Below are 54,577 nucleotides of genomic sequence, written 5' to 3' on the forward strand. Positions count from 1 at the left end.
TGCCACCAACCACCAGCAGCAGCGCGAGGCCGATCCCGGCGAGGGCCCGGCCGGGCGTACCCCTTCCTCGCCGGGTCAGCACGGCTGGTCCCGGTGTGTCGAGCCGGAGTTGATGAGCCAGCGGCCGTCCGGATAGCGGGTGGCGGTGGCGGTGGAGAGGTGTCTGCCGCCGCCGCTGCCCGGCACCACCCGCTTGTCCTTGGCGTAGACCAGCCGGTACGCGCTCGTGTCCAGGCAGTCCTGGATGTCCACGGTGGCCGGGGTCGCGTCCAGGCTGACCGCCGTCACGGTCGGGTCGGACCTCACAGCCCCGGTACGCATAGCGCCGTGCTCCTTGGCCTCGTGAATGGACAACCGGACCCGGGTGAGAAGTGGATCAGCGAGAAAACGGGACAGCTCCGGCGCGCGTGGATCACTGCGTACGCTCGCCGTGCGGGAAGCCGCGAGATAACCGGAGTACGCGGCCAGTGCCGCCTTTTCGGCGGCCTGCCGTTCGACATCCGGATCGGTCCGTCGCGTCTCTAATGGGGCCGCCATCGGCTTTTCGGCGGCCTGCCGTCCGCTGGCGCACGCCGTGACCGGCACCGCCGCCACGGCCACCAGCAGGCAGATTGCCGCTCGTCTGAGCTGCGGTCCGCGCACCGTCGAGCCTCCTCGTGGTCGCCCGACGCGGTGACGGATCACCGCCGCCGGGCATGCGGAAGCGCGCCCGGATCAGCACATCCGGAGCTGTTCATTGCGCTTCTGCATTCACCGTTACGGATCTTTTACAAATGCAAGGTCCTGTGTCGTCCAGTTGTTGTAGTGAGGCTTGCGTCACGCTCAAGGGGCGAGCATAAGCTGACGACCGCCGATGCAACAGAGGCAATTCAATCGAACACGCTCCGTGATGGCAGGTGGTGGTGGCGGGTGTCCGTGCTGCATCCCGATCAAATGCCGGACGAGCGGCCGTCGCCGGTCGAGCGTCGCCGGCTCGGGCGGAGTCGCACCGACCCTCCCTCCGGTGGCGGGAGTGGGACATCGCGGCGTCATCCCGGCGTCGCACCGGGCAACCCCGCCGACGAACCGACCCGCTGGCTCGACCGGGCCGTCGGCCCGAACGCTGCCCGCAACGCCCACCGACGCCCCGCCGCGCAGGTCGCTTTCTGCGCCATCCGCTACACCGGAGCGACCGTCCAGTCACGATCCGTGTTCACGTTGATGGGGCACGCCGTGGGATCGGAGCGGGCGACATGGCACTGACCGGCCCCGCGACGCCCACTCCCGGGCCACCGAACCCGGCCGACCGGGGCGAAGATCGGGCACCAACGGCGCGACACCACCCGGTCACTGGTCGCCACCGCCTCCCGGCCGTGCTCGCCACCTTGGCGATCAGCCCGCCGCTGCGGTTGGCGGCCCTGCGTCACGGCGTACCGTCGGGCACCGCCAACCGCACCGGCTGCGATGCCTGCGGCGCCCCGATCGGCCTGACCAGGCCCTGGCCGGCGCTCGGCCCGACCGGCCGCTGCGGTCGCTGCCGGGCGAGGGTCGGCCCGCCGGCCGGCGGCATCGAGCTGGCCGCCCTCGGCGCAGTCGTGCTGTTGGCGCTGGTCGGGCCCCCGATCGGGCCGCTGTCGGCGCTGGCCTGGTGGCTCGGCTGGACGATCCCCGCAGTCGCCGTCGACCTGGCCGTGCACCGCCTGCCGGACCGACTCACCCTGCCGGCCGCCGCCGGAACCTGGCTGCTGCTCGGCCTCGCCGCACTCGCCGACACCACCCCGGGCCCATGGCTGCGCGCCGTCGCCGCCGGAACCGGGCTGGCATTGCTCTTCGCCAGCAGCACGCTGCTGCTCGGCCGCCGCGGCTTCGGGCTCGGCGACGCCAAGCTGGCGCTCAGCGTGGGTGCGCTGCTCGGCTGGTACGGGTGGCCGGTACTGCTGCTCGGGATCCTGCTCACGTTCGGGCTGTCCGCGCTGGTCAGCCTGGGACTGCTGGCCGCCCGACGGGCCCGCTGGCGCACCCACCTCCCGTTCGGCCCGTTCCTCCTGCTGGGTACGGCAGCAGCCCTGCTCCTGACGACCTGACCCCGGCCTCCGGCGGTCAGGGGCGGGAGCGGCTCGCCAGCTTGGGGCTCGGGCGGGCGGCGCGGTCGGCGCGGCGGCGGAGAGCCTCGGCGGTCGGGCGGGCCAGCAGTGGGGTGAGCAGCGCGGCGACCAGGGCGCCGAGCAGCACGCCTGCGGCGACGTCGTGGGGGTAGTGCACGCCCACGAAGACCCGGGAGAAGGCGGCCAGCGCGGCCAGCGGCAGCGCGACCAGGCCGAGTCGGCGGGAGAGCAGCAGCGTGGTGACCGCCAGGGCGCCGGCGATGGTGGCGTGGTTGCTGGGGAACGACCAGTCTCCGGGCGGTGGGCAGGCACCCGCGATGATCGCCCGGCCGATTGTCCGGCAGGGGCGGTCCTCGTCCACCAGGGTCTTGAGCCATTCGCTGCCCGCGTACGCCAGGAGAGTCGGCACGGGCGCGATCAGGGCGAGTGCGCGGTCGCGGGGGCCGCCGGACAGGCGGCTCAGCGCGGCCACGACCAGCAGCGCGCCGAGGAGCAGGATCACCCCTTCGGTGGCGTGTCCCACGAACCACCGCAACGGGTCGGGGCTGGCGGCGGCGGCGTCGACGACGTCGCGGTACCACTCGGCGCTGATGTCCGGAACGTCAATGCTGCCGTTGTCGACCATGCATCACCTCACTAGATGTTCATACCCCGTTCACCGAGGAGACATCGTGGGAACGGGGCAGAGGGCACCGCTGCGGACGGAGGTCAGGTCGGCCCCACGACCTTCGTCCAGCAATCACTCAGGCGTTTCTGCTTGGCTGGTCGCGGACGTCGGCACACCAGGAGGCTTCGTGCACACCAGTTCGACCACCGACCAACCGCCGCCCGCTGCCGGGGTGGAGGAGGACGAGACCTGGCGGATCAGGCGTACGGCGGCGGACCTGGACCGGCTCGGCGAAACCGAGTCGATCTTCGCGTTGGGCAACGGGTGGGTCGGTTGGCGTGGAGTCCTCGACGAGGGCGCGCCGTGTGGGATGCCGGGCAGCTACGTCAACGGTTTCCACGAGCGGCGCGAGCTGAGCTACCCCGAGGAGGGGTACGCGTTTCCCCAGGCCAGCGACACTGTCGTGAGCGCGCCGAACGCCGCACTGATCCGGCTCTGGGTCGACGACGAGCCGCTGGACCTGCGGACCGGGACGCTGCGCGGCCACGAACAGGTGCTCGACCTGCGGGCGGGGGTCCTGCGCCGGGAAACCGAGTGGATCTCGCCGACCGGGCGGCGGGTGCTCGTTCGCAGCACCCGCTTGGTCTCCCTGCCCCGCCGTCCGGTGGCCGCCGTCCGGTACGAGGTCGAGCCGCTGGACGGGCCCGTCGAGCTGCGAATCTGTTCGGACCTGCTGGCCAACGAGAAGGTGCCGGAGAGTTCCGACGACCCGCGGGCCGCCTCGACGCTCAGTGATCCGCTGGCCGGTGAGGCGTACCGCGCGGACGGTCTGGACGGGGTGCTGGTGCACCGTACCGAGCGCAGCGGCCAGCGGGTCGCGGTGGCGGTGAGCCACCTGGTGGACGCGCCGGACACGGTGACGGTGAGCGGCGACGGCATCCCGGACCGGGTACGGGTGACGGTGGCGGGGCGGCTGCACCCGGGGGAGCGGCTGCGGTTGACGAAGTTCGCCGCGTACGAGTGCACGCCCGTGGACGGGACGCCCGTGGACGAGTTGGCCGACCTGGTGGTCGCCGAGGCGGACGCGGCCCGCGCGGACGGTTTCGACGCTCTGCTCGCCGACCAGCGTGCCGCCCTGGACGCGGCCTGGCAGGTCGCCGACGTGCAGCTCGACGGCGATCCGGAGCTCCAGCAGGCGGTCCGGTTCGCGATGTTCCACCTGATCCAGGCGGGCCGCCCGGACGGGGACCGGACCATCTCGGCGAAGGGGTTGACGGGTAACGGCTACGACGGGCACGTGCTCTGGGACACCGAGACGTACGTCCTGCCGGTGCTCACCTACCTGGCTCCGACGGTGGCCCGCTCGGCGCTGAGCTGGCGGCACGCCCACCTGCCGGAGGCGCGGGAGCGGGCCCGCGAGCTGCGACTGACCGGCGCGACCTTCCCGTGGCGCACCATCGGCGGCCGGGAATCATCCGGCTACTGGCCGGCGGGCACCGCGGCGCTGCACGTCAACGCCGACATCGCCGACGCGGTGCTGCGCTACCTGGCGGCCACCGACGACCAGCGGTTCCTCGCCGAGGCAGGGCTGGAGTTGCTGGTGGAGACCGCCCGGCTCTGGCACGGCTTCGGGCACTGGTCGGACGAGGGTGACTTCCACCTGCATGGCGTGACCGGCCCGGACGAGTACGCCGCGCTGGTCAACGACAACGCCTTCACCAACCTGATGGCCAAGCGCAACCTGCGGGGAGCGGCGGACGCCGCCGAGCGTTACCCCGACGTGGCCGGTCGGCTCGGCGTGGACCACGACGAGGTGGCCGGCTGGCGGGCCGCCGCCGACGCGATGTTCATCCCGTACGACCACGAGCGCGGGGTGCACCAGCAGGCCGCCGGCTTCACCCAGCAACCGGAGTGGGACTTCGCGAACACGAGCGAGGACGACTACCCACTGCTGCTGCACTTCCCGTACCTGGAGTTGTACCGCAAGCAGGTGGTCAAGCAGGCCGATCTGGTGCTTGCCATGCAGCTCTGCCCCGGTGAGTTCACCGCCGCCGAGAAGGCCCGCAACCTGGCCTACTACGAGGCCCGCACGGTCCGCGACTCGTCGCTTTCGGCCGCCCCGCAGGCGGTGCTGGCCGCCGAGGTCGGGCACCTGGATCTGGCGTACGACCTGTTCGCCGAGTCGGTCCTCCAAGACCTGGCGGATCTGGGGGACAAGACCGCCGACGGGCTGCACCTGGCCTCGCTGGCCGGTGCGTGGCTGGCACTTGTGCAGGGTTTCGGCGGGCTGCGCGACGACGGGGCGGTGCTCTCCTTCGACCCCCGGCTGCCGCGCCGGATCGACCGGTTGGCCTTCAGCCTGCGTTGGCGCGGTCACCGGCTGCTGGTCACGCTGACTCCCACCGAGGCCCGCTACGAACTGCCCGACGCCGCCGCCGACACCGAGGTCGAGCTGTGGCACCACGGTGAGTCGGCCCGGGTCACCGGCGCGGAGCCGGTCACCCGGCCGATGCCCCCGGTGCCCGACCCGGGGCCGGAGCCGCCCTCCCCGCCCGGCCGCCGTCCCACCCGTCGCTCGGCCGACTAAGCCGCCTCGACCGACTCCCGCACCAGCTCGGGACCGCCTGCCGGCGGCCCGGTGCCGGCGGCCCGGGTCGGACCAACGGGAGGGGCCGGCGGCCCGGTCAGCCCGGCGGGAGGCCGCCGGCCATCCGTTCGCGGACGGCCTCCAACTCCTCGAAGGCGTACGCCCAGTTGTGGCACTTGAAGCTGCGCAGGCCGTCGATCGCGGTGTGGCAGTCGGCGCAGCGCACGCCGGCGATGGCGTCCGGGATGCCGGTGTTGACGTACTTGCGCTCGCCGAGGATGACGGTGGCGATCATGGCCTTGTCGTGCAGGCCGGAGAGCGCCGACGACACGATGTCGTACCAGGTGACCCGTCGGCCGCACTTCGGGCAGTCCGGTTCGTCGCCGCTGACCCAGAGCGGGGCGCCGATGCTGCGCGCCGGCATGCCGAGCAGCTTCTCCAGCCGCCGGACGTCCGACTCCGGGGTGGTCCAGCGGTGTCGGCCGGGCAGTGATGCGGGTGAGTCGTACACGGCGCGGAACAGGTCGTGATCGACCTGCACGGTCTCCCGCTCTGCGGTCATCGGCGTCCCTCCTCGTTGAGTCGGTGCCCCCACCGTGGTCAGCGACGACCGTGGGCGCTGCCGGATCAACGACACGAGGGGTCAGCGGGTCGTCGCTGCGCCGCTGACCGCTTTCGGCTCCGGCGGCCAGCCTCGGGTGGTACGACGGACGCGGGGCGTGCGTGCCACCGGGAGGAGCGCCGATGGCGAGCAGGCCCGAACGGCTGCTGCGGGGCAGCGACTCACCGCTGAGCGCCTCGTTCCTTGAGCTCTTCTTCGACCTGGCGTTCGTGCTCGCCCTCAGTCAACTGGCGGGGCACCTGCTGCACGACCTCACCCTGGCCGGCGCGCTGCGTACCGCACTGTTGTTGGCCGGGGTCTGGTGGATCTGGGTGACCACCACGTGGTTCGCCGACTGGTACGACCCGGAGAGCCCGCTGGTCCGGTGGCTGCTGGTCGTCGCCGCGTTGGGCAGCCTGCTGGCCGGGGTGGCGATCCCGCAGGCGTTGGACGGGCGCGGCCTGCTCTTCGCTGGCGCGTACGTCGCGGTCCACATCGCGCGGGGCACGGTGACCGCGTTCGCGCTGCGCGGTCACCCCCGCCAGAAGAGGGCGGTGCGGATCCTCTGCTGGTTCGGTGTCTCCGCCGTGCCGTGGCTGGTCGGTGGGTTCCTGCCGGAGTGGCGGGTGCCGCTCTGGGTGCTCGCCCTCGCCCTCGACTTCACAGGCCCACGAATCGGCTGGCCCACCCCACGGCTAGGACGGACGAGCGGGCAGGAGTTGCGCCTCGCCGGCGAGCACTTCGCCGAGCGGTACCAGCAAATCATGATCATTGCGCTGGGCGAACTTGTCCTGGTCGCCGGTCTCTCGTACGCCGGCACCCACCTCGACCTCCCGCAGACCGCGGCCTTCCTGCTGGTCTTCGCCACCGCCGTGCTGACCGGTCTGCTCTACGTGACGCCCGCCGGCCAGCGGTTGGCGCCGGCCATCGAGCACGCCGACCCGTCCCGGCTCGGCGTCATCACCGGATACCTGCACCTTGTGATGATCGCCGGGCTGGTGGTCACCGCCGTCGGGGCGGAGTTGAGCATCGCCCACCCCACCAGGGCGGCCGACATGACCGCGGCCGTCGTCATCCTGGGCGGTCCGATGCTGTTCCTCGTCGGGCGGATCCTCTTCTCGCTGTCGATCCACCGACGGCTCTCCTGGCCGCGGGTGGTGGCCCTGCTCGTGCTGGCCGTCGGCGCGGCCGTCCTGCGACTGCCGCTGCTGGCGGTCAGCGCGGTCGCCACCGGGGTGGCGCTCGCGGTGGTCGTCCTGGACCACGCCGGCATCCTCTCCTACCACCGCATCCGGAACCCTGACTAAAGTCAGGCTTATGGACTCCGCGCTCATCGCCGCCGTACGGCGGTTCAACCGGACGGTCACCCAACGGGTGGGTGCGCTCGACGACGAGTACATGGCCCAGGGGCGACCCCTCGGGCAGGCCCGCCTGCTCTGGGAGATCGGCCCCGCCGGCGCCGAGGTCGCCGCGCTACGCGCCCGGCTGGGCCTGGACTCCGGATACCTCAGCCGACTCCTGCGCATCCTGGCGAACGACGGCCTGATCACCGTCGGGCCGGCCGACCAGGCCAGCGGTGACGGCCGGGTCCGCACCGCCACGCTCACCGACGCCGGCCGTACGGCATGGGCCGACCTCGACGAGCGGTCGGACGACCTCGCCGCCTCGATCCTCGAACCACTCAGCGAGCACCGGCGCGAACGACTCGTCGCCGCCATGGCCGAGGTCGAACGCCTCCTCGTCGGGTCGATGGTCGTCATCGAGGCGTGCCCGCCGAGCGACCCGCGGGCCCGGGCCTGCCTGCGCGCGTACGCCCGGGACATCGCCCGTCGATTCGACGACGGGTTCGACCCGGCGCTGAGCAACCCACTTCACGACGAGGCACTCGTCCCGCCCGCCGGCGTGCTCCTGCTCGCCACCCTCAACACCGAACCGATCGGCTGCGGCGCGGTCAAGCTCCACAGCGATGCGCCCGCCGAGATCAAACGCGTGTGGGTGGCCGACACCGTACGCGGGCTCGGCGTCGGGCGGCGGCTGCTGGGCGAGCTGGAACGGTACGCCGCCGAGCATGGCGCGACGGCCGTCCGGCTGGACACCAACCGCAACCTCACCGAGGCGATCGCCATGTACCGGGCGGCTGGCTACCGGGAGATCGAGGCGTACAACACCGAGCGCTACGCCCACCACTGGTTCGAGAAACAGCTGCGACGGTGACGGCGTGGGTCCTGGCCGGCTATCCAGGCGGCGATGGCACCTCAGATGGACGTCCTCTCGCGCGGGCGGCGTCCGAGATGACGACCCCGGCCAGGACCACGGCGGCGGCGAGGGCGGCCACGATCGGCGGTACGAGGAGCATCAACGGCGTCAGGGCGGCCAGGGCGGCCAGTCCGATCGGCCGGTCCCGGGACACCCGGCTGAAGACCACGTACTCGAAGCGGGAGCGCCCGGCCAGGAACAGCGCCGGTCCGCCGAGGATGATCGCGATCCAGGCCGGTTCAGGATGCCCGGACGGATGGGCGATGACGAGTTCGGCGCCGACCGCTGCGACGACGACACCGGCCACCATGACCAGGTGGGCGTAGAACGCCGACAGTCCGAGGCGGGCCGGATCGCGGGAGCCTGCGATGGCTGACGCCGACAATTCCCCGGCACGGTAGATGTAGATGCGCCAGAGCAGCACCGTGGCGGCGATCGACACCAGGAACGACCGGATGAGTTCGGTCTCGCGTGGCCGTCAACATGGCCCGGCACTGACCAGCGGCCACCGTGGTGAAGGCCATTCGCCGAGGTCATGACAGTCTCGCGGCGGCTACAGCCGTTCGAAGCTCTCCATGCCGGCGAGTTTCAGCACCTCGGTCCGGGTTGCCGGGCATCCCTGTCGGGTCTGGTCGTCGATCTGCCGGCCGGTCGGCACGGGACCCTGCTTCTCGTACCAGGAATAGAGGTTCACGGTGAGGTTGGCCATGACCCCCGTCTCGGACCCGATTCCCTTCAGCGTCGGCAACTGGCCGTCCAGGTAGGCACACACCTCCTTCGCCGACACCTGCGTGGAGCCACCGTCCGGAGCGGATCCGGCCGCGTTGGACGCGGCGGCGGTTGTTGGAGGGCTGTCCGGTGCCGCGGCCCCGGGCTCGGGCGCGTCGGTTCCGGTGCACGCCGTCGCAGCCAGCACGAGGCAGACGGATGGCGCGAGCAAACGGATCGTTCTCATCGGGTTTCGTCCTGACGTGATTGTTGGTGGGTAGCGGCTGTGGCGGACGGGTTGTCAGCCCCGACGGAGGTTGCGGCGACGAGCCAGAGGCCGGCGGGCAGTCGGTAGCCGACGCCAGGTTCACGGAACCGGTCGAGCAGCCGGGCGACTCCCGCCCGGGCCGAAGCCTGCCCAGCCGGCGGAGCCGCCCGGTACGCGGCACCGGCCGGGCCGACCTCGATGAGCCATTCGGCCACCGCGTCGGCGTCGTCCGGAGTTTCCAGGGCGACATCGCACGGCGTGATCGTGACGGCGGTGAAGCCGGCGCTGGTGAGGATCCGGACGAGCCGGGCGGGGTCGGCGAACGCGAACGGACCGGGCTCGTCACCGACCGGGAGCGGTGGTAGCGGTCCGAGATGCGGTGCGGCACCGAGCATCGCCGCGGACAGCCACGGGTTGACGCCGCTGTCGCGAAAGACGGTCGCGGCGAGGCGCCCTCCCGGGCGCAGTGATCGCCGGATCGTGCGGCAGCTGGCGACCGGGTCCGCCAACAGCATCAGGGTCATTCGTGAGAACGCCGCGTCGAACGGGGCACCCGGCACGACATCGAGAGTCTCGATGTCGGCCACGTGGAACTGGATGCCCGGGTACCCGTCGGTGGGGAACCGGCGCCGAGCGGCGGTCACCATCGCCTCGTCGATGTCGACACCGATCGCCGCGCCGGTCTCGCCGACCGCGGCGGCGATCTCGGCCGTGGTGCCGCCGCAGCCGCAGCCCACATCGAGGACTCGTTCGGCGGGTCGTGCGGCCAGTCGATCCATGGCCGCTGCACCCAGCGGTCGACCGGTCCCGTCCTGCCGATCGGCGTGGCGAATCCAGCCAGCTGCAGCTCCCGCCCAGAAAGCGGCGCTGCGGGCCCGCAGGCTGGCGGTGTCGGCCATCAGAACGGCATCTCGGTGCCGTCGACGCTCATCGAGCGGAAGTGGGCCGCCTTCGTCGGGTCGAAGCCGTCCTCCTGTGCCGCCAGGCCAGCGGCCCGGACCAGCCGTTCGGACTGGAACCGGCGGAATGCCGCTTCGTCCTGCCAGATGTTGATGATCCGCCAGCCGGCCTCTGTCGGCCCGGCGACATGGGCGAGGAGACCCGGGGGCCGGTCCGGCCCGAGGTGCCGTTCCACCTGCCGGTATTCCGCCTCGCTGACGCCGGGCATCTCCTGCAACACACCGAACGGCATAGCCGCCGCCTCTCGATAGAGTGAGCCTCTATCCAATAGAGCACTACACTTGAGAGGTGGTTGTCAAGAGACGTTATGACTCTTCCCGCCGACAGGAGCAGGCCCGACAGACCCGGCGAGCGATCCTCGAAGCGGCTGGCCGGCTGTTCGTCGACCCTGGCTACGCGGCCACACCGCTGACCGCTGTCGCCGTGGAAGCCGGCGTCGCGGTCCAGACCCTGTACGCGGTGTTCGGCAGCAAGCGACAACTGCTCTCCCAACTGGTCGACGTCACCCTGGCCGGCGATGACGAACCGGTGGCCCTGCCGGACCGGCCCTTCGTCGCGGAGATCCGCGCACTCGCCGACCCCCGCGCCAAGCTCACCCGCTACGCCCGCCATCTGGCCGAGGTCAACGCCCGACAGGCTCAGGTGATGCTCGCGCTGGCCGGGGCTGCCACGGCCGATCCGGATGCCGCCGAGATCTGGCGCAAGAACGTCGACGACCGCCGCCGCGGTATGGCCATGTTCGCCGCGGAACTCGTCGGCACAGGGGGCCTCCGCCCTGACCTGGACGTCGAACAGGTGGCCGACATCCTCTGGTTGGCCCAGGACGTCCGCAACTTCGACTGGCTCGTCCGGCAACGCGGCTGGCGGCTGGAGCAGTACGAGCGCTGGTATGTGGACACCGTGAGCGGCGTCCTGGTCGTCAGCGCCGACTAGCGGACAGGCCCAGCCCGCCACCGCATCTCGACCGAGCAGTACTGGCCGAGATGCGGTGGCGGCGGCGAACGCTCGGACGGGTCCGTCTCGTTGCCGGTGCGACCATCGTTGAGGTCGGCCCCGATCAGCCCTTCACCGCGCCAGCGGTGAGCCCTTCGGTCAGGAAGCGCTGCCCGAGGGCGTACATGACGACCACGGGGATGCTGACGAGCAACGACGCCGCGGCGAGCTGCCCCTGCGGTACGACGTCTCCGGCGATCATCGACTGCATCCCCACCGGCAGCGTCTTGTACTCGTCCTTCGTGATGAACACGAAGGCGAAGAGGAACTCGTTCCAGGCGTTGGTCAGGGTGAAGAGCGCGACCGCCAGCAGCCCCGGTTTGGCCAGCGGCAGCACCACCCGGCCGAACGCCTGGAGGCGGGTGCAGCCGTCGACAAGCGCGGCCTCCTCCAGCTCGACGGGGATCGACGAGAAGTAGCCCACAAGCAGCCAGGTGGCGAAGGGGAGCGTGAAGGTCGGGTACGTCACCACAAGGGACCACAGCGAGTCGGTGAGCCGCGCGCCGATGAGCATCTGGTACAGCGGGATGAACAGCAGCGCGCCCGGCATCACGTAGGTGAGCAGCACGGTGACGGTGAAGCCCTGCGCGCCACGGAACCGCAGTCGGGCCAACGCGTAGCCCGCGAGGGCGGCGCAGACCAGGGCCACCGCCGTGGACGCGGCGGACACCAGGATGGTGTTGAGGTACCAGCGGCCGAAGGGCTGGTTGGCGAACAGCGCGCTGAACTGCTCCATGGTCCACGGGGTCGGCCACAGGTCGTCGGTGCGCATGACGACCTGGCCCTCGGACTTGAAGGCCGTGACGGCGATCCAGTACAGCGGGCCCAGCACGAAGAAGAGCAAGCCTGCCAGCGCCACCCAGGACCCCAGGCCCGACACCACTGACGACGACCGGCGACCGCCCCGGGAGTTCAGGGCCGAGACCACCCGGCCGACCGCCGCCGCGACCAGCAGGATCACCCCGAGGACGACAGCCGCCTTCCAGAAGATCTGTGGCGATGCCCAGAGCAGCAGACCGGTGACCACCGCTGTGACGACCCAGGGCAGCGCCCTGCGCGCCGTCGGGGCCCAGCGCCGCGTTCCGAGCCACCGTGCCGCCCCGCGCCGCCGGGGCAGTCTGATGCCGGTGTCCTGACGTAACAGTCGGACCAGGACGAACACCAGTCCGCCGATGACCGGCAGCATGACGAGAGTGACGGCCGCGCCGGCGCCGTACTGCAACTGCAGGATCGCCTTCGAGTACGCGACAAGCACGTACGGCGCGGTCACGTCGCCGGGGCCGCCCTGGGTGAGCAGCCAGACGAGGTCGAAGTTGTTGAACGTCCAGATCGACGACAGGGTCACCGTCACGGTGATCACGTGGCGGAGGCCGGGCAGCGTCACGTTCGCGAACCGCTGCCAGGGCGAGGCCCCGTCGATGGTGGCCGCCTCGTAGAGGTCCGCCGGGATGGCCTTCAACCCCGCGAGGAAACACACGGTGAAGAACGGCACGCCCTTCCAGACGTTGACGAGGATCACCGACGGCATGGCCAGCTCCGGGTCTGACAGCCAGCCCGCCGGCCAGCTGTCGACCAGGTGCGCGCTGGCCAGCAGCGGGCCGATCCCCGTGGCGGTGAGCAGCGTGTTGACACTGCCGAAGATCGGGTCGAGCAGCGCGCGCCAGCTGAACGCCGTCACCACCGTCGGCACCACCCACGGCACCAGCAGCAGGCCGGCGAGCACGGCCCGCCCACGGCGTCGTTGGTGTAGCAGCAGGGCTGCGGCCAGCCCCAACACCACCTTGAAGATCTCGGCGTACGCGGTGAAGACGAACGAGTTCACCACGCCCGTGTGGAACTGCCCGTCGTCGACGAGATGGAGGTAGTTGTCCAGACCGACGAACACGGATTCCTGCCCGTGCCGCTCGGTGGTGCTGGTGACGATGGACCGGGCGATCGGCACGAGAACGAGACCGCCGACCAGCACGGCCATGGGCGCCAGGAACAGCGCCGCCATCCGCCAGTCACGACCCAGCCGCCGCTGGGTCGCCGTGAGAGAGCCGGGCCCCGACGGCAGCTTCTTCCTCGCCGTCGGGACCCGCGCGGGACGGACCGAGCTCACTGCGGCAGCCCCTGCTGGTTGAAGATCTGCACCATCTTGGTGTGGGCCGCCTTCACTGCCTGCGCAGGTGCGGTGCCCTGCACGACCTGCTGCATCATGTCGGTGAGGACGTACGCCGAGCCGACTGCCTGCTGGCCAGCGCTGGCCTTCTGCGGGAAGGTCAGGCCGTTCTTCGTGTTCAGCGGAAGCTGCAACTGGGTGATCTTGCGCAGCATCGGGAACGCCGGGTCGCCGCTCGTGAAGAACGGGTCCGCGTCCCAGACCTTCTCCCAGGCGGGCATCACCAGACCGGGCGCCTCCTTCGCCACGCCGAGCAGCGCGGGCGCGCTGACCAGGTACTGCGCCAGGAGCTTGGCGAGCTGGGGGTTCTTGGCACCCTTGAAGACGACGAAGCCCTGCGACTGGCCGAGCAGCAGGGGATTGTTGGTGGCCGGGCCGATGCAGTCGGAGAACACGTGGGTGTTGGCGTGCACCGGGTTCTTCTTGGTCCGCGAGTCCGCGTAGACGCTGAACTGGTTGCGGGTGTAGCCGAGGATCCCGGCGAGCCAGTTCTCGTTGTTGCTGGTGTCGGTCCAGCTGGCGACCCCCGGCGGCAGCATCCGCTTGTACTTGGAATTGGTGTAGATGTCGCCCAGGAAGGTCACCGCCTGCACCGTCTCGGGGGAGTCGAAGGTGACCTTCCTGCCGTCGTTGGAGGCGATCGACCCGCCGTACGCGTTGATCAGGGCCTCGATCATGCCGTTGCCGTCACCTGACCGGTTCACCGTCATGCCCCAGCCGAACCGGCGTTTGGCCGGGTCGGAGATCTCCAGGCAGAGGTCGCGCAGCTCCTCCCAGCTGTAGATGTCCTTGGGGGTGATGCCCTTGTCCTTCATCCAGTCCTTGCGCAGGAACGACCCGATACCGATGAAGTGGTACGGGATCGCGAACCACCTGCCGTCGAAGACGCAGAAGTTCTTGGCCTCGGCGCAGGGCTCGCCGTACTTGGCGGTCAGCGCCTGGACGACGTCCGTCACGTCCTCCAGGTCGCCGAGTGCCTGGAACTGCGCGACGAACCGGGAGTCGGTCATGAACGCCAGGTCGCGGGCCACCCCGCCCTTGACCTCGGCGTCGATCTTGGCCACCACGTCACCGGCGTCGGCCTGGACCAGACTGTTCTCGATCTTCGTGCCGGTGGTTTCGGCGAACTTCTTGATCGAGCTGTCCAGGGCGTCGTTCGCCGCCGTCGAGTACAGCTTCTGCGACAGCATCCCCATCGAGGAGCCCTTCATCGCCGCGGCGGCGTCGATGAGCTCCTGCGGGACCTCCGGCTGCACCTTGCTCGGTGATTCGGACTCGCCTCCACAGGCGGCCAGACCGGCCGCGCCGAGCACGCCGACCCCCATCCCCAGAAAGCCACGCCGAGACCACATCGGGTTGTCCTTCATGGACACTCGCCTCCTTCATTTGCCCGCGCACGGCTGCACGCCGAAGGCGTACCTGGCGAACGCCGCGATGGTTGTGTTCCAGTTGGGTTCTTGGTGGCGACCACGACGGCCATCCGTCGGGATCAGGTCGTTCGTGGGTTGCCGGTGCCGCACGCCGAGGGGCGCGGCGGGGCCGGGGCGATCGGCGACCGGGCCGAGGCAGTGGCGCTGACGTTCCAGTTCGGTCGGGTCACGGGACCACCGCCGTTCGAAATTTCGAACTAGGTTCGATATACCGGATCGGGTGGACGCGACGCTAGAGCACCCGCGCGACGGGTGTCAATGTTTCGATGCTATTTCGAGCCGAAAACGGGAGTCCGGCTATCGAGGCTGTGCCCGGTAGCCCATCCGGGCCGACAGCGCGGCCGCGCCCTCACGGACCAGCCCGGTCCACTCCACCTGCGCCTGCGGCGTCCAGCGGATGATCGGCGCGGACAGGCTCATCCCCGCGATGATGGCGCCGGAATGGTCCCGGACCGCCGCGGCGACGCAGCGCATGGCGCTGTCGGACTCGCCGATGTCCACCGCGACGTCCTCCTCGCGGACACGTTCGAGATGTTCGCGCAGCCGGTCCGGGTCGGTGATGCTGTCCGGCGTCATGGCCGGCAGGGGATCCCTCAGCAGAACGGCGTCCAGGTCCGCCTTACCGAGCCCCGACAGCAGGATCTTGCCGACCGCCGTGCAGTGGGCCGGCAGCCGCAGCCCGACCCCGGACACCATCCGGACCGGGTGGGTGCTGTCGAACTTGACGAGGTAGATGACATCGGCCCCGTCGAGCACCGCCACGTGAACCGCCTCGTCGCACCTGGCGGCCACATCGCGGGCGACGCCCTGCGCCTCACGTACCAGATCGAGCCGGCCGGCGAACGCCGCGCCCAACTGGAACAGCGGCATACCCAGCCGATACTGCACCGGCTGGCCCGGTACGGAGATCAGGTACGAGCGGGCCTCGAGCGTGACGAGCAGTTCGTGGACTGTCGTGCGGGGCAGGTCGAGCCGCTCCATCACCTGGCGGGCCGACAGTTGAGGCTGGTCCAGGAACAGTTCGAGGACGTCGAGCGCGCGGATGACCGCCGGTACCACACGGGGCATGTCGAAAGTCCCTTCGCAGTGCCGGACCCGTGTCAACGATCTCCACACGGACCAGCACCTGAAGAGGATAGCCACGTCAGCCGTCGGCGCCAGGCTTGGCCGGCGCTGCCGGGGCAGGCCGTCGAACCGGCGGCCCCGGCGCGATCGAGGGGGGCGCCGGCCCCCTGGCGTCCCGAACACTGACACCAGGGGGCCGGCCGTGGCACACGGCGAAGCGTCGTCAGCCGCCGTTCGACACATAGATGGAGTAGCTGGCCGCATCGGTGTCCGTGCCGTCCGCCTTGTGGCCGGTAACGGACAAGGTGTGCGTCTCGTAGTCCTGCGCAGGGGTGTAGGAGATCGTCGCCTTTCCGCTGCTGTCAGCCGGCACATCCGTCGACGGTCCCCCGTCGATCCGCCAGGAGAACGACACGATTCCCGCGGTGCCGCCGCTGAACTCGAAGGTGCCGGGAACACCGCCACCGCCCGACCAGGTGCCGTCCGGATATTCAGCGCTGACGACGTAGGGCGCGGTGCCGACCGTGAAGTCGTAGTCGGTCACGGGCGAGAGTTCACCGCCCGCCGTCAGGCTCTGTACGTGCAGCGTGTTGGTGCCGTTGCGCTCGAACGGCACCGCGACCAGCGTCGACGCGCCGTCGGTGCTGGCCGGCAGAACCTGCTCCGGGCCGTCGTTCACGCGGTAGTGGTACTCGGTCACCTCGCCGAACAGCTGCGTGTAGAAGTAGAAATATCCGGTATAGCCAATCCCCACCCGCGACCAGTCGTAGGTGCTGTACACGTCGACCTTGTTGTCCCGGACGTCGAAGGGCTGCATCCGCAGGTCCGATTCGGTGCCGTCCGCACCGACGCTCGTGACCTGCACCTCGTTGTAGCCCCACGAGACCGGGGTGTACGTGACCGTCGCGGTGCCGTCCGGGCCGGCCGCGATCGTCTGCTCGTCGGCTCCGTTGAACGAGTAGCGGTAGGAGGCGACATCCGGCAGCCCCGGGCTGAAGGTGAACGTCGCGGGCCGGCCGACGGTGCCGCTGCCCTCGGGCGTGTACGTGACCACGGGACCGGACCAGATGGCGAACGTGGAGGTGGTGACGGGCGACCGGGTGCCGTCCGCCAACAGTGCCTGAAGGACCAGGACGTTGTCGCCGGCGTGCTTCGGCGTGACCGTGATGAGCGCGTACGTGTTGCCCTCGTTGGACACGGTCTGCTCGGCCCCGCCGTCGAATCGGTAGGCGAATCCGGTCAGGTTCGGTAGCTGGCTCTCCAGCTCGATGCCCAGCGGCACGCCGACCCCGTCCCGTCGCGGCCAACTGTCCAGCTCGTGGGCGTAGGCGGTCGGACGGGTGTCGATGATGTTGAACTGGTGGGTCGCCACCATCGACGTGGAGCCGTCCGACCGCACCGACCGTACGGCCATCGAATGCCAGCCCGGCGTCGCCGTCCACTCCAGGACGGCGGTGTCGTCGTCGGCCGCCGGAATGCTCTTCCACTCGTCGCCGAGGTTGTACTCGTACGCGACGACGTCGTTGCTGTGCGGGATGAACCGGAACGAGCCGGTCTTACCCGCGACCTGGTCGGTGTCCAGGTTGAACTCCGCCGACTCCACGTCGGGGGCGTCGGTGACCCAGACCTGCACGGTCTCCTGCCCGATGAGCTTGTTCTTCGCGTAACTCCGGACGGCCACCTCGACTCCGCCGCTGGCGGTGAACGTGATCGGACCGGACGCCTTGCCGTCGACCGCCGGGAGGCGGACCTCCGGGCTGTCCTTCAGCTGGTATCCGAACGCGGTGGTCCCGGGCTTCGACGCGACAAACGAGATCGTGCTCGGCAGGCCGACGCCCTTCACGGTGACGGCGACGTTCGGTGCCGTCTCGGCGACCCGGAACTGGTAGGTCTTCTCCGGCCCGCGGTTGCCCGCCGCGTCGACCGACGCGACGTACAGCTCACTGATGTACCTCGGCTTGGGGGTGTACTTCAGGATCGCCTTGCCACCCGGCCGCTTGGCCGGAATCGTCCCGTAGTTGCCCGTCGAGTCACGCCAGGCGAACGCGACCACGTCACGGTCGCCGGCCCCGTCGAAGCGGAAGGTTCCCTCGATGCCGGTACCACCGCCCGGGGTGTCGCCCTCGGGATAGGTCCGCGACGAGACGTTCGGGGGATTCGCCGGGGCGTTCCGGTCCATGACGAGATAGCACGTCCTGCTCCACGGGCCCGCGTCGTAGTAGTCACTGGCCTGTGCCTGCCAGGCGAGGATCGTGCCGTGGGCGTACTGGCTCAGGTCGGTGCCGCCGTAGTCACGGAACTCACGACGCTGATCCGGGTTGTCCACCGGCCAGAGCGCGTACAGCAGGGACGGGTAGTCGCCCTCGTCCGCGTCCTTGGCGGTGGCCGCGAACACCACGTTGCGTGCTGCCGGCGTCGGCTTGGCCAGCGTGCCGCACGGCCGGTCCGGATATGCGAGATGGAGGTTCGTGGCGGTGGGCGGGTGGTTCGCGGTCGCGCCGATCGCCGGCTTCTCGAAGGTGCGACCGGTCCGCGTGTCGGCTTCCTGATCGGCGGTGACCCGCAACTCCAGGGTGATGCTCTTGTCGCGCCGGCCCAGCGCCGCGTTGAGCGTGGCCGCCATGTCGAAGCCCAGGTAGCTCGGGCAGGAGTAGCCGGCGGACCCTCGCTTGGCGGTCAGCAGCTTCTCCAGCTCGGCCGGCGGACGCAGCCAGGTCGTGTTGTCCCTGACCGGGCCGGTCCGCCACACCTCGATGGTGGCCGGGGCGGAGCAGTCGGCGACGGTCTCCTCGGTCGTCGACAGGTACGAGCTGTGTACGACCGTGCCCTTCAGTTGGGTCAGGTCGTACGTGAAGTAGGAGCGGTAGGTGTGCGCCCGGCCGGCGTCGTCGTTCGACGTGCCGACCGGCGGCGTCACCGCCGCATCGGTGACCTTCGCGCGCGGATTCTGCGAATCCAGATATGACCAACTGGTCAGGGTCACATCGGCCGAAGTGGCGGCCGACACCGGAGAGCTGGTTGTCAGGAGCGCGGCCGTGACGGCGACGACCGTCACCGGGATGGCCCGTCTGAGCCGTTTCATGTGGACTTTTCCTCCCCCATGGCGGCGCCCCGATCGACGCCGGCGGGGCGTCATCGTAGCGACGCGCTGCCCTCCGCCGAGGTCCCGTGACGACAGGCGTTTCAGGTCGGCTCACATCCGTTCGGGTGTCCGGATGCCGAGCAGGTACAGCCCCTGCCGGAGCACCCGGGCGGTCAGGTCGCAGAGCACCAGCCGGCTGTCCCGGACCGGCTCGTCGGCCCGCAGCACCGGACACCGTTCGTAGAACGCGCTGAAGGCCGCGGCCAGCCGGTACAGGTAGCCGGCGAGGTGGTGGAACTCCAGGTTGTCCGCGACCTCGCCGACCACCCGGCCGAAGCCGACAAGCTCGAAGGCGAGCGCCCGCTCCGCCGGCTCGGCCAGCGAGACGGTCGCGTCCGGCCGGGCCGCCACCCCGGCCCGCCGGAAGATGGACCGGATCCGGGAGTACGCGTACTGGAGGTAGGGCGACGTGTTGCCGTCCAGGGACAGCATCCGTTCCCAGTCGAGCACGTAGTCCCGGTGCCGGTCGTTGGACAGGTCGGCGTACTTGACCGCGCCGACGCCGACCGCCCGGCCCACCTCGGCCGCCTCCGCCTCGTCCAGCTCCGGGTTCCGCTCCCGGGTCAGCGCGGTCGCCCGGGAGATGGCCTCCTCCAGCAGGCCGACCAGCTTCACCGACCCGCCGGCCCGGCTACGCAGCATCCGCCCGTCCGCCCCGAGGATCGAGCCGAACCCGACATGCTCGGCCCGCGCCGGCGGGGACAGCCAGCCGGCCTGCGCGGCGACCGCGTACACCATCTCGAAGTGCCGCCGTTGCGGCAGCCCGACCACGTAGAGCAGCCGCGTCGCGCCGAGCGTGCCGGTCCGGTGCCGGATCGCCGCCAGGTCGGTCGCCGGGTAGCCGTACCCGCCGTCGGACTTGCGCACGATCAACGGCAGCGGCTCGCCGTCCCGGCCCACCGAGCCGGGCGGGAACACACAGGACGCGCCGTCGCTCTCCCGCAGCAGACCGAGCCGACCCAGGTCGTCGACCACCGGGGCGAGCAGGTCGTTGTAGCTGCTCTCGCCGTGGAAGTCTCCCTCGGTGAGGGTGACGTCGAGCCTGTCGTACACGGTCATGAAGTACCGCTCGGACTGCTCCACCAGCAGCCGCCACAGCCGCAGCGTCACCTCGTCGCCGCCCTGCAGGGCCACCACCCGCCGCCGGGACCGCTCGCGGAACGCCTCGTCGGCGTCGAACGCCTCCCGGGCCGCCTTGTAGAACGAATCCAGGTCACCGACGGACAGCTCCTGCGCGGCCTCCACCTCACCCAGGTCGACCAGGTGCTCGATCAGCATCCCGAACGGGGTGCCCCAGTCGCCCAGGTGATTGGCCCGCAGGACCCGGTGCCCCAGCCACTCCAGCAGCCGGGCCGCCGCGTCGCCGATCACCGTCGAGCGCAGGTGGCCGACGTGCATCTCCTTCGCCACGTTCGGCGCCGAGTAGTCGATGACCACGGTCTCCGGCTCGGCGACCACCGGCACACCCTGCCGGGGATCGGTGGCGAGCGCGGACACCAGCCCGGCCAGGGCCGCGTCGGCGACTGTCAGGTTGAGAAAACCCGGCCCGGACACCTCAGCCGTGCTGCACAGGTCGGAAAGTTCGGCGTACCCCAGCACCTCGGCGGCGATGTCGCGCGGCGGCCGGCCGAGCCGCCGGGCCAGCGCCAACGCCGCGTCGGACTGGAAGTCCGCGCGCCCGGACCGCCGCACGACAGGGTTCACCGGTACGCCGGCCACCGTCGCGAACGCCGGCGCCAGCCGGTCGGTAAGCAGCTTTTCCAGATCCATGGGTACGCCGATCTCGCTCGGATCCGCCGCTCGCGGATCACCGGAAGGGGATGCGGGCGGACCGAGGACGATCGGTGCTGACCGGCGGCTCGATCCGCCGGTCGCAGGTGAGGGATGCTCAGCGCGGGCGGTCGCAGGACCGCCGGCGTCGCAGCGCGCCGAACAGGACGTCGGAGGACGCCGTCGGGAACGCGTACGAGCTGGGCATGGCCCCAACCTAACCAGCCGACCCGGGGCCGCGCAACGCTGTTGACGTCCGACCCGGACGGCGATGGTGACGGCGGTCACACCGATGCGAGACCCGATCACGGGGAGGCGATCGTCTTACCTGATGTGAGACGAAGTCTGGACGCGGCCGACGAGCAGGAACTGGTCCGCCGGGTGGCCCGCGGTGACCGGCGAGCCTTCGACGAGCTGTACCGGCGTACCGCGCCCTGGCTGGAGGTGCGGCTGCGGCGTCGGTGCGCCGACGCGGACGTGGTCGCCGACGTCCTCCAGGAGACCTACCTGACGGTCTGGCGGGCGGCCGGCAGCTTCGCCGGTGACCAGGTCAGCGGCAGCGCCGTCGGCTGGTTGTGGACCATCGCCGCGCACCGCCTGGTCGACGCGTTCCGGCGCCGCTCCCGGCAGGCCCGGATGCCGCAGGTGCACCAGGTCGAGACGGTCGTACCCGCCGCCGAGGACGAGGTGCTGGCCGGCCGGGTCGGGCAGGAACTCGAACAGGCCCTCGCCGTTCTGCCGCCCGAGGTCCGGGCGGTGCTGCGCGCCACGGTCCTCGACGGCTTCACCGTCCGCGAGACGTCCGTGCTGTTGGGCGTACCCGAGAACACAGTCAAGTCCCGGATCCGCCGCGCCCGGATCGTCCTGCGGGAGGCCCTGTCATGACCACGCACCCCACCCTGAACGAGATCGCCCGCTACGCCGACGGCGATCCGGGCCTCGACGAGGCGACCGTCTGGTCGATCGAGGTGCACCTGGAGAGCTGCGCCGACTGCCGTGCCCGCCTGGCCGGCAGCACCACCGCCGAGTCGCGCGCCCTGGTCGCCGAGGTCGCGGCGGCCGTCGACCGTGGGATCGCCGCCGGGCCCGCGCCACGATCCAGGAGCTTCTTCCGTACGCCGGTGCGGCAGCGCTGGTTCGTGGCGGCCCTGCTGCCGTGGGTCGCCATGACCGCCGGTGTGCTCGGCACCGCCGCCCTGCTCACGTACTTCCTGTCCGAGTTGCCGTCGATCGTGTTGCTGCTCGCGCCCCTGGCGCCGCTGCCCGGGGTCGCGGTCGCCTGGAGCAGACTCGGCGACCCGGCCTGGGAGCTGATCGTCGGCACCCCCTCGGCCGGTCTGACGATGCTGCTGCGCCGTACCGCCGGGGTGCTCGCACTCGTCATCCCGGTGCTCGCCGCGTTCGCCGTCCTCGGCGCCAGCCGGGCGGACCCCGCGCTGATGCTGCTGCCGTGCCTGGCCTTCACCGCCGCGACGCTGCTGCTCGGCTCCCTCGTCGGCGTCCACCGCGCCGCGATCGGCCTGATGGCGGCCTGGGCCGCCGCAGTGGTCGCGCCAAGCCTCGCCACCGCCGAACTTCCGGTGCTCCTCCAGCCGCCCGCCACCGGCGGTTGGGTCGTCGTCACTGTCGTGCTGGCCGCCCTGACCCTCCTGCGCGCCCACAGCTTCCGGCGCCTCACCTCGTTCTGAAGGGAACCACGATGCGAGCGGTGAGTACGGCCGAGACGGCCACCACCATCCACCCCTGGGCCGTCCACGCCGAGGCGCTGAAGGTACGGGCCGGCCGCCACCTGGCCGTCGACGGGCTCGACCTGAGCCTGGGCACGGGCGTGCACGGACTGCTGGGGCGCAACGGCGCCGGCAAGACGACGTTGATGCGTGCCATCGCCACCGTGCTCAAGCCGGCCGGAGGCCGGCTCACCCTGCTCGGCAGTTCGGTCGACGGCCGCGCCGACCTGCGCCAGGCCCGGCGCGCGCTTGGCTACCTGCCGCAGCACTTCGGCTACTACCCGCGGTTCACGGTGCGCGAGTTCGTGTCGTACATGGCCTGGTTGAAGGAGATGCCGAAGCGCGACATCCCGGCGGCCACCCAGCGCGCGATCGACCGGGTGGGGCTCAGCGCCAAGGCCGACGCCAAGCTCCGGACACTCTCCGGCGGGATGCTGCGCCGGGCGGGCGTCGCCCAGGCCATCGTCAACGACCCGCAGGTCCTGCTGCTGGACGAGCCGACAGTCGGCCTCGACCCCGAGCAGCGCCTCGACCTGCGCGAGCTGCTGCGCGACCTGGGTACTGACGCCTGCGTGCTGGTCTCCACCCATCTCGTCGAGGACGTGGTCGCCGCCTGCACAGAGGTCGTGCTGATCAACGAGGGCCAGCTGGTGTGGCAGGGCACACCGGCCGCGCTCGCCGAACAGGGCGACGAACGCCACCCGGGCGACAGTCCCGCCGAACGCGGCTACTCGGCCCTGCTCCGCAGCCACCTCGCGGAGGCCACCCGATGAGCGTCCTCGGGATCGAACTGCGGCGCTCCGCCGCGGCCGGCGCCGCCCTGATCACGGTGACGGTCGGCGTCGCCGCCCTCTACACCGCACCGGGACGCTGGTCGGAGGGCTGGATGTCCCTCGCGCTGACGGTGAAGGAGTACATGATCCTGCTGTGGCCGATCGCCCTGGCCGCAGGAGCGTGGCAGGGCCGCCGCGAGCACCGGGCCAAGGTCGGCGAACTGTTCGCCACCACACCCCGGTCCCGCGCCCGCCGGATGCTGCCGGTCCTCGTCGCGATGGGAGCCTCGGTCGGGCTCGCCTTCCTGCTCGTGGTCGGTGCCGGCGGCCTGTGGATCGCCTCGACCGCCGCCTACTTCCCGCCGGACGTCGTCGCCATCACGCTCGTCGGCGCGCTCTCCCTCGTCGCGGCCGCCTGGCTCGGCCTGGGCATCGGACGACTGCTGCCCGCTCTGGTGACCGCACCCGTGCTCGCCGTGGCCGGTGTGCTGCTTGTCTTCTTCACCGCGATCATGCGACCGGACTGGATGGGCGCGATCATGTCCCCCGCCTACGGCAGCAGCCCGTTCTACGCGTTCCAGACCATCGACCCGCGGGTCACCGCCGTACTCGCCCTCTTCATGGGCGGGCTCGCGCTTACCGGCGTACTCCTGCTTGTCGCCCGAGGCCCACGGACCTCGGTGGCAGCCGTCCTGCCGGTGCTGCTCGGGTTCGGCGCCGCGGCGGCGATCGTCCCCCGCGACGAGGCCGCCCTCGTCGCACCGATCGACCCCGTGGCCCGCGAACTCGTCTGCACCGACGACGCGCCGAAGGTCTGCGTCACACGCGTCAACTCGAACGTGCTTGACGCGTTGACCCCACTCGCCCGCGAGGGCCTGGCCGTCCTCGCGAAACTGCCGGACGCCCCCACGCAGGCGCATGAGGAAAGGTGGGCCTACCCCGTCGAGGACGCGCCGACGCGTGACGCAGGCATCGTCACGATCACCGTCCGGATCGACGACCACGGAGGCCTCGCCCACCCCGACGCAGTGGTCCCCGAGATGGTCTTCGGCCTGGGCACCGGATACGGCAACCCGGAATGCGAGCGCAACGGCGCGGTCGAACGGGCAGCCGCCTACCACCTGCTCGGCCGCGAGCCGGTCTCCGACGTCGGCGTCATCCCCGAAATGATCGAGGAGGAACCGCAGCTCAACGCCGAAGCGGTGGAACTGTGGCAGGGCCTGCAGAAGCTCCCCGCACCGGAAGCGCTCGCCCGCGTGACCGCGGTACGCGACGCCCTCCTCGCCTGCCAGGACCCCACCGGGCTGCTGTCCCGATGACCCTGCACCTGCGCGCACGACGCGTACCCCTGGCACTTGCCGCGTCCGTCGGCGCCGCAGCCCTCATCTGGGCGCTGTGGCTGACCCTCTCCACCGAGCGCGACGCCATCCTCCTGCTCGTCGTCCTGACTGTCATGCTGATGGTGGCGGTCCTGTCGACCACGCTCGCCGCCCCGGACGAAGACCTGGAACGCACGGCCGCACTGCACTGGCCGTGGCGCCGAGCCGTCCACCTGCTGGCCGCGCTGGCGGTCGTACTCGTCGTGCTGCTCGCCACCCAACCCACAGGCGCCCGGTTCGGCCCCGCCGCGCTCGTGGTCCGCGACTCCGCCGGCCTGCTCGGCCTCACCGCCCTCTGCGCGGCGGTCGTCGGCGCGGCCCGCGCCTGGTTCCTCCCCATGGGCTGGGCTGTCGTCGCGGCCATGTTCCCCCAGTCGGGCACGTGGGGGGCGCTCGCCACCTGGGCGGGACAACCCCACACCAGCCGGCCCGCCGCCGTGGTCGCGGCCGTCCTGGCGGTCACGGGCCTTGTGACGTACGCCCTCCTCGGAGCCGCCCGGCGCGAGTGACGGCGGGGCTCAGGATGCGGTCGACTGGTACCTGTGGAGCGCAGCATCGGCGACCTGGGTGAGCAACCCGTCGTTGCCGGGTTTGTTGCCCTCCTCCTGGATCACCACCAGAGTGGTTCCGATCCGGACGAGCAGGACGTCGCACTTCAGCGCGTCAGCGCCCGTCGTCGCGGTGCAGCTGACGTGGACACTCTCATCGCCCAACCGGGGCCCTGGCGCCGATGCGTAGCGGTGGGTGGCGCCGCCGACCTGAGCGGACGGCGAAGCGGTGGGACAACGGTCGATGAAGGCTCGCAGGTCGGCAATCGCTCGTCGGGCACCGTCATCGGCGTAGGTCCGGAGGACTTCGGTGCCCACCCAGAAGTCATCGGGACCCGCGTCATAGCTGAGGGTGGCTGCGGCGATCGCCGACGGGGTGCCGGTCAGCCGCCGGGCGGACAGCAGCGGAATCATCTCGTGCGTACAGGATGGGTCTGCACCGGAATGGCTGTCCCCAGCGTCCCGGGCCATCACAGTCGCGATGTCCACAGTGAATCCGGCCGGCAGCGACTCCGTGGTCACCAAGCGTGCCGACAGCGCCGCGGAGTACCCGGATCCGCCGGTCGCCGGAACTGCGGCTGTCGCCGGCGTCGTTTCGTTGGCCGCTTGGTCCACCGGTTGAGCCGTTGAAGAAGCACAGCCCGTCACCACCGAAACGGCCACCACCGCGACCAACCTACGCAGCACCATCCTGGGCACGGACAGACTCCACTTCTCGCGGGACGCGTCAAGCTACCAGCGCCCGCTCACGTGATCGGCGAGACGGGCCCGGTCGTCGGCTCCGGCGGATGCCAGGCCCGGATCCTGCGGTCCGGCAGGTTCCTCGTGGACGGCCACAGCTGCACGCGCCAGACGTCGCCTGGTCTGGTGGAACCGGGCCAGCCCCGGTTGACGAAGCCCCGGCCGCAGATGCGCACCCCGTATCGCCCGTCGGGCACCTCACACCGCCTGTACTCCAACGTCGGCGAGCCGTACCACAGCTCTCCGCCGTCGATCTGCAACGCGCACTCGAAAATCTCTTCCCACCGCCCGAAATCCCGGGGCGGCGGCTCGGCCCACACCTCGACCCGGAGTGGCATCTCGAAATTGTTCTGGTGCGGCACGTACACGAGCACCGTGTGATCGTCGCTGGCGATGTGCTGGCCGGCCTGCGCCTCCCGTCCGAGCATGCTCAGGTCCGAGTCGACGCCCGTCGTACCGGAGAGAGTGAACTGCCCGTAGTCCAGAGCGACAGTCATGTCATGAGCCGTGATCGGCGCCGGCGTCCCCACAGCAGACAGTGTGCCGCGCCGCCGATCACCCCGTAGCCCCGTGACCGGGTCACGCCCCACCGTCGCAAGAGTGACAGCACGGGCCGAAGCTGTGTCCTCGTCCGCCGCTCACTGCTCCTGCGACTTGTATCGCTCCTGGTACCTCGCCTCGACTTCTGCGGAGTGCACCCACGAGATGATCACGGCGTTCCATCTCGTCGGACGGACCCTGACCGGTACCCAGGTTGACGTTCCACTCCTGCACAACTTCGCCGCTCTCGCTGACGCCCAGGACGTACACAGGCGATCGCTCATCCTGGGTCGAAAGCCACTCTCGAAGCTCACCAACGTTCATGGATAGCCCGGCCGCCGCTACCCCGGCGCTTTTGGTTTCAGTCGGGTGCTATCGGTCGCCGTAGTGGTATCGGCAGGCGATGATCTCGACGTCTTCCTTGGTGATCCGATACACCAGCCGGTGTTCGCGATCGATTCGACGGGACCAGAAGCCGGACAACTCTCCCCGGAGGGGCTCCGGCTTGCCGATGCCCTCGTACCCGTTGCGCATCACGTCCGCGATGAGGTCGTTGATGCGCTTGACCAGCTTACGGTCGGTGTGGCTGAGGTACTGGTTCCAGGCTGTCGCGGTGAAGACCAGCCTCACGCGATGTCCCGCTCGGCGGCCGGATCGGTCAGTTCCCGCTCGGCCGTGTCGCCGTGCTCAAGCTCCGCGATCGATCGGCGAAGAGCTGCGGCGTTGCTCGGGCTCCGCAGGAGGTACTCGGTTTCCTTCATCGACTCGTACTCGGCCAGGGAAACGATCACCACCGGCTCGTGGCCCGACCGGGTCACGACCACTTCCTCGGCGTCGTTGATGACGCTGTCGAGTTCGCCGGCCAGGTTTTGTCTTAGTTGGGTGAAGTTCACCGTCCGCATGATCACCTCCAGGTACGTACAGAAAACTGTACCTCGGGAGCGGGCTTTCACTCCACTCCCGGAGGTTCTGTAGGAGCCGAGATGGCCGCCAACGACCCCAACGAGGGGGTGGTGACCTGCGGAAGAGTGGGCCGCCAGGGACTCGAACCCTGGACCTATGGATTGCCGGCGGACGGGCCTTCTGCGGTGTGGTTTGAGGTCATCCGGCCTGCTGAGGCGCTTCTCGGGGGCTCGGCTGACACGGTTGCTGTACATCGCTGCTGTCCTGCTGGTGTCACACGAGGCGTTGGATGCGGACCTTGGGGCGCTCGTTTCTCAGATGGCCTAGCTTGTGCTGGCGGACCTGCTCGTTCCAGACCGCCTGGTCGTAGTCCGGGTCCGGCGGGATCCACTTGTGGGAGCCGTCGCTGTAGTGAACTTCTCGTCGCCGGGTCGCAGGATGCTCATCGGGTCCAGCCGAGGAAGCGGTGATGGAGGTGGCCGGCGGGGACGCGGGAGAGGTCGTGTGCCGCGTTGACGAGTTGGGCGGCCAGGTAGAGAGCCAGCGACACGGGGCGCGGTCGTACTCCGCGCGCAGCTCTCGCCGCTTTCCCCGAACGGCCGACCGAACGCCGGGGTGGGCGCGATGCTGGAACCGAACGAACCGAACGGCAGTCGATCGGCTGACACGTGCGGAGGTGGCAACGCATGCCCGACGATCCTCGATACCAGCAGGCCCTCGACACCGCGGAGCGCCTCCTCGGCCAACCGTTGACCCTGCCGCTGGCCGACGGGGAACCCACGGTCGGTCAGGACTTCCGGCGGCTGGCGACCGAGCACACCTTCGGCGACTCGTGGCCGCGACCGGGCCTGGACCTGCGGAGCCGCTGCCTGATCTCGGTGGCCGTCGCGGCGGCGCTGGGCACCCACGAGCCGCTGCGGGGGCAGTTGCGCATCGCGCTGACGTCCGGCGTGACCAAGGAGGAGATCGTCGAGCTCTTCATCCACCTGGAGGCGTACGCGGGGGCGGCCCGGGCGTTCGACAGCTACCAGGTGGCCGCGGCGGTCTTCGGCGAGCACCGCTGACGACGCTGCCAGCACCCGTCAACGGTCGGAGTGGAGCATCATGATCGACACCACCGGCACGACAGTCGCCCTGGTCCACGGCGCCTCGGACGCCACCCTGCCGCTGCCGGACATCTGCACCGTGGCGCTCGACCGCCGCCGCGCCGCACAGTCTGCTGCCCCTGGATGCCGCCGGCCCGGCCTGGCAGGCATCTGACCTGATCTTCACCCACCCGCTACGGTCGGCCGGTCGAGCCACGCAACTTCAACCGTTTCCGGGACCGGCGCTGCGACTCCGCGGGGCGGATCACTGTGCGGGACGCTCGGCGTACCTGCGCGCTCCTGGCGGAACTGGGCGTGCACCCCGGGTGACGATGCAGATTCTGCGGCACGCTCAGTTCGCCATCACGATGGAGATTTTCGAAGTGGAGCCGCCACTCAGCATCCTGGCGTTCGATGGGTGGGTCATTCGCGGCCGAGCAGCCCGAATTACGCGTAAGAACCATTCGCTGCTTTTGCGACCTTGCTCGACATTGACAGTGTGATAATGTCCCAACTCAGCCCTCTGAGCGAACTCCTGGAGAAATCTATGCGCAACGCCCGAAATCGAATTCTCGCGTCTTCATTGGCGATTATTGGAGGGCTTCTCGGTGTCCCATCGCCTGCGCAGGCGGCGTACAACCTCCCATGGAAGTCCTACACCCAGACAAGCAGCTGGTCTTGCACTAACGAGCCAGTATCACTTTATGGCAGCCTATACATCAGGGCCTGCGTCATCATTAATGCGAATAACGACGTACAATCAGTGGCGACGGTTTCGAACTACACGTCTCAAAGCCTCTGGGTCTATTCCCCCAAGCTGAGCCTTCTCGAAGATTACCCAAGCGACGACTATATCTATCACCGCGACTGTGCGGGGACATGGATCGCCCCGGGAACCACCCGCGCGTGCTTCGGTCCTACCACCAGCAGGACATGTAGTAAGCTCTATTCCGCAAGGGCGGAAGTGGTAATGGATATGGGCTCTTACGATGCCTCCGATTACGCTTGGTCGCCAGCTCGTTCCATGATCTGCTGAGAGCATCTGAAGAAGGGCGGAGCTCTCTTAAGATGTGGCGCCAGAAGGTCGGATAAATAACGTCGTCGTCTGGACTTGAATTGGAGGCCACAGGCCCCTCCGGCACGTCCGCACTGTGGTCTGGTGATGGAGCTCGTCAATTTTGCCTGATCGGAACTCATGTGGACAGTATCGCGTTAAGCAGCGCTCGACGCCTGGAGGCGAGATGAGGCCGTGGTGGGGACACGGCGCGTATTGCCGGGAGGCCCCCGCCTGCCGGCTCGACTCTCTACGTGGTGCTGCTGAAGGCATCAACACCGTCGGCGGCGAGCTGGCTGACGGCAAGGTGGCCGCCTATCCTGCCAAGTACGCCACCAAGGCCACGGAAGCCATCGGCCACGAGTCCGCCCGGCTCAGTCCCGCCACCATCGACGACTACGCCGATCCCGAAGGCGACCACGCTGCCCGCCTCATCGACGCCTGCTGGCATCTCGGCAGGCCCACCCACACCGCGATGCGAGCAGCGACGCCGCAACCGTCACCGACTGTCACGGCGGCCTTGACACCCAACCGAACGTCTACGGGCGGGCTGCGCCGCTGGGCGCACATGCTCGGCTTCGGCGGTCTCTTCCTCACCAAGGCCCGCCGCTACTCCGTCACCTTCGGCCGGCTCCGCGACTCCCGCGCCACCTACCGTCGCACCGAAGACGACGAACTCGCAGACACGATCCCCGTTGGCACCCTCACCTACATCGGTTCCGGCTGGCTCTCCGACGGAGACGCCCTGCTGTACCTCAGGCGGCCTACGTTGACATGCGCCGGCGTCGCCGACTACTGCTGGACTGCGCTGCTGTGCAGGCCCGGAGAGCACAACAAGAGCGGCCCCCCAGAGGGCCGCTGAGTTGGAGCGGAGTGGGCCGCCAGGGACTCGAACCCTGAACCTATGGATTAAAAGTCCACAGCTCTGCCATTGAGCTAGCGGCCCGCGCGCTCAGGTTACCTGACAGTCAGCATCGCTGACTCTCGGCTTCCGGCCGGCCGTCGATGCCTGGCGGCACCCGCCCGGACCACCCGATCATCAAAAGGCCGGCAACGTGGAGTTGATCAAGCGACATCACCGTGCATGGGTGGGGCCGGCCGGGGAACCGGTTGGGCATGGGAGCGAGTAGCAGCCCGGCCGTGGCGGCGTCCGGGGAGGAGATCGGGCCGGACGGCGTACGCCAGCCGGGTGGCGAGGTGCACGCCTGGCTGCCCGGCCAGAACCAGACCGTCTGCGGTCTGGCGCTCAGCCGGACCCGGTTGCGGCGCTTCCCGCATGTGCGTTTCGACTACTCGGGCACCGATGTGCTCACCGAGGCGGACGCGGTGGGCTGGATCTGCCCGCGCTGCCTGGCGGCCACCGCAGGCCGGCGCGGCAAGGAGAAACACGGCTGGGTCAGGAACTCGCCGCGCCCCTGATCGGGAAGGCAGCACGCCGAGTTGATCAAGTGAGGCCAACGCGGGCGGTTGAGGCCGTGCTGGACGGGTACGGGGTCGGGCATGCGGATCGTGGTGGTGGGGGCGAGCGGCAACGTCGGTACGGCGGTGCTGCGGCGGCTGCGCCGGGAGCGGGGTGTGGAGCTGGCCGGGGTGGCCCGGCGGTTGCCCGGCCCGGATGCCGGTACGCCGTACGACCAGGTGGAGTGGCATTCCTGTGACATCGGCGCGCCGACTGCCCCACCCCAGTTGGCCGAGATCTTCGCGGGTGCGGACGCGGTGGTGCACCTGGCCTGGCAGATCCAGCCCAGCCATGATCAGCGGGTGTTGCGCCGGACCAACGTCGACGGCAGTCGGGCGGTGTTCGAGGCGGTGGTCCGGGCGGGGGTGCCGGCGCTGGTGTACGCGTCGTCGGTCGGCGCGTACGCGCCCGGTCCGAAGGACCATCCGATCAGTGAGCGGTGGCCGGCGACCGGCGTGCCCGGCTCGTCGTACAGCGAGCACAAGGCGGAGGTGGAGGCGCTGCTGGACGGGTTGGAGCGGGAGCACCCGGCCCTGCGGGTGGTACGGCTGCGGCCGGGGTTGATCTTTCAGCGGGATGCCGGGGTGGAGATCACCCGCTACTTCCTGGGGCCGTTCGCTCCGGTGCGGCTGCTGCGCTTCGGCCGGATCCCGCTGGTGCCCACCAACCGCCGGCTACGGATGCAGGCGGTGCACGCCGATGATGTGGCTGACGCGTACGCCAGGGCGGTTATGGGTGATGCGCGCGGCGCCTTCAATGTCGCCGCGGACCCGGTGTTGACTCCGGAGCTGGTGGCCCGGCACTTCCACGGCTGGACGGTGCCGGTCGCGGCGCCGGTGCTGCGGGCGGCGGCGGCGCTGACGTGGCGGGCGCGGCTGCAACCTGTCGACGCGGGCTGGGTGGAGCTGGGCCTGAACGCCCCGCTGATGTCCAGCGAGCGGGCGGAGACCGAGTTGGGCTGGACGCCGAAGGTCGACGCGCTCACCGCCCTCAAGGAGCTGTTGATCGGGATGGCCGGCGGCGACCACACCGGCAGTCCGCCGATGTCCGCAGTCGCGAACCAGCCCGGCCGCCCCAGCGGCCTTCTCGCGGGAAGGCCACCGGGTCAGGGCAACCCCTACTGACGGCCAGCCCCGCTGATCGCGGCGCCTGGGGGCGGGACCACGGGGTCAGCTCAGTTTGGAGCCGGTCACCGTGGGGTTCCGCGCTCCCAGGAAGAAGATGCCGGGGTAGCCGGCGGTCTCGAACTTGCCGCTGGGGTTGCGGCGCAGGGTCGAGTTCTCGATCTTCATGGTGCCGGTGCGGTTGTTGCTGACGAAGAAGATCGCGCCGCCGCCCTCGTTGGCCTTGTTGTTCTCGATGACCGTGCCGGCGATGCGGACGGTGAACTCGTTGCCGTCGCAGTAGATCGCGCCGCCGCTGCCGCCGCCGGGCGTACCCGACTTGGCCGGGTTGGCGCCACTGCCGATCGCCTCGTTGTTCCTCAGCAGGCTGTTCAGCACCACCCACGACACGCCGATGCTGCTCAGCGCCCCTCCGTTCGAGCAGGAGCCGCCGTCGAAGGTGCTGCTCACCACGTACACCGGCTTGTTCTCGTGCTGGCTCAGCACCCGGACGGCCGCGCCACCCAGGTCGGGGCCGGTGCGGTCGCAGCGGTTGTCGACGAAGCGCGAGTTGACCACCTTGAGCCGCCCGCCGCGTACGAAGATCGCGCCACCGCCACCACCCTCGGCTTTGTCGCCCGTGGAGTTGCCGTCGGCGAAGGTCAGGTTCTGCACGGTGAGCTGCGGGTGGTCCTGGTTCTGGCAGTGCGAGGTGGTCCAGCCCTGGGCCTCGTCGCAGGTGTTCATGTAGAGGATGCGGCGCTGCCCCTGGCCGCTGAGGGTGACAGTGCCGCCGCCGTCCAGCACGACCTTCGGACCGTTGGCGTTGCGGACCTTCGCGGTGGCGGCCATCTTGATCGTCACCGGCGCCGGTCCACAGTTGAACGTGATCACCCCGCCGGCCGCGACGGCCTTCACCACCGCCGCCGAGGTGCAGCTCGCGGGGGTGCCGGTGCCGATGGTCCGGGTCGGCTTCGAGGTGTCCACCGCGCGGGCCTCGGCCGGGACGGAGGCCCTGCCGTTCGGGTTGCCGGCCGCGAGCGCCTTCGCCGCGGGCTTCGGGCTGGCGCTCGCCCCGGGACCGCCGAGGCCGTCCCGGCCGGCCGGTACGACGTCCTGGTCGCCGGTCGTCACGGCCTCCGGCGAGGCGGTCGGCGCGGTGGCCGGCGTCGGCTTGTCGGACGCGCAGGCGGGCAGGGTCGCGGTGGCGACACCGAGGACGAGCAGAGCGGCTAGCGACGTCATGCGCACCAGGTGATGCTAGGAGCCGCCACGGCGTCCCGACGAATCCGCCATGCGGCTAAGGCTGGGCGGACGCTCCGGCGTGGGACAGTGCGAAGGCGGTCAGGAAGCCGGCGACAGTGATGAGACCGACGAGCAGGTGGGCGTTCTCGAACGCCTCCGGGACCATCGTGTCGGTGATCATCGCGAGGATCGCCCCGGCGGCCAACGCTGTGATGCCGGCCAGCACCTCCGGCGGCGCGCCACCGAGCAGGGTGTTGCCCACCAGCGCGGCGACCCCGCTGATCAGCGCGATGCCGGTCCACAGCAGGAACACGTACCGTCGGGACCGGCCGGCCTGGCGCATACCGGCCGCGCTGGACAGCCCCTCGGGAACGTTGCTGAGGAACACCGCCACCACCGTGACCACGCTGACCGCGCCACCGCCGAGCAGGCTGGCGCCGATCACCACCGATTCCGGTACGCCGTCCAGCAGCGCGCCCACCGCGATGGCCGAGCCGGAGCCGGGCTTCTCGTCCTCGGACGGCTGCTGGTCGCCGGACCGCTTGCGGTGCCGTGCGCCGTGCCGGGCGAGAACCAGGTTGGCCACGGTGTAGACAACCGCACCACCGGTCGCGCCGAGAACGGTGGGCAGCAGTCCGCCCTGGTCACGGGCGACCTCGATCAGCTCGTACGACACGGCGGAGAGCAGCACACCCGCGCCGAACGCCATGATCGACGCGGTGAGCCGCTGCGGCACGCGCGCGAACCACCCGACCGCCGCCCCGACCAGCAGCGCCGACCCGGCCAGCAGTCCCCATCCACCCGCCTGCAACCACTCCGGCATTCCCGGGACCGTACCCGGTGGGGCACCTGCGGCAAACCGCGCTCAGAAGTCCGCGAAGAGGTACGGCACCACGCGCGGAAAGACGCCGCGCAGCTCGGCGGCGGCGTCGGCCGAGACGTCGCCGAGCCCTCGCAACGGCAGCTCGGCCGGGTCCAGCACCCCGTACGCCAGGGCGGAGAGCCCGGCCGCCGTGAGCGTGGCGGTCGGTGCCGGGCCGCTGTCGCCGTCGACCACCTCCAGGGTGCCTGTCGTGCCGTCCAGCAGGTGCGTGCCGGCCAGCCACCGGTCGCCGGTCAGCTCGACGCGTACCCGGCCCGGCCCGGCGGGCAGCCCGCGCAGCGCGTCGAGCGACAGCAGCCGGGCCATCGGCGCGGACGAGCCCGGCCGGCCCACCCGCGCCTCGACGTGCACGTCCAGGTCGGTGAGCCACAGCTCCGGCAGTTCGTCCGGCGGGACCTGGACGGTGACCCGATCGACCTGGTCGACGTGCCTGGCGAAGAACTGCAACAGCAGCGTCCGCGCGAGCGGGTCGGTGGCGAGCAGTTCGTTGCCGTGCAGGGTGCCGCCGTGCTCGTCGATCCGGTACGTGATCGCGCCGGTGACCTGGCCGTCCACCCGGGCGGTGAGCAGCCAGTGCTCGTCCCGGTCGCGCAGTCCGGCGTCCCGGTAGTCCGGGAAGGTCGCGAAGCCGTGCCGCTGCGCGAGGCAGCGCTCGGTGAACGCCCGCCACACCGGGTAGCCGGTGGCGATCCGCTCCCAGCCCAACTCGCCGGGCAGCTCGGCACGCAGCAACGACCCCAGATCCGCGGGGGTGAAGGTGACGGTGCGCGGCTTGGGCAGGCCCACGTAGCCGAACCGGGCGTAGAAGCTGGGCCGGAACGGGTAGAGCGCGCTGAGCGGGTGCCCCTCGTCGCGCATCTCGTCGAGGAGCCGGTGCAGCAGCGTCCGTACGTGCCCCTGCCGGCGGGCCAGCGGATGGGTGGCCACCCCGGCGACGCCGGCCATCGGCAGGACCGTCCCGCGCAGGTTCTGCCGCATCGGAATGGCCGAGACGGCGGCGAGCGTCTCGCCGTCCTCCTGCACGGCCAGCGTCGTGTTGCCCTGGTGGTAGGGCAGGTAGTCGCGGAACTGCTCGACCCGCGACGCGGCGAGCGGCGACGACTCGAACGCGTACGCGGCCAGCGGGAAACTGGTGGTGAGACGCTCGTCGGCGGTCACCCGTCGGATGGTCATCCGCTCATCTCAACCCGCCGAGCGGGTGCCGGCAACCGGATTGGCCGGATCCGTCAGCCGACGGGCAGGTGGCGCAGGTGCCGGCGGCGCCTCAGCCGCACACTGGCGACGGTGGCCACGCCGAGGACCAGCAGGGCGGTGACGACGAGCCCGTGCAGCAGGCCCCGGCTGAGCCTAGATGGCACAACTACCTACTGAGGCCGACCGGAGACCCGGCCGGACGGTCCGGTGACCGCTCGGGCGGGTCGGGCGAGGTCAGCGAGTCATGACGTCGGAGACGACGACAGTGACGTTGTCCGGGGCGCCGGCGTGGTGGGCCAGCTTCACCAGCTGCTCGCCGCACTGCTGGCGGTCGGCGTACATGCCCAGCGCCGTGGCGATGGCGTCGTCCTCGACGTAGTCGGAGAGCCCGTCGCTGCACAGCAGCAGCCGGTCGCCGGGGACGACGGTGAGCACACCGACTGCCGGCGGGGTGTCGGCGCCCTGCACGGCCCGGGTCACCAGGGACCGCTGCGGATGGTGCCGGGCCTGGTCGGGGGAGAGCGTGCCCTGGTCGACAAGCGCCTGCACGAACGTGTCGTCCCGGGTGAGCTGGGTCAGCTCACCGTCGCGCAGCAGGTAGCAGCGGGAGTCGCCGACCTGGGCCAGCACCAGCGTCTCCCCGGCGAGCAGCGCCGCGGTGAGCGTCGTACCCATCCCCTCGCGGGCCGGGTCGACGGTGATCGCGGCGTGGATGCGCTGATTGGCGGTGCTGACCACGGCACGCAGGGCGTCCGCGGCCCCGTCGGGGTCGTTCGGCGGGGCCAGCTCGTCCAGGATCCGGATCACGATCTCGCTCGCCACCTCACCCGCGGGCAGCCCGCCCATGCCGTCGGCGACGGCGATCAGGCGGTCACCGGCGAGGGCGGAGTCCTCGTTGTTGGTGCGGACCAGACCGATGTCGTTGAGGATGACCGAGCGGAGGATCAGCGTCATGGGGACAAGCTTGCCAAGAACACCCCGGGTTCGTCTCTACGGCTCCCGTCTCAGGCCGAGAAATGATTGCGAATTCAGGCTCGGGGGCGCGGATAACGCAGCAGCAGACTGGCTGCGACCTCGTCGTCGCCCACCGTCGCGTAGGTGTGCGGCACGTCGGAGACCCAGCGGAGGTGACCGCCGGCCGGGGCGGTGAGCGGCGCGTCGGCCGGGCCGGCGCGCAGCACGCCGGCGAAGACGGTGATGTGCTCGGTGACGCCGGGTTGGTGTGCGGGGGAGAGTTGCGTGACGCCGGGCGCCACCCGCATCCGGTACAGCTCGTAGGTCGCGTCGGTGTCGGTGAACACCTCCAGCAGGGTGGCGGTGACGGCGGTGCCGTGCACGACGGGCTCGGCTGTCGGCTCGGCGAGCAGGGCGGTGAACGGTACGCCGAGCTGCGCGGTGACCGCCCAGAGCGTGTCCAGGGTCGGGTTGCGGGTGCCGTTCTCCAGGCCGGAGAGGGTGGCCTTTCCGACGCCGGCGAGCCGGGCCAGTGTGGACAGCGAGATGCCCCGCTCCTCGCGCAGGGCGCGGACCCGGCGTCCGACGACTGCGGGGTCCACGTCGAGTCCCGGTCGGTGGGCTGGTGGTGGATGTGGCACCCGGCTATCGTGCTACACGCTTCCGTTCCGTAAACGGAACAGCTCGGGAGGGTGGGATGGCTGGACGCGCACAACCGGTGCTGGCCGGCGTGGTGACCGCGCTCGTCGGCTTCGCCAGCTCGTTCACAGTCGTGCTGGCCGGGCTCCGGGCCGCCGGCGCGTCGGACGCGCAGGCGGCCTCGGGCCTGCTCGCCCTCTGCGTCGCGAGCGGGCTCACCGCCGTCTGGCTGGGCTGGCGACACCGGATACCGATGAGCGTGGCCTGGTCGACGCCGGGTGCGGCGCTGCTGGTCGCGACCGGGTCACCGCCCGGCGGATGGCCGGTCGCGGTGGGCGCGTTCCTCGTCTCCGGCCTGCTGATCGTCGCGGCCGGACTGTTCCCGCCGCTCGGCAGGGCGGTGGCCGCCATCCCCAAGCCGGTGGCCGGCGCGATGCTCGCCGGGGTGCTGCTGCCGCTGTGCACCGCCCCGGTCCGCGCGCTCGTCGAGGTGCCCACGGTGGCCGGCCCGGTGGTCGTCGGCTGGCTGCTGCTGCACCGGTTCGCCCGCCGCTGGGCGGTGCCCGGCGCACTGCTCGTGGCGGTGGTGGCGATCGCGCTGACCTCGCCGTCGACCGGACTGGGCGGCGCCGCGCTGCTCCCGTCGGTCACCCTGACCGCGCCGGCCTGGAACGCGTCCGCGCTGGTCGGACTCGCGCTGCCGCTGTTCCTGGTCACCATGGCCGCGCAGAACGTACCCGGCATGGCGGTGCTGGTCGGCTACGGCTACCGGCCGCCGTTCGGGGCCGCGCTGCGGGCCACCGGTCTGGCCAGCCTGCTCGCCGCACCGGCCGGCGGGCACGCCGTCAACCTCGCGGCGATCACCGCCGCCCTGGCCGCCGGCCCGGACGCCCACCCGGACCCGGAACGCCGGTGGGTCGCCTCGGTCACCGCCGGCGTCGGACTGGCCCTGCTCGGCCTGGGTGCCGGCGTCGCCACCGCGCTGGTCGCCGTCGCCCCGCCGATCCTCATCGAGGCCGTCGCCGGCCTGGCCCTGCTGGGCGCGCTCGCCACCGCGCTCGCGGCGGCGGTGACCGACCCGGCGACCCGCGAGGCGGCCGTTGTCACCTTCGTGGTGACCGCGTCCGGGGTGACGCTGATCGGAGTGGGCGGCGCGTTCTGGGGACTGGTCGCCGGCTGCCTGATGCTGCTGCTCTTCCGCCGCCGTTCCGCGGCCGAGGCTCCGCCCGGCACTCCGGAGAGATCCACTGCGGATCAGCGAAACGGCGACGTCCCCGTCCACTGAGTCGGTGTGAACCTCCGCTACTCGCTCCCCGGGACGCGGGACAGGACCACGGCGTCCGCCCGACGATCCGCGAAGGCGAGGAAGCTGCGCAGCACACCCTCCTCCACGAAGCCGGCCGCCGCGAGCACCCGCCGGGACGCCCGGTTGTCCGGCTCGACCCACGCCTCCACCCGGGACAGGCCGGCGGTCGTGAGCGCCCACTCCGTGAGCAGCCGCGCCGCCCGGCCGGCCAGTCCCTGCCCGCGTCCGGCGGGGATCAGCCAGTAGCCGAGACCGGCCACGCCCGGCTGGGGCCGCAACAGCAGCGTGATCGAACCGAGCGCGACGTCCGTGTCCACCCGGGCCACCGCCAGCGAGACGCCGGCTCCGTCGGTGCTCCGACCCCACTGCCGGCGTACGAAGGCACGGCCCGCCTCCTCGCTGAACCGGACCGGCACGGTGGTGGCTTCGACGATCCGACGATCCGTCGCGGCCTGCCGGACGCAGTCGAGATCACTCATCGTCCACGGCCGGAGCCGGACGACGCCGTCGGACAGCTCCGGCTCCGGTGGCACCAGCGACATCCGTCGACCGTACGGCGTGTGCGGGGGTGGGCGTCACTCCTCGGCGGGCAGGTCGGCCACGCCCACGGCGAGCAGGACCCGGCCGTCGGCCACCGATCCGATCCGGTCGGCCGGTACGTAGACCGCGCCGGTGCGCGACAGCTCGGTCGAGACCTTCAGGTAGCCGCTGTGCAGCAGCCGCGCCGCCAGGTCGGCCGGCACGTCCGGCTCCTCGACCGCCGTCGCCTCGATCAGCTCGTCCAGGCTGCTGCCCGGGTCGGCGGTCGGGGTCTGCACGGTCACCGCGTTCGGGTCGCCCCGCTGGACGAGGTCGACCGTCCCGACCTCGGTGCCGGCAACGTCGATCACCGGCATCCCGGTGGTGATCCGCGAGATGGTCGCCTGCTGCTCGTCCTGCTGGTCCATCACATCGCGGTTCCCGGGACGGTACGGCGCTAAACGCCGTCGCCGCTCCACCGGGCCGCTCAGCCGTTCGGGAGGGTCCAGCTGCCCGGCGGGCGGGGGGACAGTTCACGCCAGGTGTCCGTGCCGTCGAGCAGGGCCCGGACCGTCTCCTCGGCCTCGTCCGCACTGTCGTACTCGTAGAACCGGGAGATGCCTTCGGCGCCGCCGGCCCGCTGCTCGACGTGCCACCGGTCGGCGTCCACCCGCAGGAAGACGTCCCGCCGGGCCAGCCGCCCCCACTTCCCGTTCCACCAGTGCTTGCGCTGCTCCATGGCGGGACTCTATCGAACACACGTACGAGAAGGTGCGGCCCCTGCGGGATTCCCGCAGGGGCCGATGTGCATCCGTTCGGTCAGCGCGGCGCCGGCGGCTCGTGCCGGCGGCCCAGCACGTCGTCGAGTGCCCCGCGCTGCTGGCCCGGGGTGGTGTGGCCGGCCGAGACCAGGGCGTCCCGAATCTCGGTGAGCAGCTTGACCTCCTCGCTCGGCGCCGAGGGCGGCGGCTCCTCGCCCCGCTTGCGCCGCTCGGCCAGCCGGTTCATCGGGTAGACGACCAGGAAGTACAGCGCCGCCGCGGTGAGCAGGAAGGTGATCACCGCGTTGACGAAGGCGATCCAGTCGAACGGGATGCCGCGGAACGTGGGCGCCGTGCCCGCCAGGCCCTTGTCGCTGCCCGTGATGAGCAGCACGAAGACCCGGATCAGCGGTTCCAGGAACGATTTGGTGAGCTGGGTGACCACGCCCGTGAACGCGGCGCCGATGACGACACCGACCGCCAGGTCGACGACGTTGCCGCGCATGATGAAGTCTTTGAAGCCCTTGAGCATCCGTACTCCCGAGGTGTCCGGTTTTCCGTCGCGGACAACCTATGCCCCTCCGGCCGGCTCCAGAAAAGCGCCGGCTTCGATCGCGGCCCGGCCGGGGTCGCCGGCCCGGATCGCCTCGACCAGCCGGCCGTGGTCGACGTAGCGCTCGGGGGTGAGCGCGTCACCCATCGCCTGGGCGACGGTGCTGCGCAGGGCGGCGCCGACCGAGGCGTACAGCTCGGCGAGCATGGTGTTGTGCGCGGCGGCGACAACCGCCGTGTGCAGCGCCGCGTCGGCCTCGACGAACGCGTCGACCCGGCCGGCGTGCCAGGCGGCCTCGCGGTCGGCGAGCGCGCCGTCGAGCGCCGCCAGATCCTCGGGTGTACGCCGCAGCGCGGCGAGTCGGGCGGCCTCCACCTCGAAGGCGCGCCGCACCTCGACGACCTCGGTCATCCGGTCGTCGCCGAGCCGGCGGGCCACCACGGGGGCCAGTTCGTCGGTGGACACCACGTACGTGCCGGAGCCCTGCCGGCACTCCAGCACCCCGGCGTGCACCAGGGCGCGGACCGCCTCGCGGACGGTGTTGCGGCCCACGCCCAGCGCGGCGACGAGTTGCGGCTCGGTGGGGATGCGCCCGCCGACCGGCCACTCGCCGCCCAGGATCCGGGCCCGGAGCTGCTCGATGGTCTGCCGGACGCGGTGGCCGCGAGGCGGCACCGGCGGCGCGGAGGGGGAATCGACCGACGGTGGCACTGGTTACATCACCGGTCCCAGATTCATCCCATGATTGTAGGTTAGAGGTCATGACCCCGCCACCCACCGCCGCTCCGGCACCGCCCGCTCCCGCCGCCGACACCCGCCCGGCGCGCGACCCGGGCCGCCGGACGCACCCGGCGACCGGTGGCGCGCTCGTGCTGGTCGGCATGCTGCTGGTCGCGCTCAACCTGCGCGCCGTGGTGACGAGCCTCGGCGCCCTGCTCGACGAGGTCCGCGACGGGCTGGGGCTCTCCGGCACCATGGCCGGCCTGGTCACCACCCTGCCCACCATCGCGTTCGCCGGCCTCGGCGCGCTCACCCCGTGGCTGGTCCGCCGGGTGGCGCCGGCCCGGGTGCTGGTGGTCGCCATGCTCGCCCTCACCGCTGGGCAGGTGCTCCGGGCCACCACCGACTCGGCGTGGATCTTCGTGTTCACCAGCGCGCTGGCGCTGGCCGGCATCGCGGTCGCCAACATCCTGCTGCCGATGCTGGTCAAGCAGCACTTCCCGCACCGGACCGGCCTGGTCACCGGGGCGTACACGATGTCGTTGACCCTCGGGACGACGGTGGCCGCGGCCTCCGCCGTGCCGATCGCGCACGCCTTCGGCTCCTGGCGGGCCGGGCTGGGCGTCTGGGCCGCGATGGCCGCGGTGGCCGTACTCCCGTGGGTGCCGCTGGCGTTGCGGACCCGGGCGCGCGCACGGCGCGCGACCCCGACGGCGGCCGTCGCCACGCCCACCCGGGTCCGGCCGGCGCGGACCCGCCTGGGCTGGGCCATGGCCCTCTACTTCGGGGCGCAGTCACTCAGCGGATACGCGATCATGGGCTGGCTGGCCCAGTTGTTCCGCGACGCCGGCTACCAGCCGGAGGCAGCCGGGCTGCTGCTCGCCGGGGTGACCGCGCTCGGTGTGCCGATCGCGCTGCTGATGCCCACCGTCGCCGGCCGGATGACCAGCCTGCGGCCACTGGTGCTCGGGCTGACCACCGCGTCGACGCTCGCCTACCTGGGACTGGCGATCGCACCACGCGGCGCCGCGCTGCTCTGGGTGACCCTGCTGGCCATCGGCCAGGGCGCGTTCCCGATGATCCTGACCGCCATCGGCCTGCGCGCGCGCACCGCCGAGGGGACCGTCGCGCTCTCGGCGTTCGCGCAGAGCACCGGGTACGTCATCGCGGCCCTCGGCCCGCTGATGGTCGGCATCCTCTACGAGATCACCGGCGGCTGGACCGCGCCCATCGGATTCCTGCTGGCCGCGCTCGCCGTGCAGACGGCGGCGGGCATGGCGATCGCCCGTCCCCGCTACGTCGAGGACGAGTGATCGACGACGGGGGTCAGGAGGACGCCGGAGTCGGTTCGCCGGCGACGGCCTCATCCACCGTCGGGTACGTGTGCAGCACCTCGACCAGCCCACTGACCTCGAGGATGCGCAGCACTCCGCGCTGCGGGGCGGCGAGCCGCACCACACCGCCGGCCTCGTCGCAGCTGTTCTTGGCGCGGACGAAGACCGACAGACCGGTCGAGTCACAGAACGACACGTCCGCCAGGTCGAACACCAGCCGGTTACGGCCCTTGTCGAGCAGGTCGGTGATCTGGTCCTGCAACTGCGGTGCGGTCGCCATGTCCAGCTCGCCCGCGACCGACACGACGACCACGTCGCCGCGCTGTTCCGTGTGCACCGTTAAGGACATGTGGCAGACCTCCTGTTATCGGGGGAACGGTATCCCACGACCGGGGTCGTACGCAGATGGGGAGCCATCATCCGGTGGCCGTCGTCATTCCGTTGCTACGGGGCAAATAGTTCGCCAGTTCCCGGTGGTAGAGTCCGGCCGGTCCAGGTCGAGGGGGGTTTCGCAATGGCGTTGAACACCGAGGAAAGTGGTCGGCTAGCCGCACTGCTCGGCGGGCACGCCGAGCAGGTCACGGCTCGGTGGACCGAGATCGTCACCAGTTCGTTGCGTGGCCGGCTCAGCCAGGCCGAGTTGCGCCGGCAGGTACAGGATCTGCACAACGCCATCGCCACCACCGCCGGGCAGGGCGCGGTCGACCTGTCCGCCGAAAGCTCCGGCGAACTGCGTGCCGCGCTCACCGAACTGTCCCGTGGTCGCGCCCGGCAGGGCTTCTCCGCCAGCGAGACCACGATCAGCATCTTCGCGCTCAAGGACGTGCTCGCCGAGCTGGTGCAGGAGGCCGGCGGCGCCAACGCGCTGCACGACTACATCGCCTTCTCCAAGCTGGTCGACGAGCTGGGCCTGTTCACCTTCGAGAGCTTCGTCCGCACCCGTGAGAGCCTGATCGCCGACCAGGCCGAGCAGCTGCTCGAACTCTCCACGCCGGTGGTCAAGCTCTGGGAGGGCGTGGTCGCCGTCCCGCTGGTCGGCACCCTGGACTCGGCGCGCGCCCAGGTGGTCATGGAGCGGCTGCTGCAGACCCTTGTCGACACCGGCTCCCCGTACGCGATCATCGACATCACTGGCGTCCCGGCGGTCGACACCCAGGTCGCCCAGCACATCCTGAAGACCGTGGTGGCCGCCCGGCTGATGGGTGCCGACTGCATCATCTCCGGCATCCGCCCGCAGATCGCGCAGACCATCGTCGCGCTCGGCATCGAGTTCGGGGACATCGCCACCAAGGCGAGCCTCGCCGACGCGCTGCGTCACGTGCTGCGGCTCAGCGGGGTGGAAACCCCCCGTCGCCAGCCGCGCCGGGGCGTCTGATGGAACGCGTTCCGATCCTCAAGATCGGCGACATCCTGCTCGTCTCCATCCAGCTGGACATGTCCGACCAGACGGCCGTGCAGCTCCAGGAGGATCTCGCCGAGCGGATCGTGGACACCGGCTGCCACGGCGTCATCATCGACATCACGGCGCTGGACATCGTCGACTCGTTCGTCGGGCGGATGCTCTCCACCATCGCCTCGATCTCCAAGGTGCTCGACGCGGAGACGGTGGTGGTCGGGATGCGTCCCGCCGTCGCCATCACCCTTGTCGAACTGGGGCTGTCGCTGAACGGCATCCGCACCGCGCTGAACGTCGAGCGTGGCATGGAGCTGATCGCGGCTGCCCACGCCGACGAGCTCGATCACCAGCTCGACGACGATCCGGACGCCGAGACGGCCTCGCCGTGACCTCGGGCATCGACCTGAGCCAGCCGCAGGCGCAGTCGGTCCGCAGCGACGAGGACGTGGTGCGCGTCCGGCAGTTGGTCCGCGCCGTCGCGGTGGCCGTCAAGCTGTCACTGGTCGACCAGACCAAGGTGGTCACGGCCGCGAGCGAGCTGGCCCGCAACACCCTGGTGTACGGCGGTGGCGGCTCGGTCGAGGTGACGACCGTGGACAACGGCCGACGCAAGGGCGTCCGGATCGTCTTCGCCGACTCCGGGCCGGGCATCGCCGATCTGAAGCTGGCCATGACCGACGGCTACACCAGCGGTGGCGGGCTCGGCCTCGGGCTGAGCGGATCCCGCCGACTGGTCGACGAATTCGAGATCGAGACTTCTCCGGGCACCGGCACGCGGATCACGGTGACCAAGTGGTCACGGTGAACGGGGACGCGGTCACCGACAGCGGCATCTGGTTCCGGGTGGAGGCCGGCAGCGCCGCCAGTGCCGTCCGGCGCGCCGCCGAACGCCTCGGCTCGCAGGTGGAGATGGGCGCGGCGCGCATCGCCGACCTCGCCATCGTCGCCGCCGAACTGACAAGCAACCTGGTCAAGCACGCCGACGAGGGTGTCGTGCTGCTCCGGCCGGTCCGCCGCGCCGGGGAGGCCGGCGTGGAACTGGTCGTCGTCGACTCCGGGCCCGGCATGGCCGACCTGACCCTCTCCTCCCGGGACGGGCACTCCACCACCGGCACCCTCGGCATCGGCCTCGGCGCGATCGTCCGGCAGGCCAGCTGGTTCGACGGATACTCGCTGCCCGGCCGGGGCACCGTCCTCGCCGTACAGGTCTGGCCCGCCGCGCCGCCCCGAGTGTCCTGGGCCGGAGCCCTCACCCGGCCGATCACCGGCGAGACGGTCAGCGGTGACGGGTACGCCGTCCGGGTCGCCGACGGCCGCCACCAGGTGCTGGTCAGCGACGGCCTGGGGCACGGCCCACTGGCCAACAACGCCACCGAGGCGGCACTTGCCGCGTTCCGCGACGCCCCGGCCGGCCCGCCGGCGACCGTCGTCGGACACCTGCACCGGAGCATGTCGCACACCCGCGGCGCCGCGCTCGCCGTCGCCGAACTGGCACCGGAGGCGGGCATGCTGCGGTACGCCGGGCTGGGCAACATCTCCGGCGTGATCGTCGAGGGGGACGGGCAGCGCCGGGGACTGGTGTCGCTGCCCGGCATCGCCGGGCACCAGCGGCCGACGATCCGGGAGTACGACTACCCGTTCGGGCCGGGTGCCCGGCTGGTGATGCACAGCGACGGAGTCGTCGACCGGTGGCGGTTGACCGACTATCCCGGTCTCGCCGAGCGGTCACCACTGGTGATGGCAGCCACCCTGCTGCGCGACGCCGGCCTACGACGCGACGACGCCTGCGTACTGGTCGCGAGGTCCTGGACATGACCGCCGAGCCGGCCGCGCTGCCGCTGTTGCAGATGGCGCTGCGGGTCGAGCAGGACATCTTCGTGATCCGCCAGCGGGGCCGCGAGGTGGCGGCCGTGGTCGGTCTCGAACACCAGGACCAGGTCCGGATCGCCACCGCGCTCAGCGAGGTCGCCCGGGACCTGCTGGGCACGACCGGCGGCGCGGACGTCTCGTTCCACATCGACGAGGGCGTCGACGGCCGGTTCCACCTCCGCGCCGACCTGGCCCCGGTGACCCCGCTGCTCGACGGCCGGTACGAGCCGCGGTCCGGCGCGGTGTCCCGACTGGTCGACACACTGAGCGTGTCGACAGTCGAGAGGGTTACGGTCGTGAGGATGTCCCGACGAGTCCCGGCCAGCGCGCCGACGCCGACCCCGGAGCGGCTCGCCGAGTTCCGTACCGAACTCGGCCGCACCGCGCCGGCCAGCGCGTTGGACGAGTTGACCGTCCAGAACGGGCAGCTCATCGCGGCGCTCGACGAGGTGCGCAGCCAGCGCGACGAGCTGGCCGTGCTGAACGACGAGCTGGCCGAGACCAACCGGGGTGTGCTGGCGCTCTACAACCAGCTCACCGAGGAGCTGGAGGAGACCAACCGGGGTGTGGTCGCCCTCTACGCCGAGCTGGACGAGAAGTCGGCCCAGCTGCGCGCGGCAAGCGAGTCGAAGAGCCGGTTCCTGGCCAACGTGAGCCACGAGCTGCGCGCCCCGGTCACCGCGATCATCGGGTTGGGTCGGCTGCTCTCCGACTCGTCCTCCGACCCGCTCACCGCCGAGCAGGCCCGCCAGGTCGGTCTGATCCGCTCGTCGGCGGAGGATCTGCTCGGGCTGGTCAACGAACTGCTGGACCTGGCCAAGGCCGAGTCCGGCCGGATCGAGCCGGACTGGGCGGACGTGGACCTGCGCCCGGTCTTCGGCCAACTGCGCGGCACGTTGCGCGCGCTCGCCACCCGCCCCGACGTGGAGTTGGTGGTGGAGGAGCCGCCCGCGCCCGCCGTACTGCGCACCGACGAGGTGCTGCTCGGTCAGGTGCTGCGCAACCTGCTGCACAACGGCCTCAAGTTCACCGAACGCGGCGAGGTGCGGCTGCGGGCCCAGCGGACCGACGACCGGTGGAGCTTCGAGGTCGCCGACACCGGTCCGGGCATCGCCCCCGAACTGCACGACCGGATCTTCGAGGAGTTCTACCAGGTGCCGGGCGCCACCCGCGTCGGCGGCACCGGCCTGGGCCTGCCGTACGCCCGGCGGTTGGTGACCCTGCTCGGCGGGACGCTGGAACTGTCAAGCGAACCGGGCCGGGGCAGCACCTTCACCGTCTCCCTGCCCAGCGGGGGAGCGTGACGGTGGACGGCACACCGGCGACCGTCCTGGTGGTCGACGACAGTCGTACCAAGCGTTACCTGCTGGTCAGTTGGCTGACCCGGGCCGGGTACACCGTGCTGGAGGCCGAGAACGGCGCCGAGGCGCTGGTCCGCGTCGACGTGGACCGCATCGACCTCGTGGTGCTCGACGTCCGGCTGCCTGACCTCAGCGGGTACGAGGTCTGCGAACGGATCAAGGAGCGGCACCCGGCGATGCCGGTGATCCACGTGTCGGCGCACGCCGTCGACGTGGCCGACCGGGCGCAGGGCCTCACGCGTGGCGCGGACGCCTACCTGACCGAACCCATCGAGCCCGAGGAGCTGATCGCCACCACCCGGGCGGTGCTGCGCTACTACCAGGCACGCAAGCGCGCCGAGCTGCTCGCCGAGCGGCTGCTCGTGCTCGCCGACACGACTGTGGCGGTGTACGCCGCACCGAACTTCGCCCGGCTGCTGGAGGCCGCCGCCGTGGGCGCCGCCCAGATCTTCAAGAGCCCGGCGGCGGTGGTCGCCGAGACGTTCGACGGCGACTGTCTCGCCGGGATCTGCGCCGGCCCGGGTGCCGAGGCCCAGGTGGTGCCGTGGGTCGTCGACGACACGGGGGTGCCGACCGGCGCGACCGTGCGGGTCCAGGAGCCGGCGCAGTGGGGCCTGCTCGACTGGCCGACGAGCGAGTCGGTGACGGTGGCCGCCGCCCGGCTCCGCGAGGACCGTGCACCGCTGTACGTGGTCGTCCCCACCGCCACCCAGACCGCCCGGACGCCGGTGCTGGTGCAGCTCGCCCAGGCGGTCGCGGCGGCGGTGGAGGCGCAGCGCTCGTTCGACGAGGAACACCGGATCGCCGTCACCCTCCAGCGCAGCCTCCTGCCGCGCGGGCTACCCGACGTGGCCGGCCTGGACCTCGCCGTGCGCTACGAGCCGGCCAGCGCGCAGACCGAGGTGGGCGGCGACTTCTACGAGCTGGTGATGCTCGACGGGCACCTGCTCCTGGCGATCGGCGACGTGGCCGGTCACTCGCTGCACGCGGCGACCGTGATGGCCGAGCTGCGGCACGCCGTGCGGGCGTACGCGGTGGAGGGGCACCAGCCCGGCGAGATCCTGCACCGGGTCAACGAGCTGATGCGCACGCTCCTGCCGAACGAGCTGGCCACACTCTGCGTGCTGCTGCTGCACCCGCCGAGTGGGCGGATCCGTCTGGCCAGCGCCGGCCACCTACCGCCGGTGCTCAGCATGGATGGCAAGGTCGAGTTCGTGCAGCACTCGGCGCCGCTGCTCGGCGTACGCGCGCCTCGGCCGGCCGATCTGGAGTTCGTGCTGCCGGCCGGGGCGACGCTCGTGTTCTACACGGACGGGCTGATCGAGCGGCGGGACGCCACGATCGACGAGGGACTGGCGGCGCTCGCCGCGCTGAGCGGCACCGTCGACGCGGACCTGGACCGGTTCTGCGAGCGGCTGCTGGTGGAGCTGGCCCCGCCGGAGATCCAGGACGACGTGGCGGTGGTCGTGCTGCGCCGCCGGTGAGGCGCGGGTGTCAGCGCACCGAGCGGGCGTACGCGGCGGGTGACACGCCGGCGACGGCGGTGAAGTCGCGGACCAGGTGGGCCTGGTCGCTGTAGCCGAGTTCGGCGGCGAGGTCCGCCCAGTTCGGTGTGCCGCCGGCGGCCTGTTCGACGGCCTCCTGGAGCCGGTACCGGCGGATCACCCACTTCGGGCCGACGCCGACGTGTTCGGTGAACAGCCGTTGCAGTCGGCGGACCGGCACGCGTCGCCGGGCGGCGAAGTCGTCGACCCGCAGCACCTTACGGTCGGTGCGGATCGCCTCCGCCAGCCGGATGGCCTCCTCCGTCGCCGGATCCGGGGCCGGTGCCCAGCCGGTGAGCAGCGCGTCCAGCGCGTGCCGCCGGTCGTCGTCGGTGCCGGCGCACACCGGGGTGTCGGGACGGGACAGACGGCCGACGGGCAGCGGGAGCCGGAGTCCGGTCAACTCGGCGACGGACCCGCGCCAGAACGGGTGAAAGCCGCCGGGGCGGAACTGGACGCCGTTGACCCGGCCGCCGCCGGTCAGTGTGATCCGGAACAGGTCGCGGCCCACCCCGGCCACCTCGCCGTCCTCCGGTCCGTCACCGGTCCCGTCGTCGTCGCGCCGGAACACCACGTTCACCGCCGGGTGTGGCACGACCCGCTGTTCGAACGGGGCGTCCAACGCCCAGTCGATCAGCCAGTAGTGCTCGACCCACGGGCGCAGGGACTCCGTGGGCAGGTACCGGCGGAAGCGGACCTCGCGCAGCATCCGTACCGGGTCGAGGATCCCCCGGCTGTCCTCCCGTGGTCGCTGTCGCATTTGTTCAAGACCACCCTCATACGCTGGCCGTATGGCAACTCAGACTAGCGATCTGCTGGCGGCTGCCGCGCCGCTGACGGTCGACGTGGTGCGCGGCGTGGCCGACGACCAGCTCGACCTGCCCACGCCGTGCCGTGACTACGTGGTCCGCGACCTGCTCAACCACCTGTTCGAGGTGGTGGTGAACTTCCAGGCGCTCGCGGTGAAGCGTCAGGTCCAGTGGGCCGAGAAGCCGGACCACCTGGGGGACGGCTGGCGGGACCGCTTCGCCGTGGAGACCGACCGGCTCGTCGCCGCCTGGTCCGAGCCGTCCACCCTGGAGGGTGTCTCGCCCGGGATGGGCATGCCGCAGACGGTCGTCGGTGGCATGGCACTGCTGGACCTGACCGTGCACGGCTGGGACCTCGCCGTCGCCACCGGGCAGCCGTACGAGCCGGCCCCGGAGGCCGTGGCCGAGCTGCACGGGCTGGTCGAGCGGTTGGGCCCGACGGCCCGCCGGATGGGCGTGTTCGCCGAGCCGACCCAGGTCCCCACCGCCGGTCCTGCGGATCTGGCCCACCTCCTGTCCCGGACCGGCCGCACCCCCACCTGGAGTCGTTGACGCGGGTATTCGCTTGGTGAATAGTAGGTGGGGTGTCGACGTCCCACGTTCTGCTCGGGTTGCTCGCCGGTGGGAGCCGGCACGGGTACGACCTCAAGCGCGCGCATGACGAGCGGCTGCCCCGGGCCCGGCCGTTGGCCTTCGGGCAGGTCTACGCCACCCTCGGCCGCCTGCAACGCGACGGCCTGGTGGCCGCCGCCGGTCAGGACCGGGCGGCCGGCCCGGACCGCACGACGTACGCGCTGACCGACCCGGGCCGGGCCGCGCTCGACGAGTGGCTGTCCACCGTCGAACCACCCATGCCGTACGTGGCCAGCACGCTCTTCACCAAGGTCGTGGTGGCCCTGCTGGTCGCCGACGTCGACCGGGCCCGGTCCTACCTGGTCGCCCAGCGCGGGGCGCACAGTGCGCGGCTGCGGGAGTTGACGGCGGTCAAGGCCGACCCGGCCGCCACCCTCAGCGATGTGATCGCGGCCGACTTCGCGATCGACCACCTCGACGCCGACCTGCGGTGGCTGCGCGCCACCCTGGACCGGGTCGCCGACTGGCACCGGGAGGTGCATCCGTGACGCAACTCCAGGCTCGCGGCGTGGTTCGGGCGTACGGCCCGACGCCCGCCCTGCGTGGTGTGACGCTCGACGTGGCCGAGGGCGAGATCGTCGCCGTCACGGGTCCGAGTGGCTGTGGCAAGTCGACCCTGCTGCACTGCCTGGCGGGGATCCTGCGCCCGGACGCCGGTGAGGTCACCTGGCGCGGTCACCGGATCGACACCTGGTCGGAGGCGGCCCGGTCGCGGTTGCGGCGCACCGAGTTCGGGGTGCTGTTCCAGTTCGGCCAGCTGGTCGCCGAGCTGACCGCGGCGGAGAACGTCTCCCTGCCGTTGCTTCTCGCCGGCACGGGGCGGCGAGAGGCGCGGACGGCGGCGCTCACCTGGCTGGAACGGTTCGGGGTGGCCGAGCTGGCCGACGTCCGGCCGGGTGAGATGTCCGGCGGTCAGCAGCAGCGCTGCGCCACGGCCCGGGCGTTGGTCACCGAGCCCCGGGTGCTCTTCGCCGACGAGCCGACCGGCGCGCTGGACACGCTCACCGGCGAGCAGGTCCTCACCCAGTTGGTCCGGCTCGCCCGTGAGCAGCACACCTCCGTCGTGCTGATCACCCATGAGCCGCGGATCGCCGCGTACGCCGATCGGGAGGTCATGCTGCGCGACGGCCTGGTGGACCACACCGGCCTGGGGCTCGACGTGCCGCTGGCCGGCGGCACGCGGTGAGACCGGGGACGCTGGTCCGCCTCGCGCTCGCCGGCACCCGGACCGACACCGCCCGGGTGGTGCTCACGGCGGTCAGCGCCCTGCTGGCGACGCTGGCGGGGTTGGCGGCGCTCACCGTGCTGGCCATCGACAAGCCGCCCGGCGACGCCTGGGCGCAGTCCGAGCAGTACCGCAACGCGCTGCTTCGTGAGCCGGGGCTGCGCGGCGGGACGGCGTTCGCGTTGCTGATGCTGACCGTCCCGGTGCTGGCGTTGGCCGGTCAGTGCGCCCGGCTCGGCGCACCGGCCCGGGACCGCCGGCTGGCGGCGCTGCGGCTGGCCGGTGCCACCCCCGGTCAGGTCACCCGGCTGGCGGTGCTGGAGACCGGGGTGGCCGCACTGCTCGGCACGCTCGCCGGGCTGGGCGTCCACCTGGCCGGTCGCGAGGTGCTGCACCGTCCGGACGCGCGGGGTCAGCTCGCGCTGCCCACCGACGTGCTGCCGTCGACGGGCACGATCGCGGCGGTGGTGCTGGGTCTGCCGGTGCTCGCCGCGCTGGCCACCGCCCTGATGCTGCGGACGGTCACCGCGAGTCCGCTCGGAGTGACCCGCAAGGCCCCTCGTGAGCGGGGTCCACGGCCGTGGGCCGGCATCCTGATCGGGCTCGGCGTGGCCTCGTTCGCGGCGGTCCGCCCGGTGGCGTACCGGTTCGACGGCAACGACGAGGTGCTGAGCTGGCTGGTGCCGCTGCTGTTCGTGGCCGGTGCGCTCGCCGCGATGATCGGCGTGGTGATCGGCACCGGCTGGATCTCGTACACCTGCGGTCGGTTGCTGCGGCGGTACGCCCGCCGGCCGCCGGCCCTGCTCGCGGCGGGCCGGCTGATGGCCGACCCGTGGGCGGGCAGCCGCACGTTCGCCGCGTTGCTGGCCGCGGTGATCTTCGGTGCCGGCGCGGCCGCCCTGCGCGCCTACTTCGTCGCCCAGGACCAGCTCGACCGGCAACAGAACCGGCTGGCCGGCGTGGACGAGGGCGCCGACCCGTTCTACCTGTCCACCATGGACCTGGTCGACGTCGCCGTCGCGGTGGCCATCCTGATCGCGGCGGGTGGGTTGATGGTGGCGCTGGTCGAGGGGATCGTGGCCCGCCGGCGCGCGTATGCCGCGCTGGTCGCCACCGGGGTGCCGCGTGGCACGCTGAGCCGTTCGGTGGCCTGGCAGGCGCTGACCCCGGCGGTGCCGGCGATCCTGCTCGCGCTCACCGTGGGCAGTCTGCTCGGCCGAGGGCTCTTCCCGCGAGCGGCGACGGGCGGGTCGTCGACGGAGGTCTGCAACGCCACCGCCGCGCTCTGCGCCGACCCGGCGACCCGTGGGCGGTACACGCAGATCGTCGAGACCTCCGGGGTCGAGCAGGCCCCATCCGTACCCCTGGAGCACCTGGCCTGGCTCGGCGCCGGCGCGACCGTCGCGGTGCTGGTGACGGTCGGCGTCGGCCTGCTCTTCCTGCGCACCAGCACCGCCCTGGACGAGCTGCGCACGGCCTGAGTCAGTTCGCGGTGTGGAAGAGCCCGGCCGACCACGAGATCAGCAGGCCGACGGCGGCGGAGCAGCAGCACACGAGCAGGGCGGCGGCGACCACCCCGAGGATCATCCAGGCGGACGCGCGCCGGGGCGCCGACCCCGGCTCGTCCTCGTCGGTCATCGCCGCCGCCCGCCGTCAGGCCCGGCCCAGGCGGTCCAGGATCCAGGCGTTGATGAACGCCTCCTCACGCCAGGCGTCGTAGCGGCCGCTCGGGCCGCCGTGCCCGGCGCCCATCTCCGTCTTGAGCAGGTAGTCGCCCTGCGGGGCGGTCGCCCGCAGCCGGGCGATCCACTTCGCCGGCTCCGAGTAGAGCACCCGCGTGTCGTTGAGGCTGGTCACCGCGAGGATCGCCGGGTAGTCCACCGCCGCCACGTTCTCGTACGGGGTGTACGACTTCATGTACGCGTACACCTCGGGGTCGTCGAGCGGGTTGCCCCACTCCTCCCACTCGGTGACGGTCAGCGGCAGCGACGGGTCGAGGATCGACGTGAGCGCGTCGACGAACGGCACCTGCGCGACGATCCCCGTGAACGCGTCGGGCGCGAGGTTGGCGACCGCGCCCATCAGCAGGCCACCGGCCGAGGCGCCCCGGGCCACCAGCCGGTCGCTGGCCGTCCAGCCGGACTTGACCAGGTGCCGGGCGCAGGCGACGAAGTCGGTGAACGTGTTCTTCTTGGCCAGCATCTTGCCCTGGTCGTACCAGCGCCGACCCAGCTCACCGCCGCCCCGGATGTGTGCGACCGCGAAGACCACACCCCGGTCCAGCAGGGACAGCCGGGCGACCGAGAACCACGGGTCCATGCTGGCCTCGTAGGAGCCGTAGCCGTACAGCTCGCACGGCGCCGAGCCGTCCCGGGGGGTGCCGACGCGGCACACCAGCGAGATCGGCACCCGGGTGCCGTCGTCGGCGAGCGCCCAGTCGCGGTGCTGCTCGTACTCGGCGGGGTCGTACGGCCGGCCGTCCGGCCCGGGCAGCACCGGCTTCTGCCTGCGCAGCACCATCTGCCGGGTGACCAGGTCGTAGTCGTACACCGAGTCCGGGGTGACCAGCGACGAGTAGCGCAGGCGGATCTGCCCGGTGCGGTACTCCGGGTTGGCGTCCAACCCGACGCTGTACAGCGGCTCGGGGAAGTCGATGTCGTACGCGTCGTCGCTGCCGACCGGCAGCACCCGCAGGCCGGTGAGCCCCTCGGTGCGCAGGGACACCACCAGGTGGTTCGCGAAGGCGTCGACCGCCTCCAGCCGGGTGCCGGGGGTGTGCTCGATCAGCGGCACCCAGTCGCCCGGCACGTCAGCCGAGGTGAACGCCAGCGCGAAGTCCTCGGCGCCGTCGTTGTGCAGGATGAGGAAACGGTGGCCGTGGTGCTCCACCGTGTACTCGACGCCCTGCCGCCGTGGTGCGATCACGGCCGGCTCGCCGGTCGGGTTGCCGGCCGGGATCACCAGCACCTCGCTGGTGACCTTGCTGTGGATGTCGATGAGGATGAACTTCTCCGAGCGGGTCAGCTCCACGCCGACCCAGAACCGCTCGTCGTCCTCCTGGTGGACCACCGCGTCGTCGGCGGCGGCCGAGCCGAGGATGTGCCGCCAGACCCGGTTGGGCCGCCAGGCGTCGTCGACGGTCACGTAGAACAGCGCCGACGCGTCGGCCGACCAGGCGGTGCCGTAGAACGTGTCCGGGATTTCGTCGGGCAGCAGCTCACCGGTGGTCAGGTCCTTGACGCGCAGGGTGAACCGCTCGTCGCCGGAGAAGTCGGTGGAGTAGGCGAGCCAGCGACCGTCCGGGCTGACGTCGAACGCGCCCAGGGAGAAGAAGTCGTGCCCCTCGGCCAGCAGGTTGCCGTCGAGCAGCACCTCCTCGCCGTCGAGCGGGGCGCCGTCCGCGCTGACCGGCGGGTCGGTCTCGCCGTCGCGGACGGCGCGGCGGCAGTGCACCCCGTACTGCTGACCTTCGACGGTCCGGGTGTAGTACCAGTGCCCGCCCTTGCGGGCCGGTACCGACAGGTCGGTCTCCCGGGTGCGCCGCCGGGTCTCCTCGAACAGGGTGGCGCGCAGCTCGGCCAGGTGCGTCGTGCGCGCGTCTGTGTACTCGTTCTCGGCGGTCAGGTAGGCGATCGTCTCCGGGTCGTCCTTGGCGGCGAGCCAGGCGTACTCGTCGACGACCGTGTCG

Annotated in this window: 57 protein-coding genes, 1 tRNA gene and 3 pseudogenes (2 of these 61 running past the window's edge); 27 read left to right on the forward strand and 34 right to left on the reverse strand. The window is 71.3% G+C overall.

The window, feature by feature from the left end; genetic code table 11:
* Together ABZS77_RS02220 and ABZS77_RS02225 are read right to left on the reverse strand one after the other, a co-directional pair.
* Window positions 1-16, reverse strand: partial view of a hypothetical protein gene (locus tag ABZS77_RS02220; RefSeq protein WP_354817104.1) — the 5' end (the start) only. The gene continues 860 nt to the left of window position 1, outside the view; 16 of the gene's 876 nt are visible here — the first part of the coding sequence; its start codon is at window positions 14-16; its stop codon lies off the left edge, out of view.
* Between the two features lie 59 nt (window positions 17-75).
* Entirely contained in the window at window positions 76-537 is a 462-nt protein-coding gene (locus ABZS77_RS02225) for a hypothetical protein (RefSeq protein ID WP_354817107.1), read from the reverse strand.
* 815 nt (window positions 538-1,352) lie between these two features.
* On the opposite strand from ABZS77_RS02225, the gene ABZS77_RS02230 reads away from it, so the two are divergent.
* A complete protein-coding gene (locus ABZS77_RS02230; RefSeq protein ID WP_354815800.1) occupies window positions 1,353-2,063 on the forward strand; it encodes an A24 family peptidase in 711 nt (236 codons plus the stop codon).
* A 16-nt stretch (window positions 2,064-2,079) separates the two neighbouring features.
* On the opposite strand, the gene ABZS77_RS02235 is transcribed toward ABZS77_RS02230, so the two are convergent.
* Complete coding sequence (locus ABZS77_RS02235; protein ID WP_354815803.1) at window positions 2,080-2,709, reverse strand: phosphatase PAP2 family protein; 630 nt, start codon at window positions 2,707-2,709, stop codon at window positions 2,080-2,082.
* Window positions 2,710-2,878: 169 nt separating this feature from the next.
* On the opposite strand from ABZS77_RS02235, the gene ABZS77_RS02240 reads away from it, so the two are divergent.
* On the forward strand, window positions 2,879-5,278 hold the full coding sequence (locus ABZS77_RS02240) for a glycosyl hydrolase family 65 protein (protein WP_354815806.1): 2,400 nt from the start codon (window positions 2,879-2,881) through the stop codon (window positions 5,276-5,278).
* Window positions 5,279-5,375: 97 nt separating this feature from the next.
* Here the strand turns inward: ABZS77_RS02240 and ABZS77_RS02245 are convergent, their stop codons facing one another.
* Window positions 5,376-5,840 (reverse strand): hypothetical protein, encoded by a 465-nt coding sequence (locus tag ABZS77_RS02245; protein WP_354815809.1) that lies wholly within the window; start codon window positions 5,838-5,840, stop codon window positions 5,376-5,378.
* 182 nt (window positions 5,841-6,022) lie between these two features.
* Here ABZS77_RS02245 and ABZS77_RS02250 point away from each other — a divergent pair, with 182 nt between their 5' ends.
* Window positions 6,023-7,186 (forward strand): low temperature requirement protein A, encoded by a 1,164-nt coding sequence (locus ABZS77_RS02250; protein ID WP_354815812.1) that lies wholly within the window; start codon window positions 6,023-6,025, stop codon window positions 7,184-7,186.
* Window positions 7,187-7,196: 10 nt separating this feature from the next.
* Window positions 7,197-8,093: a helix-turn-helix domain-containing GNAT family N-acetyltransferase gene (locus ABZS77_RS02255; protein ID WP_354815814.1), complete on the forward strand. Its 897-nt coding sequence runs from the start codon at window positions 7,197-7,199 to the stop codon at window positions 8,091-8,093.
* A gap of 19 nt (window positions 8,094-8,112) precedes the next feature.
* Here the strand turns inward: ABZS77_RS02255 and ABZS77_RS02260 are convergent, their stop codons facing one another.
* From ABZS77_RS02260 to ABZS77_RS02275, 4 genes are all read right to left on the reverse strand, one after another.
* Window positions 8,113-8,592, reverse strand: a complete 480-nt coding sequence (locus ABZS77_RS02260; RefSeq protein WP_354817110.1) for a low temperature requirement protein A — start codon at window positions 8,590-8,592, stop codon at window positions 8,113-8,115.
* Window positions 8,593-8,688: 96 nt separating this feature from the next.
* Window positions 8,689-9,090: a hypothetical protein gene (locus ABZS77_RS02265; RefSeq protein WP_354815817.1), complete on the reverse strand. Its 402-nt coding sequence runs from the start codon at window positions 9,088-9,090 to the stop codon at window positions 8,689-8,691.
* Window positions 9,087-9,890, reverse strand: a complete 804-nt coding sequence (locus tag ABZS77_RS02270) for a methyltransferase domain-containing protein (protein WP_354815820.1) — start codon at window positions 9,888-9,890, stop codon at window positions 9,087-9,089. The genes ABZS77_RS02265 and ABZS77_RS02270 overlap by 4 nt, the downstream gene beginning before the upstream one ends.
* A 119-nt stretch (window positions 9,891-10,009) precedes the next feature.
* Window positions 10,010-10,303, reverse strand: a complete 294-nt coding sequence (locus ABZS77_RS02275; RefSeq protein ID WP_354815823.1) for a hypothetical protein — start codon at window positions 10,301-10,303, stop codon at window positions 10,010-10,012.
* Between the two features lie 56 nt (window positions 10,304-10,359).
* Between ABZS77_RS02275 and ABZS77_RS02280 the strand changes: the two genes are divergently transcribed.
* Window positions 10,360-11,004 (forward strand): TetR/AcrR family transcriptional regulator, encoded by a 645-nt coding sequence (locus ABZS77_RS02280; RefSeq protein WP_354815826.1) that lies wholly within the window; start codon window positions 10,360-10,362, stop codon window positions 11,002-11,004.
* 124 nt (window positions 11,005-11,128) lie between these two features.
* Here the strand turns inward: ABZS77_RS02280 and ABZS77_RS02285 are convergent, their stop codons facing one another.
* The 5 genes from ABZS77_RS02285 to argS all read right to left on the reverse strand — a co-directional run bounded on the left by ABZS77_RS02285 (window position 11,129) and on the right by argS (window position 20,632).
* Entirely contained in the window at window positions 11,129-13,060 is a 1,932-nt protein-coding gene (locus ABZS77_RS02285) for an ABC transporter permease subunit (RefSeq protein ID WP_354815829.1), read from the reverse strand.
* Window positions 13,061-13,161: 101 nt separating this feature from the next.
* Entirely contained in the window at window positions 13,162-14,592 is a 1,431-nt protein-coding gene (locus ABZS77_RS02290; protein WP_354815832.1) for an extracellular solute-binding protein, read from the reverse strand.
* Window positions 14,593-14,952: 360 nt separating this feature from the next.
* Entirely contained in the window at window positions 14,953-15,723 is a 771-nt protein-coding gene (locus ABZS77_RS02295; protein WP_354815835.1) for an IclR family transcriptional regulator, read from the reverse strand.
* 220 nt (window positions 15,724-15,943) lie between these two features.
* Window positions 15,944-18,802 (reverse strand): hypothetical protein, encoded by a 2,859-nt coding sequence (locus ABZS77_RS02300; RefSeq protein ID WP_354815838.1) that lies wholly within the window; start codon window positions 18,800-18,802, stop codon window positions 15,944-15,946.
* A 111-nt stretch (window positions 18,803-18,913) separates the two neighbouring features.
* The gene (gene argS, locus ABZS77_RS02305; RefSeq protein ID WP_354815841.1) at window positions 18,914-20,632 is read right to left on the reverse strand and encodes an arginine--tRNA ligase; all 1,719 of its coding nucleotides are present in this window, start codon (window positions 20,630-20,632) and stop codon (window positions 18,914-18,916) included.
* A 333-nt stretch (window positions 20,633-20,965) separates the two neighbouring features.
* On the opposite strand from argS, the gene ABZS77_RS02310 reads away from it, so the two are divergent.
* Genes ABZS77_RS02310 through ABZS77_RS02330 form a run of 5 tightly spaced genes read left to right on the forward strand, consistent with a single transcriptional unit; the run spans window position 20,966 to window position 25,020 of the window.
* Window positions 20,966-21,517: a sigma-70 family RNA polymerase sigma factor gene (locus ABZS77_RS02310; protein ID WP_354815844.1), complete on the forward strand. Its 552-nt coding sequence runs from the start codon at window positions 20,966-20,968 to the stop codon at window positions 21,515-21,517.
* Complete coding sequence (locus ABZS77_RS02315) at window positions 21,514-22,320, forward strand: zf-HC2 domain-containing protein (protein WP_354815847.1); 807 nt, start codon at window positions 21,514-21,516, stop codon at window positions 22,318-22,320. Before ABZS77_RS02310 ends, ABZS77_RS02315 begins: the two co-directional genes overlap by 4 nt.
* Before the next feature lie 11 nt (window positions 22,321-22,331).
* Window positions 22,332-23,132: an ATP-binding cassette domain-containing protein gene (locus tag ABZS77_RS02320; RefSeq protein ID WP_354815850.1), complete on the forward strand. Its 801-nt coding sequence runs from the start codon at window positions 22,332-22,334 to the stop codon at window positions 23,130-23,132.
* A complete protein-coding gene (locus tag ABZS77_RS02325) occupies window positions 23,129-24,451 on the forward strand; it encodes a hypothetical protein (RefSeq protein WP_354815853.1) in 1,323 nt (440 codons plus the stop codon). The genes ABZS77_RS02320 and ABZS77_RS02325 overlap by 4 nt, the downstream gene beginning before the upstream one ends.
* Window positions 24,448-25,020: a hypothetical protein gene (locus tag ABZS77_RS02330; RefSeq protein WP_354815856.1), complete on the forward strand. Its 573-nt coding sequence runs from the start codon at window positions 24,448-24,450 to the stop codon at window positions 25,018-25,020. Before ABZS77_RS02325 ends, ABZS77_RS02330 begins: the two co-directional genes overlap by 4 nt.
* 9 nt (window positions 25,021-25,029) lie before the next feature.
* Here ABZS77_RS02330 and ABZS77_RS02335 read toward each other — a convergent pair whose 3' ends face one another.
* The 5 genes and pseudogenes from ABZS77_RS02335 to ABZS77_RS02355 form a co-directional block, all read right to left on the reverse strand.
* A complete protein-coding gene (locus ABZS77_RS02335; RefSeq protein WP_354815859.1) occupies window positions 25,030-25,758 on the reverse strand; it encodes a hypothetical protein in 729 nt (242 codons plus the stop codon).
* A 47-nt stretch (window positions 25,759-25,805) separates the two neighbouring features.
* Window positions 25,806-26,297: a hypothetical protein gene (locus ABZS77_RS02340; RefSeq protein WP_354815862.1), complete on the reverse strand. Its 492-nt coding sequence runs from the start codon at window positions 26,295-26,297 to the stop codon at window positions 25,806-25,808.
* A 415-nt stretch (window positions 26,298-26,712) separates the two neighbouring features.
* Entirely contained in the window at window positions 26,713-26,970 is a 258-nt protein-coding gene (locus ABZS77_RS02345) for a Txe/YoeB family addiction module toxin (protein WP_354815865.1), read from the reverse strand.
* Complete coding sequence (locus ABZS77_RS02350; protein ID WP_354815868.1) at window positions 26,967-27,242, reverse strand: type II toxin-antitoxin system prevent-host-death family antitoxin; 276 nt, start codon at window positions 27,240-27,242, stop codon at window positions 26,967-26,969. Before ABZS77_RS02350 ends, ABZS77_RS02345 begins: the two co-directional genes overlap by 4 nt.
* 443 nt (window positions 27,243-27,685) lie before the next feature.
* Window positions 27,686-27,796 (reverse strand): annotated as a pseudogene (locus ABZS77_RS02355) (flavin reductase); the annotation flags it as partial.
* 133 nt (window positions 27,797-27,929) lie between these two features.
* Here ABZS77_RS02355 and ABZS77_RS02360 point away from each other — a divergent pair.
* The 3 genes and pseudogenes from ABZS77_RS02360 to ABZS77_RS02370 all read left to right on the forward strand — a co-directional run.
* Window positions 27,930-28,307 (forward strand): carboxymuconolactone decarboxylase family protein, encoded by a 378-nt coding sequence (locus ABZS77_RS02360; RefSeq protein ID WP_354815870.1) that lies wholly within the window; start codon window positions 27,930-27,932, stop codon window positions 28,305-28,307.
* An 82-nt stretch (window positions 28,308-28,389) separates the two neighbouring features.
* Window positions 28,390-28,708, forward strand: a pseudogene (locus ABZS77_RS02365) (site-specific integrase); the annotation flags it as partial.
* An 861-nt stretch (window positions 28,709-29,569) separates the two neighbouring features.
* Window positions 29,570-30,133: pseudogene (locus tag ABZS77_RS02370) on the forward strand (replication initiator); the annotation flags it as partial.
* Between the two features lie 123 nt (window positions 30,134-30,256).
* Here ABZS77_RS02370 and ABZS77_RS02375 read toward each other — a convergent pair.
* Window positions 30,257-30,328: transfer RNA gene (locus ABZS77_RS02375), tRNA-Lys, on the reverse strand.
* A 170-nt stretch (window positions 30,329-30,498) separates the two neighbouring features.
* Here ABZS77_RS02375 and ABZS77_RS02380 point away from each other — a divergent pair.
* Both ABZS77_RS02380 and ABZS77_RS02385 read left to right on the forward strand, forming a co-directional pair.
* Window positions 30,499-30,801, forward strand: coding sequence for a hypothetical protein (locus ABZS77_RS02380; RefSeq protein WP_354815873.1), 303 nt, complete (start codon window positions 30,499-30,501; stop codon window positions 30,799-30,801).
* Window positions 30,802-30,882: 81 nt separating this feature from the next.
* Window positions 30,883-31,965, forward strand: a complete 1,083-nt coding sequence (locus tag ABZS77_RS02385; protein ID WP_354815876.1) for an NAD-dependent epimerase/dehydratase family protein — start codon at window positions 30,883-30,885, stop codon at window positions 31,963-31,965.
* Window positions 31,966-32,010: 45 nt separating this feature from the next.
* Here ABZS77_RS02385 and ABZS77_RS02390 read toward each other — a convergent pair whose 3' ends face one another.
* The 6 genes from ABZS77_RS02390 to ABZS77_RS02415 form a co-directional block, all read right to left on the reverse strand.
* Window positions 32,011-33,189, reverse strand: a complete 1,179-nt coding sequence (locus ABZS77_RS02390; protein WP_354817113.1) for a hypothetical protein — start codon at window positions 33,187-33,189, stop codon at window positions 32,011-32,013.
* 55 nt (window positions 33,190-33,244) lie between these two features.
* Window positions 33,245-34,012, reverse strand: coding sequence for a ZIP family zinc transporter (locus ABZS77_RS02395; protein WP_354815879.1), 768 nt, complete (start codon window positions 34,010-34,012; stop codon window positions 33,245-33,247).
* A 42-nt stretch (window positions 34,013-34,054) separates the two neighbouring features.
* On the reverse strand, window positions 34,055-35,245 hold the full coding sequence (locus ABZS77_RS02400) for a GNAT family N-acetyltransferase (protein WP_354815882.1): 1,191 nt from the start codon (window positions 35,243-35,245) through the stop codon (window positions 34,055-34,057).
* Between the two features lie 53 nt (window positions 35,246-35,298).
* Window positions 35,299-35,430 carry a hypothetical protein gene (locus ABZS77_RS02405; protein ID WP_354815885.1) on the reverse strand — a complete coding sequence of 44 codons (132 nt, stop codon included), beginning with the start codon at window positions 35,428-35,430 and terminating at the stop codon, window positions 35,299-35,301.
* A 70-nt stretch (window positions 35,431-35,500) separates the two neighbouring features.
* Window positions 35,501-36,220 carry a PP2C family serine/threonine-protein phosphatase gene (locus ABZS77_RS02410; protein ID WP_354815888.1) on the reverse strand — a complete coding sequence of 240 codons (720 nt, stop codon included), beginning with the start codon at window positions 36,218-36,220 and terminating at the stop codon, window positions 35,501-35,503.
* Between the two features lie 74 nt (window positions 36,221-36,294).
* Window positions 36,295-36,822 (reverse strand): XRE family transcriptional regulator, encoded by a 528-nt coding sequence (locus tag ABZS77_RS02415; protein ID WP_354815891.1) that lies wholly within the window; start codon window positions 36,820-36,822, stop codon window positions 36,295-36,297.
* Window positions 36,823-36,917: 95 nt separating this feature from the next.
* Here ABZS77_RS02415 and ABZS77_RS02420 point away from each other — a divergent pair, with 95 nt between their 5' ends.
* The gene (locus ABZS77_RS02420; RefSeq protein WP_354815894.1) at window positions 36,918-38,144 is read left to right on the forward strand and encodes a benzoate/H(+) symporter BenE family transporter; all 1,227 of its coding nucleotides are present in this window, start codon (window positions 36,918-36,920) and stop codon (window positions 38,142-38,144) included.
* A gap of 17 nt (window positions 38,145-38,161) precedes the next feature.
* Here ABZS77_RS02420 and ABZS77_RS02425 read toward each other — a convergent pair whose 3' ends face one another.
* From ABZS77_RS02425 to ABZS77_RS02445, 5 genes are all read right to left on the reverse strand, one after another.
* Complete coding sequence (locus ABZS77_RS02425) at window positions 38,162-38,707, reverse strand: GNAT family N-acetyltransferase (protein ID WP_354815897.1); 546 nt, start codon at window positions 38,705-38,707, stop codon at window positions 38,162-38,164.
* Window positions 38,708-38,740: 33 nt separating this feature from the next.
* On the reverse strand, window positions 38,741-39,112 hold the full coding sequence (locus ABZS77_RS02430; RefSeq protein ID WP_354815900.1) for a hypothetical protein: 372 nt from the start codon (window positions 39,110-39,112) through the stop codon (window positions 38,741-38,743).
* Between the two features lie 59 nt (window positions 39,113-39,171).
* Complete coding sequence (locus ABZS77_RS02435) at window positions 39,172-39,423, reverse strand: hypothetical protein (RefSeq protein WP_354815903.1); 252 nt, start codon at window positions 39,421-39,423, stop codon at window positions 39,172-39,174.
* Between the two features lie 80 nt (window positions 39,424-39,503).
* Window positions 39,504-39,977, reverse strand: a complete 474-nt coding sequence (gene mscL, locus ABZS77_RS02440) for a large conductance mechanosensitive channel protein MscL (protein WP_354815906.1) — start codon at window positions 39,975-39,977, stop codon at window positions 39,504-39,506.
* A gap of 39 nt (window positions 39,978-40,016) precedes the next feature.
* The gene (locus tag ABZS77_RS02445) at window positions 40,017-40,709 is read right to left on the reverse strand and encodes a FadR/GntR family transcriptional regulator (protein ID WP_354815909.1); all 693 of its coding nucleotides are present in this window, start codon (window positions 40,707-40,709) and stop codon (window positions 40,017-40,019) included.
* Between the two features lie 50 nt (window positions 40,710-40,759).
* On the opposite strand from ABZS77_RS02445, the gene ABZS77_RS02450 reads away from it, so the two are divergent.
* Complete coding sequence (locus ABZS77_RS02450) at window positions 40,760-42,031, forward strand: MFS transporter (RefSeq protein WP_354815912.1); 1,272 nt, start codon at window positions 40,760-40,762, stop codon at window positions 42,029-42,031.
* 13 nt (window positions 42,032-42,044) lie between these two features.
* On the opposite strand, the gene ABZS77_RS02455 is transcribed toward ABZS77_RS02450, so the two are convergent.
* On the reverse strand, window positions 42,045-42,401 hold the full coding sequence (locus tag ABZS77_RS02455) for an STAS domain-containing protein (protein WP_007454464.1): 357 nt from the start codon (window positions 42,399-42,401) through the stop codon (window positions 42,045-42,047).
* A 165-nt stretch (window positions 42,402-42,566) separates the two neighbouring features.
* On the opposite strand from ABZS77_RS02455, the gene ABZS77_RS02460 reads away from it, so the two are divergent.
* Genes ABZS77_RS02460 through ABZS77_RS02485 form a run of 6 tightly spaced genes read left to right on the forward strand, consistent with a single transcriptional unit; the run spans window position 42,567 to window position 48,162 of the window.
* Window positions 42,567-43,427 carry an STAS domain-containing protein gene (locus ABZS77_RS02460; RefSeq protein WP_354815915.1) on the forward strand — a complete coding sequence of 287 codons (861 nt, stop codon included), beginning with the start codon at window positions 42,567-42,569 and terminating at the stop codon, window positions 43,425-43,427.
* The gene (locus ABZS77_RS02465; protein ID WP_354815918.1) at window positions 43,427-43,837 is read left to right on the forward strand and encodes an STAS domain-containing protein; all 411 of its coding nucleotides are present in this window, start codon (window positions 43,427-43,429) and stop codon (window positions 43,835-43,837) included. Before ABZS77_RS02460 ends, ABZS77_RS02465 begins: the two co-directional genes overlap by 1 nt.
* Window positions 43,834-44,253 carry an anti-sigma regulatory factor gene (locus ABZS77_RS02470; protein WP_354815921.1) on the forward strand — a complete coding sequence of 140 codons (420 nt, stop codon included), beginning with the start codon at window positions 43,834-43,836 and terminating at the stop codon, window positions 44,251-44,253. The genes ABZS77_RS02465 and ABZS77_RS02470 overlap by 4 nt, the downstream gene beginning before the upstream one ends.
* The gene (locus ABZS77_RS02475) at window positions 44,250-45,263 is read left to right on the forward strand and encodes a SpoIIE family protein phosphatase (RefSeq protein ID WP_354817116.1); all 1,014 of its coding nucleotides are present in this window, start codon (window positions 44,250-44,252) and stop codon (window positions 45,261-45,263) included. The genes ABZS77_RS02470 and ABZS77_RS02475 overlap by 4 nt, the downstream gene beginning before the upstream one ends.
* On the forward strand, window positions 45,260-46,621 hold the full coding sequence (locus ABZS77_RS02480) for an ATP-binding protein (protein WP_354815924.1): 1,362 nt from the start codon (window positions 45,260-45,262) through the stop codon (window positions 46,619-46,621). Before ABZS77_RS02475 ends, ABZS77_RS02480 begins: the two co-directional genes overlap by 4 nt.
* Window positions 46,622-46,623: 2 nt before the next feature.
* Entirely contained in the window at window positions 46,624-48,162 is a 1,539-nt protein-coding gene (locus tag ABZS77_RS02485) for a SpoIIE family protein phosphatase (protein ID WP_354815927.1), read from the forward strand.
* Between the two features lie 10 nt (window positions 48,163-48,172).
* On the opposite strand, the gene ABZS77_RS02490 is transcribed toward ABZS77_RS02485, so the two are convergent.
* Complete coding sequence (locus ABZS77_RS02490) at window positions 48,173-48,982, reverse strand: AraC family transcriptional regulator (protein ID WP_354815930.1); 810 nt, start codon at window positions 48,980-48,982, stop codon at window positions 48,173-48,175.
* A gap of 31 nt (window positions 48,983-49,013) precedes the next feature.
* Between ABZS77_RS02490 and ABZS77_RS02495 the strand changes: the two genes are divergently transcribed.
* From ABZS77_RS02495 to ABZS77_RS02510, 4 genes are read left to right on the forward strand one after another with little or no spacing between them, the layout of a single operon-like run.
* Entirely contained in the window at window positions 49,014-49,583 is a 570-nt protein-coding gene (locus ABZS77_RS02495) for a TIGR03086 family metal-binding protein (protein WP_354815933.1), read from the forward strand.
* Window positions 49,584-49,615: 32 nt separating this feature from the next.
* The gene (locus ABZS77_RS02500) at window positions 49,616-50,152 is read left to right on the forward strand and encodes a PadR family transcriptional regulator (protein WP_354815936.1); all 537 of its coding nucleotides are present in this window, start codon (window positions 49,616-49,618) and stop codon (window positions 50,150-50,152) included.
* Entirely contained in the window at window positions 50,149-50,850 is a 702-nt protein-coding gene (locus tag ABZS77_RS02505; RefSeq protein ID WP_354815939.1) for an ABC transporter ATP-binding protein, read from the forward strand. The genes ABZS77_RS02500 and ABZS77_RS02505 overlap by 4 nt, the downstream gene beginning before the upstream one ends.
* Complete coding sequence (locus ABZS77_RS02510) at window positions 50,847-52,370, forward strand: FtsX-like permease family protein (RefSeq protein ID WP_354815942.1); 1,524 nt, start codon at window positions 50,847-50,849, stop codon at window positions 52,368-52,370. Before ABZS77_RS02505 ends, ABZS77_RS02510 begins: the two co-directional genes overlap by 4 nt.
* Window position 52,371: 1 nt before the next feature.
* Here ABZS77_RS02510 and ABZS77_RS02515 read toward each other — a convergent pair whose 3' ends face one another.
* Both ABZS77_RS02515 and ABZS77_RS02520 read right to left on the reverse strand, forming a co-directional pair.
* On the reverse strand, window positions 52,372-52,527 hold the full coding sequence (locus ABZS77_RS02515) for a hypothetical protein (protein WP_354815945.1): 156 nt from the start codon (window positions 52,525-52,527) through the stop codon (window positions 52,372-52,374).
* 15 nt (window positions 52,528-52,542) lie between these two features.
* Window positions 52,543-54,577 carry the 3' portion of a S9 family peptidase gene (locus tag ABZS77_RS02520; RefSeq protein WP_354815948.1) on the reverse strand. It continues 62 nt past the right edge of the window, so the window shows 2,035 of its 2,097 coding nt (coding positions 63-2,097); the start codon falls outside the window, past its right edge; it ends in the stop codon at window positions 52,543-52,545.

It is taken from the genome of Micromonospora sp. NPDC005298, assembly GCF_040607375.1.
In the GTDB taxonomy this organism is placed as follows: Bacteria; Actinomycetota; Actinomycetes; order Mycobacteriales; family Micromonosporaceae; genus Micromonospora.

What these genes read in the sequence shown, in the direction of transcription:
- ABZS77_RS02225 (WP_354817107.1), bottom strand. Translation starts at nt 537, where the DNA reads ATGGCGGCCCCATTAGAGACGCGACGGACCGATCCGGATGTCGAACGG.
- ABZS77_RS02235 (WP_354815803.1), bottom strand. Translation starts at nt 2,709, where the DNA reads ATGGTCGACAACGGCAGCATTGACGTTCCGGACATCAGCGCCGAGTGG.
- ABZS77_RS02245 (WP_354815809.1), bottom strand. Translation starts at nt 5,840, where the DNA reads ATGACCGCAGAGCGGGAGACCGTGCAGGTCGATCACGACCTGTTCCGC.
- ABZS77_RS02250 (WP_354815812.1), top strand. Translation starts at nt 6,023, where the DNA reads ATGGCGAGCAGGCCCGAACGGCTGCTGCGGGGCAGCGACTCACCGCTG.
- ABZS77_RS02255 (WP_354815814.1), top strand. Translation starts at nt 7,197, where the DNA reads ATGGACTCCGCGCTCATCGCCGCCGTACGGCGGTTCAACCGGACGGTC.
- ABZS77_RS02265 (WP_354815817.1), bottom strand. Translation starts at nt 9,090, where the DNA reads ATGAGAACGATCCGTTTGCTCGCGCCATCCGTCTGCCTCGTGCTGGCT.
- ABZS77_RS02270 (WP_354815820.1), bottom strand. Translation starts at nt 9,890, where the DNA reads ATGGATCGACTGGCCGCACGACCCGCCGAACGAGTCCTCGATGTGGGC.
- ABZS77_RS02275 (WP_354815823.1), bottom strand. Translation starts at nt 10,303, where the DNA reads ATGCCGTTCGGTGTGTTGCAGGAGATGCCCGGCGTCAGCGAGGCGGAA.
- ABZS77_RS02285 (WP_354815829.1), bottom strand. Translation starts at nt 13,060, where the DNA reads ATGGCGGCGCTGTTCCTGGCGCCCATGGCCGTGCTGGTCGGCGGTCTC.
- ABZS77_RS02290 (WP_354815832.1), bottom strand. Translation starts at nt 14,592, where the DNA reads ATGAAGGACAACCCGATGTGGTCTCGGCGTGGCTTTCTGGGGATGGGG.
- ABZS77_RS02295 (WP_354815835.1), bottom strand. Translation starts at nt 15,723, where the DNA reads ATGCCCCGTGTGGTACCGGCGGTCATCCGCGCGCTCGACGTCCTCGAA.
- ABZS77_RS02300 (WP_354815838.1), bottom strand. Translation starts at nt 18,802, where the DNA reads ATGAAACGGCTCAGACGGGCCATCCCGGTGACGGTCGTCGCCGTCACG.
- argS (WP_354815841.1), bottom strand. Translation starts at nt 20,632, where the DNA reads ATGGATCTGGAAAAGCTGCTTACCGACCGGCTGGCGCCGGCGTTCGCG.
- ABZS77_RS02315 (WP_354815847.1), top strand. Translation starts at nt 21,514, where the DNA reads ATGACCACGCACCCCACCCTGAACGAGATCGCCCGCTACGCCGACGGC.
- ABZS77_RS02320 (WP_354815850.1), top strand. Translation starts at nt 22,332, where the DNA reads ATGCGAGCGGTGAGTACGGCCGAGACGGCCACCACCATCCACCCCTGG.
- ABZS77_RS02325 (WP_354815853.1), top strand. Translation starts at nt 23,129, where the DNA reads ATGAGCGTCCTCGGGATCGAACTGCGGCGCTCCGCCGCGGCCGGCGCC.
- ABZS77_RS02330 (WP_354815856.1), top strand. Translation starts at nt 24,448, where the DNA reads ATGACCCTGCACCTGCGCGCACGACGCGTACCCCTGGCACTTGCCGCG.
- ABZS77_RS02340 (WP_354815862.1), bottom strand. Translation starts at nt 26,297, where the DNA reads ATGACTGTCGCTCTGGACTACGGGCAGTTCACTCTCTCCGGTACGACG.
- ABZS77_RS02350 (WP_354815868.1), bottom strand. Translation starts at nt 27,242, where the DNA reads ATGCGGACGGTGAACTTCACCCAACTAAGACAAAACCTGGCCGGCGAA.
- ABZS77_RS02360 (WP_354815870.1), top strand. Translation starts at nt 27,930, where the DNA reads ATGCCCGACGATCCTCGATACCAGCAGGCCCTCGACACCGCGGAGCGC.
- ABZS77_RS02380 (WP_354815873.1), top strand. Translation starts at nt 30,499, where the DNA reads ATGGGAGCGAGTAGCAGCCCGGCCGTGGCGGCGTCCGGGGAGGAGATC.
- ABZS77_RS02385 (WP_354815876.1), top strand. Translation starts at nt 30,883, where the DNA reads ATGCGGATCGTGGTGGTGGGGGCGAGCGGCAACGTCGGTACGGCGGTG.
- ABZS77_RS02390 (WP_354817113.1), bottom strand. Translation starts at nt 33,189, where the DNA reads ATGACGTCGCTAGCCGCTCTGCTCGTCCTCGGTGTCGCCACCGCGACC.
- ABZS77_RS02395 (WP_354815879.1), bottom strand. Translation starts at nt 34,012, where the DNA reads ATGCCGGAGTGGTTGCAGGCGGGTGGATGGGGACTGCTGGCCGGGTCG.
- ABZS77_RS02400 (WP_354815882.1), bottom strand. Translation starts at nt 35,245, where the DNA reads ATGACCATCCGACGGGTGACCGCCGACGAGCGTCTCACCACCAGTTTC.
- ABZS77_RS02410 (WP_354815888.1), bottom strand. Translation starts at nt 36,220, where the DNA reads ATGACGCTGATCCTCCGCTCGGTCATCCTCAACGACATCGGTCTGGTC.
- ABZS77_RS02420 (WP_354815894.1), top strand. Translation starts at nt 36,918, where the DNA reads ATGGCTGGACGCGCACAACCGGTGCTGGCCGGCGTGGTGACCGCGCTC.
- ABZS77_RS02425 (WP_354815897.1), bottom strand. Translation starts at nt 38,707, where the DNA reads ATGTCGCTGGTGCCACCGGAGCCGGAGCTGTCCGACGGCGTCGTCCGG.
- ABZS77_RS02430 (WP_354815900.1), bottom strand. Translation starts at nt 39,112, where the DNA reads ATGGACCAGCAGGACGAGCAGCAGGCGACCATCTCGCGGATCACCACC.
- ABZS77_RS02435 (WP_354815903.1), bottom strand. Translation starts at nt 39,423, where the DNA reads ATGGAGCAGCGCAAGCACTGGTGGAACGGGAAGTGGGGGCGGCTGGCC.
- mscL (WP_354815906.1), bottom strand. Translation starts at nt 39,977, where the DNA reads ATGCTCAAGGGCTTCAAAGACTTCATCATGCGCGGCAACGTCGTCGAC.
- ABZS77_RS02450 (WP_354815912.1), top strand. Translation starts at nt 40,760, where the DNA reads ATGACCCCGCCACCCACCGCCGCTCCGGCACCGCCCGCTCCCGCCGCC.
- ABZS77_RS02455 (WP_007454464.1), bottom strand. Translation starts at nt 42,401, where the DNA reads ATGTCCTTAACGGTGCACACGGAACAGCGCGGCGACGTGGTCGTCGTG.
- ABZS77_RS02460 (WP_354815915.1), top strand. Translation starts at nt 42,567, where the DNA reads ATGGCGTTGAACACCGAGGAAAGTGGTCGGCTAGCCGCACTGCTCGGC.
- ABZS77_RS02465 (WP_354815918.1), top strand. Translation starts at nt 43,427, where the DNA reads ATGGAACGCGTTCCGATCCTCAAGATCGGCGACATCCTGCTCGTCTCC.
- ABZS77_RS02480 (WP_354815924.1), top strand. Translation starts at nt 45,260, where the DNA reads ATGACCGCCGAGCCGGCCGCGCTGCCGCTGTTGCAGATGGCGCTGCGG.
- ABZS77_RS02490 (WP_354815930.1), bottom strand. Translation starts at nt 48,982, where the DNA reads ATGCGACAGCGACCACGGGAGGACAGCCGGGGGATCCTCGACCCGGTA.
- ABZS77_RS02495 (WP_354815933.1), top strand. Translation starts at nt 49,014, where the DNA reads ATGGCAACTCAGACTAGCGATCTGCTGGCGGCTGCCGCGCCGCTGACG.
- ABZS77_RS02515 (WP_354815945.1), bottom strand. Translation starts at nt 52,527, where the DNA reads ATGACCGACGAGGACGAGCCGGGGTCGGCGCCCCGGCGCGCGTCCGCC.